Below are 57671 nucleotides of genomic sequence, written 5' to 3'. Positions count from 1 at the left end.
TTACAATACAGAAACAGGCCGGATTTTTATTACAGGGCCGACAATAATTCGCGATTCATCCAACACACTGTATGCTGAAGACGGGTGGTACGATTCAAAAACAGGAGAAGCAGAGCTACTGAAAAATCCGCGGGTTTTTAACGATTCACAGGAATTAAGCGCCAACTACATTAAGTACAACGAAACGGATGGAAACGGACGGGCACTTGGAAATGTAAGGATTCACGACATGGAAAACAACAGCATTGTTACCGGGAATACACTGAACTACAATGAGCAAATGGAAATTGCAACCGTAACCGACTCGGCACTTTTCATGATGTATTCCGACAACGATACACTTTACCTCCATGCCGATACACTCCGGACCATCCCCGATACAATTCCGGATGAAAATATTGTTAAAGCATATTACAATGCCCGCTTTTACCGTTCCGATATACAGGGGGTATGCGATTCGCTGGTCTATTTCACCAAAGATTCTGTTGTTCAGCTACACACCAATCCCGTTATTTGGTCCGGTATCCACCAGTTGAGCGCCGACTATATCAACATGAAACAAAAAACCGATGCACCAGACGAAATGCATCTCCAAAATAACAGCTTCATTATTTCAAAACTCGACTCTGTCCGGTTCGACCAAATTAAAGGAAAAGAAATGGTGGGGTATGCGGTCAATAATGAGCTGTTGAAAATTGATGTAAACGGAAACGGGCAAACCCTTTATTATGCCCGTGAAGACAGCACAATAATCGGGCTTAACCGGGCCGAAAGCAGTAAAATTTCCATTCGTTTTAAAGAAGGCCGGGTTTTTAAAATTATATTTTTAACTGCCCCCGAAGGTCAGCTTAAGCCTCTTTTCGAGTTAACCGAAGAGGAAAAAAAACTTAGCGGTTTCGACTGGAAAGTTCACCTCAGGCCACTGACAAAGAATGATGTTTTTCAGCCAAAAGCAACTCCTCCCTTGCCGAATGAGGCATTATTACCCCGGAACGAAGATTAAAATCGCATTCATTTTATTCTCCTCCGCAATCCTTTCATTCCGGAAACGGTTAAAATTAATTTTGCTGAAATTACAGACAAAACAGTCCGTTTATTAATTTTCATCATAAAAAACACCTATTTTGTTTTCATTTCAAAAAAATATTCTAATATTTGCAGCAAATCGAAAGCAAAACGAATGAATTTACTAAATAGCATATCAATTCTCAGCCTAATTATTGGCATTATCCTCCTATTCAGGATGTGAGAATGGTGTGTTGTTGACTATAAAACAAGAAACGGAATAAGCCATTCTCATAAAAAGAGGATGGCTTTTTTATTAAATGGAAAATAAGAATTGTCCGGCAAGTTGATTTGAAACGAAAAGTTGATTAGTAATAACTGAAAAACAAATAAATATGAGTGACAAACTGTTCATTTTTGACACCACCCTGCGCGACGGCGAGCAGGTCCCGGGGTGCCAGTTAAACACGGTTGAAAAAATTGAAGTTGCCAAAGCTTTGCAGGATTTGGGAGTTGACATTATCGAAGCCGGATTCCCGGTGTCGAGCCCCGGCGATTTTGAGTCGGTAGTAGAAATATCAAAAGCGGTTACGTGGCCCACCATTTGTGCCCTTACCCGCGCAGTGAAAAAAGATATTGATGTAGCTGCCGAATCGCTAAAATATGCCAAAAAGGGACGAATTCACACTGGCATTGGCACTTCGTATTACCACATCCACCACAAACTCAATTCCACACCTGAAGTTATTATGGAACGGGCTGTTGAGGCAGTGAAATATGCAAAACAATATGTGGAAGATGTGGAATTTTATGCCGAAGATGCCGGCCGTACCGACAATGAATTCCTGGCCAAGGTGGTTGAAGCGGTAATTAAAGCGGGTGCTACAACAGTAAATATTCCTGACACAACAGGTTATTGCCTTCCAACCGAATTTGGCGAAAAAATAAAATTCCTGATGGAAAATGTAAACGGCATTCATAAAGCAGTAATTTCCACCCATTGCCATAACGACCTCGGTATGGCAACTGCCAACACGGTAGCCGGAATTATGAACGGTGCCCGCCAGGCCGAAGTTACCATTAACGGGATTGGTGAACGTGCCGGAAACACATCGCTCGAAGAAGTGGTCATGATAATGAAAAGCCGCTACCAGTTACTGGGAATTGAAACAGGCATAAACACAAAAAATATCTATCAGACCAGCCGTTTGGTTTCCACCTTAATGAATATGCCGGTTCAGCCCAACAAAGCAATTATTGGCCGGAATGCATTTGCGCACTCCTCCGGAATTCACCAGGATGGCGTGCTGAAAAACCGCGAAAACTACGAAATTATGGATCCTACCGACGTGGGAATCAACGAATCGGCAATCCTGCTTACAGCTCGCAGCGGCCGCGCGGCATTGAGGCACAGGCTCGAACTGATGGGGTTTGAATTGAGCAAAGAAAAACTGGATGAAGTTTATGAAAAATTCCTGAAGCTGGCCGACAATAAAAAGGATATTCGCGACGACGATATTGCCCTGCTGGTTGGCGATGCCACACAACAGGAACGCCGCATAAAACTCGACTTCCTGCAGGTACTCACAGGTAAAAAACTTGAACCTGTTGCCATCGTTCGTCTCGATATTGCAGGTGAAAAATTTGATGCAACTTCTTCCGGAAACGGCCCGGTGGACGCGGCCATTAAAGCCGTTAAACAAATTATTCACCGCCAGGTTACCATCGAAGAATTCCTGGTGCAGGCCATTACACGCGGCAGCGACGATATTGGTAAAGTTCACATGCAAATTGAATACAACGATTCCATTTTCCATGGCTTTGGCGCGCATACCGATATTGTAACGGCATCAGTTGAAGCCTACATCGATGCAGTAAATAAATTACCGGTTCAGGTTTAATCAAAAAGAAAACTCAATAAAAAAATGGAAGCAAAAACATTATTCGATAAAATTTGGGACAACCACGTGGTGAAAAAGGTGGAAGGCGGCCCGAATGTATTGTACATCGATCGGCATTTAATTCACGAAGTAACCAGTCCGGTTGCATTTTTAGGCCTGAAAAACCGCGGACTGAAAGTATTTCGCCCGGAGCAAACCACTGCCACTCCCGATCACAACGTTCCTACCGAAAACCAGCACCTTTCCATAGTTGACGAATTATCGCGCAACCAGGTGGAAATGTTGAAGAGAAATTGTGCTGAACATGGCATCAAATATCACGATCTTCAAAGTGAAGGACATGGCATTGTGCACATCATTGGTCCCGAAAAAGGACTCACCCAGCCCGGCATGACAATTGTTTGCGGCGACAGCCACACATCAACCCACGGGGCTTTTGGTGCCATTGCTTTTGGAATTGGCACCAGCGAAGTGGAAATGGTTTTGGCCAGCCAGTGCATAATGCAGCCCAAACCCAAAAAAATGCGGATTACCATAAACGGCGAACTCAAGCAAGGGGTTACGGCAAAAGACATTGCGCTGTACATCATTTCACAAATTTCAACCAGCGGCGGAACCGGCCATTTTATTGAATACGCCGGTTCGGCAATTAAAAGCCTTAGCATGGAAGGCCGCATGACCCTTTGCAACCTCAGTATTGAAAGTGGTGCCCGCGGCGGAATGATTGCACCCGACGAAACCACTTTCAATTACATGAAAGGCCGCGAATTTGTTCCAAAAGGAAAGGACTGGGAGCAGGCAGTTGAAAAATGGAAAAATTTAAAATCAGACGAAGATGCCGCGTTCGATACTGAATATTCGTATGATGCCGCTGACATTGAACCCATGATTACGTATGGAACAAACCCGGGAATGGGAATCGGCATCACCAAAAACATTCCAATTTACAACGGAATGGGAGAAAGCGATAAAAAAACGCTGGAGAAAGCATTGAAATACATGGAATTTTCGCCTGGTGACAAAATGCTTGGCAAAACAATAGATTACGTATTTTTAGGCAGTTGCACCAACGGAAGGATTGAAGATTTCAGGGCTTTTTCCGCTTTTGTTAAAGGGAAGAAAAAAGCACCGGATGTGAATGCCTGGCTGGTACCGGGCTCAAAGCATGTTGAACAACAAATTAAAGAAGAGGGGCTGCTCGAAATTTTGGAAGAAGCAGGATTCAGGCTTCGTCAGCCCGGTTGCTCGGCCTGCCTGGCCATGAACGACGATAAAATTCCGGAAGGGAAATACGCCGTTTCAACAACCAACCGGAATTTTGAGGGTCGCCAGGGCCCCGGAGCAAGAACTTTGCTGGCCAGCCCGCTCACAGCAGCAGCTGCGGCGATTACCGGAAAAATAACCGACCCGAGAGAGTTAATGTAAATTTTTATTGGTTAATCATAAATAATAAATTATATGGCATACGATAAATTTTCAAAAATAATATCACCGGCAGTTCCGCTGCCAGTTGAAAATGTAGATACCGACCAGATTATTCCTGCGCGATTTTTAAAAGCAGTAGAACGCAAAGGATTTGGCGAAAACCTTTTTCGCGACTGGCGTTACAACAAAGATGGATCACCCAAAAGCGATTTCCCGCTGAATAACGCGAAGTATTCAGGAAAAATTTTGGTTGCCGGTAAAAATTTTGGCAGCGGATCGAGCCGCGAACACGCTGCCTGGGCAATTTACGATTATGGGTTCAGAGTGGTGGTGTCCAGCTTTTTTGCCGACATTTTTAAAAACAATGCGATTAACAATGGCTTGCTGCCAGTTGTTGTAACACCCGAATTCCTTGAACGAATTTTTGAAACCATTGAAAAAAATCCGGAAGCCGAATTCAATACTGACCTGGAGGAGCAAACATTTACGAACCTCACAACAGGTGAAACCGAAGAGTTCGAAATTAATGCCTACAAAAAGCATTGCCTCAAAAACGGGCTCGACGATATCGATTACCTGGTTCGGATGAAAGATGAAATTACTGCTTTTGAAGCCTCCTAAATCCTCCAAAGGAGGACTTTTATTAAGATTTTAACGAGGACAATTCTACAAGAAGTACTATTAGTATAACAGAAATAAAAAAAGTCCTCACTCTCCTCTCCATTGGGGAGGTTGGGAGGGGCACCAAAAAAATGACAGGCAAAACAGTTGAAATAGAGGGAAAACAGCTCACCATAATGGATACCACCCTTCGCGATGGAGAACAAACCACCGGTGTCTCTTTCAGCGAAGGGGAAAAACTAAGTGTGGCCAAGGTGTTGCTGGAAGATGTAAGGGTTGACCGAATTGAAATCGCCTCGGCAAGAGTTTCAGAGGGTGAATTCAGGGGGTCGCAGCGTGTAATGAAATGGGCAGCCGAAAAAGGACATCTCGAAAAAATTGAAATTCTGGGGTTTGTTGATAATGACATTTCGCTGAAATGGATTGCCGACGCCGGTGGAAAAGTAATTAATCTGCTTTGCAAAGGTTCGCTGAACCATGTAAAAGGGCAGTTACGAAAAACCCCGGAGGAACATTTGTCCGACATTAAAAAGGTAATTCATAATGCCAGGGAAATGGGCATCCGGGTGAATGTCTATCTCGAAGACTGGTCAAACGGAATGCGTAGCTCAAAAGACTATGTGCATTTTATGATTTCGAAACTGAAAGAGGAAAAAGTTGACCGGATAATGCTGCCCGACACGCTCGGAATTTTAGACCCCGATGAAACCTACGATTTTTGCCGCGAAATGATTGAGGCTTATCCCGATGTCAACTTCGATTACCATGCCCACAACGATTACGATCTGGCCATTGCCAATGTTTTCCATGCCATAAAAGCCGGAATACGCTGCGTGCACACCACTGTTAACGGGTTGGGCGAGCGTGCGGGGAATGCGCCACTGTCGAGCGTGATTGCCACCATTAAAGATCACCTGAAAATGAAAACCCGGGTGAATGAAAGCCAGTTGAACAAAGTTTCAAAGCTGGTAGAATCGTTTTCCGGAATTCGTATCCCCACAAACAAGCCGCTAATCGGTGAATTTGTATTCACCCAATGCAGCGGCATACATGCCGATGGCGACAATAAAAATAACCTCTATTTCAACGACTTGCTGCCGGAACGTTTTGGAAGAATACGGCAGTATGCGCTGGGAAAAACATCGGGTAAAGCCAACATCAAAAAGAACCTGGAAAAGCTGGGCATTGAACTCGATGCAGAATCACTGAAAAAAGTAACGCAGCGGATTATTGAACTGGGCGACCAAAAAGAAACGGTTACCTCCGACGAACTGCCCTACATTGTTGCCGATGCCCTGGAGAACGATCTGATGGAACAAAAAATCAGGGTGATAAACTTTTCGGTTACCCACACCATGGGATTGCGTCCGGTTGCCAACGTTAGCCTTGAAATTGAAGGAGAAGTTTTTGAGGAATTCAGCGATGGTGACGGCCAGTACGATGCATTTGTAAAAGCACTCCGGAAAATATACAAGCATCTCGGTAAATCATTCCCGAAACTCATTGATTACACGGTAACCATCCCGCCCGGCGGAAAAACCAATGCACTGGTAGAAACGGTAATTACCTGGAAAAACAGTCGCGAGTTTAAAACCAAAGGTCTCGATCCGGATCAAAATGTAGCCGCAATCAAAGCCACAATCCGCATGCTGAACATCATCGAAAACGAGTTTAAGCCGGGTTTGCTGAATAAAATTATGGACAGTATTTCGTAAATACCATTTTCTAAAATTTAATTATTTGAAATACACAGTTTTTACAGTAAATTTGCTTAAAAACACTTTTATATGAACTATTTGGAAAGAATTACCACAAATCCGGAAATCTGTCATGGAAAACCATGTATTCGTGGAATGAGATGGCCGGTTGAAGTTATTATCGATATGCTTGGTTCGGGAATGAGCACCGGGGAAATCCTCGATGATCACCCGGAACTTGAAAAGGAAGATATTCTTGCAAGTTTACATTTTGCAAAACTCCAATTAAACTGATAAAAATTAGTTTAGGAAATATTCCAAATAATGAATTGATTCAAATAATTACAGACAATTTAACCCAGATACAAAAACTAAATAAATACTCATCCTTTATTGTGGAAGTAAATTTGAATACGGTTTTGTTCAATATTCAAAAAGATTAAAATAGAAATTAATGAAACTAAAAATTGCCATTTTACCGGGCGACGGAATTGGGCCCGAAATTACCGAACAGGCGATGAAAACGGTTAAAGCAATCGCCAAAAAATTTAATCACGGGTTGGAATATGAATACGCCTTGACCGGCGCAACTGCCATCGATAAAGTAGGAAATCCTTACCCGGATGAAACACATGAACTCTGCATGAATTCAGATGCCGTTTTATTCGGTGCGATCGGCGATCCAAAGTTCGACAACAATCCGAAAGCCACGGTACGCCCCGAGCAGGGACTGCTGGCCATGCGCAAAAAACTCGGATTGTATGCCAACATCCGGCCGGTGGAAACATTCGAACAATTGCTGCACAAATCTCCGCTCCGCCGCGAATTGGTGGAAGGTGCCAATTTTGTATGTATCCGCGAACTGACCGGCGGCATTTACTTTGGCGAAAAAGGCCGGAAAGACAACGGCAATACCGCTTTCGATACCAACACTTACACACGCAACGAAATTGAACGCATCCTGAAACTGGCCTACGAATTTGCCGGGCAGCGACGTAAAAAATTAACAGTGGTTGACAAAGCCAACGTTTTAGAAAGTTCGCGGTTGTGGCGCGAAGTGGCCCAGGAAATGGCACCCAAATATCCCGACATTCAAACCGAATATATGTTTGTGGACAATGCCGCCATGCAAATTATCCAGTGGCCCAAAAACTTCGATGTAATGGTGACCGAAAATATGTTTGGCGATATTTTAACCGACGAAGCCAGCGTGATAACCGGCTCGCTCGGACTGCTGCCTTCCGCGTCCATCGGAATTCACACTTCGGTTTTCGAACCCATTCACGGCTCTTATCCGCAGGCTGCCGGAAAAGATATTGCCAACCCGGTTGCCACCATCCTCTCCGCAGCCATGATGTTTGAAACAGCTTTCAACCTCCCGGATGAAGGGAAAGCCATTCGCGATGCGGTGGCCGCTTCAATGGATGAAGGAATTGTAACTGAAGACATTGCCCAGGGGCCTGCATACAAAACTTCGCAGGTGGGCGACTGGATTGCACACCACATTGAAAAAATTTAATAAGCTTACCGGCTTTTAGTTAGCCGGCAAGATTTTCTACCCCAAAAAGAATCGTTAATTTTTTAACGGTTCTTTTTTTGTATGAAAAATATGAATAATTGAAATGAACTTAAAGTCTCTAATTTTGTCATATTAGAAGATTTTTGAATATTAAAATATTTAACACCTTAATGGGTAAAGTTAAACAAAATACAACGCTGGAAAATACGGGAACAAACACAGAACAAGTAACTGATTATGAATCAGTAATGACTAATTACCAAGAACGCTTGCAGCAGGTTTGTTCACATGGCCCGGGAAAATCAAAAGAAAAACATCGTGAACGGGGGAAATTACTGGCCCGCGAGCGAATTGACCTTTTGGTTGATCCCAAAACCTATTTTCTGGAACTTTCCTCCTTTGCGGCTTACGATCAATACAACAATGCTTTTCCCTCAGCCGGAATAGTAACCGGAATTGGTGTTGTACACGGCTGCGAGTGCATGATTGTTGCCAACGATGCCACCGTAAAAGGCGGAACTTATGTAAAAGAAACCATAAAAAAACACATCCGCGCACAGGAAATCGCCCTGAATAACAACCTGCCTTGTATCTACCTGGTTGACTCCGGAGGAATTTATCTTCCGGAACAAGCCAACGTTTTCCCTGACCGGTTCGATTTTGGCCGCATTTTTTATAACCAGGCCCGGCTATCGGCCAAAGGCATCCCGCAAATTGCGGTGGTAATGGGCTCCTGCACTGCCGGCGGTGCCTACGTGCCGGCCATGTGCGACGAAACTGTTATTGTGAAAAACCAGGGAACAATTTTTATTGGCGGGCCGCCACTCGTTAAAGCGGCAACCGGCGAAGAAGTTTCAGCCGAAGAGCTGGGCGGGGGCGTAGTTCACACCTCCATTTCGGGAGTTGCCGATCACCTGGCCGAGGACGATGTGGATGCCCTTAAAATCTGCCGGAAAATCGTTTCCGGCTTTCCTGTTGGCAGAAAAAAAGAAATTGAAATTGAGAAAGTGAAAGAGCCCCATTTTGAACCTGAAAGCATCTACAATTACCTTTCTGTTGATCTGAAAAAACCGATTGACATTCACGCAATAATTGAACGGTTGGTAGATGAAAGCGATTTTCACGAATTCAAGAAAAACTACGGCAACACCCTGGTTACAGGTTTTGCCCGGATAAAAGGAATAACAGTTGGCATTTTAGGCAACCGAAGTTTCTTAACCGCTGAAAGTGCCCGAAAAGGTGCTCATTTTATTCAGCTTTGCAACCAGCGAAAAACACCGTTGTTATTTCTGCAAAATATCACGGGATTTATTGTGGGGAAAAAATATGAACACGAAGGAATTGCACGCGACGGTGCTAAATTAATTCAGGCCGTTGCCAATACAACAGTGCCCAAATTAACAGTAGTAATTGGCGGTTCGTTTGGTGCAGGTAATTATGCCATGGCAGGCCGGGCCTACGAACCCGATTTTCTTTTCATGTGGCCCCACTCGCGTATTTCGGTTATGGGAGGCGAACAAGCTTCGGGCATCCTGAACACAATTGGGCAGAATGGCAGCGGCAACCAGCTTATTGAACAGTTCAAAAAAGAAAGCACTGCTTATTACAGCTCTTCGCGGGTTTGGGATGATGGAATTATCAGCCCCGCAGAAACCCGACACATCTTAGGCCTTGCTTTTCACATCACCCTTAATCAACCCGAACGGACACCCCAATACGGGGTTTTCAGAATGTAACAAGATGAAGAACCTGAAATACATAACAGTTAAAATTGACAGGAACAGGGCCGATTTAATTTTAAACCGCCCCGACAAGCATAATGCATTGAATCCTGAACTAATTGGAGAATTTCGGGATGCACTAAAATCGATTTCCCAAAAAAGCGAAATTCATTTCCTGGTCATATCGGGCAATGGAAAATCGTTTTGCGCAGGAGCCGACATCAGCTGGCTGGCCTCTGCAGGAGAAAAGTCGATACAGGAAAACCGGGAAGAATACCTGCAAATTCCTGCCCTTCTCAATGAATTACGCGATGCACCCCAAATTACCATTGCAGCGGTTCACGGTAATGTGCTGGGTGGTGCCAACGGCATAATTTCAGCATGCGATTTTGTAATTGCGGAACAATCCACCGCATTTGCTTTCGGAGAAATCAGGCTGGGAATAATTCCTGCTACCATAATACCTTTTGTAGCTCAACGCCTTTCAGTTCAACACATGAAAAAAGTAATGTACACCGGCTCAAGATTTTTGGCACCGGAAGCAAAAAATTCAGGACTGGTTGATTTTATTTCAGCCGATGGAGAACGTTTCAGTGAAACCGATCTCCTCATAAAAAAAATGTCAACATCTTCGCCAAATGCATTGCGGGCGTGCAAAAATTTACTGCATAAAATAGAATCGGGAGAAGTTACAACCTCCTCCAGCGAAAAAACCGCTCAACTATTGGCACAACTAACTCATTCAGAGGAAGGGAAAGAGGGATTGCAGGCATTTCTTGAAAAAAGAAAACCCAGCTGGAACAATCAAATAACCAATCAGGATTAATGGAAACAGTCGGAAAAATTTTAATAGCCAATCGTGGAGAAATTGCTGTCCGCATAATCAGAACAGCCAAAAAGCTGGGTATCCAAACCGTAGCCATTTTTGCGGATGACGACCGCGAGTCATTGCATGTTTCCCTGTCCGACGAAGCTGTTAACCTGAAAGGTGATACGTTGCAGGAAACTTATCTGAACCAGCGAAAAATTATTGAAATTGCACAAAACACAGGTGCCAAAGCCATACATCCCGGGTATGGTTTCTTATCAGAAAATGCAGATTTTGCCGAAAAAGTTGAACAGGCCGGGTTGATTTTCATCGGGGCCACACCTCAACAGATCAGGCTAATGGGTGAGAAAATTCAGGCCAACCAATTTGTAAAAAAGCTCCAAATTCCTGTCATTTCATCTGTTACCGGTTCAGAAAATGACATTTTAAATTCTGCCAAAAATTTTGAATACCCGGTTTTGGTTAAAGCTTCTGGGGGTGGTGGCGGAAAAGGGATGGAAATTGTTTACGAAGCCGAAAATCTTCCGGAAGCATTAAAAAGGGCTAAGGATAAAGCCATGAAATATTTTGCCAACAGTGACCTGCTGGTTGAAAAATACTTGCCCCAAACACGCCACATAGAAGTCCAGGTGGTGAGTGACGGGAAAGGAGATGCCATTCACCTTTTTGAACGTGAATGCAGTGTTCAGCGCCAATATCAGAAATTAACAGAAGAAGCTCCTGCCAACTCAATCTCAAAAAAGTTAAAAGAAAAACTGTACAATGCTGCCCTCAAAATTGCCCGTTCAATTAACTACCGTGGAGCGGGAACTGTGGAATTTTTAGTGGATGAAGATGAAAATTTTTATTTCCTGGAAATGAACACCCGCCTGCAGGTTGAACATCCGGTTACCGAGATGGTTACAGGTGTTGATTTGGTTGAAATGCAACTAAAAATTGCAGCAGGTGAAAAAATCCCTGTAAGTCAAAAAGACCTTAAAGCACTTGGTCATTCCATTGAAATGCGCATTTGTGCAGAAAATCCTGCATCTGGTTTTTTGCCGTCAACCGGAAAAATCACTGATATCCAAACACCAGCAGAAGCCCGGTGGGACAGTTTTCTTCAACCCGGAACAGTGTTTTCAGCAAATTACGATTCGCTTGCAGGGAAACTCATTGTTCATGAAAAAACCAGAAATGAAGCCATTGAAAAGGCACGATATGCCCTTTCCAATTTATTTTTACCGGGAGTTGTCACAACACAAGAACTCCTTGCGATTGCCGTCAACCACCCCGATTTTAAATCCAATTCAATTAACACAAGGTGGCTGGAAAATAACATGAAAACTAAAAGTTTTCTTCACAAGGACGAAATTCCTTCCGTTCCGCTCGCAGCTGCCTATTTTCTGCATCATTTTAAGCGTCCTGTTCACCCCATTTCAATTTGGAATGAGTTGGGCTATCACCGCATTTATCAAAGCTTTGAAATTTTCATCGACAACAAACAGCACAAATTCAACATATTACAAATAAACAAAAACATTGAGATTCAGCTCAATGGAACGGTAAAAAAAATATCCAACATTAAATTTTCTGGTTCAAAAATTGATTTTTCCCTAAATAAAAAAGATATTACTATCTTTATTTTTCAGAATAATAAAAAATCTATTTCCCAATATGATGGCATATATTACAGTGTGAGAAGCAACCATGTTTTAGAAGAGGTGCAGCTAAATAAATACCGAAATGAAGGGACGGATATAATAACAGACAAAGTTATTTCAGGGTTATTCGGAAAAGTAATTGACATATTAGTTCAACCCGGTCAAACCTTGAAGAAAGGAGAGGATTTAATAATTATTGAATCGATGAAATCGGAAATAACCATTAAAAGCCCGGCATCGGCACGGGTAAAAAACATTCAGGTTTCGAAAGGAGAAACCGTACAAGACAAAAAGACCTTAGTAGAATTTGAATTCTAAATAATTATTTATGAATGCATTTTTAAATGGGACGCATAATGCAATACGTGAAAAAGTAAGAAATTTTGCGGAAAACAAAATAAAACCAGTTATTGGTGACTTTGAAGCCAGGGAAGAATTCCCGGTAGATTTAATCCAATCGATAAATGAGCTGAATCTTTTCGGAATGCAAACCCCTGAAAAATATGGGGGACAAAACAGCGACTACCTCTCATTTATTATCGCTGTTGAAGAACTGGCACGCATCGACAGTTCCGTTGCGGCAACGCTGGCAGCGCATAACTCGCTTGGTGTGGGTCCTGTTCTGGAATTTGGCACAGAAAAACAGAAAGAAAAATACTTGCCACAACTTTGCAACGGAGAAAAATTGTGGGCTTTTGGCCTAACCGAAGAAAATGCAGGTTCTGACGCACAGGGAGTAGAAACCGTGGCAGAAATGAAGAAAAACGGCTGGTTGATTAACGGTCATAAAAAATATATAACCAACACGGCTTCAGAACTGGCAGGTGGTATGAGCCTGGTGGCAAAAACAGGTATGAAAAGCAACGGCAAAAAAGAGTTTACAGCTTTTTTGGTCCCTCGTGATACTCCCGGTTACACTGCCAGGTACATGAAAAGCAAACTGATCTGGCGGGCAGCCGACAACGGAATGGTTTATCTCAACGATTGTTTGATTCCTGGGGAAAACCAACTGGGTGAAAGAGGACAAGGCATTAAAATCATGCTGAAAACCATTGATTCCGGCCGGTTATCGATTGCTGCAATGGGACTGGGATTGGCACAGGGAGCTTTTGAGATGGCTGTTGATTTTACCAAAAAACGCAAACAGTTTGGGAAACCCATTTCCAATTTCCAGGTCATCTCCTTTAAACTTGCCGACATGGCCATGAAAATTGAAAACGTCAGGAATACCCTTTATAATGCATGCTGGTTAAAAGATAATGGACATCCGTTCGGCAAACAATCAGCAATGGCCAAGCTTTATGCATCGCAGGTTGCCAGCGATGTTGCCAGCGAGGCACTCCAGATTTTTGGCGGCGCAGGTTTTTTCAGGAATGACGAATACCCCATTGAACGCTTTTTCCGCGATCAGCGTTTATTATCAATCGGCGAAGGAACGTCGGAAGTATTACGAATGGTAATTTCGCGCGCGGTTTTAAAAGATGAACAGAAAACAAAATGAACAGAGACAGAAAAAATGACCATATACAACTGGCATTCGACTCGCAAACAAGCAAGTTTGAACAGGACCGCCGGTTTATTTATGAACCCATGCTGGCAGGCCACCCCAACGGAGAAGACAAGTCTTTTGCATTTCTGGGGAAAACCATGAAAGCACCAATGTGGGTATCGAGCATGACCGGCGGCACCGGAAAAGCCAACCACATCAACAAAAACATTGCCCGCGCATGCCGTGACTTTGGACTGGGAATGGGCCTGGGTTCCTGCCGAAAAATTCTGTTTAGCAAAACCTACTGGGACGATTTCAACATGAGAGATATTATTGGTCCTGACCGGCCTTTCTGGGCGAACCTGGGAATTGCACAAATTGAACAGTTACTGAAAGACAAAAACGAAAAAGCCATTACTGATATGGTTGGCGAACTCCGTGCCGATGGTCTGATTATTCACGTTAATCCCATGCAGGAATGGTTTCAGCCTGAAGGCGAACACATTGAAAACCCTCCTATTGTAACCATTGAAGAATTGCTCAGCCGTATAAATGTACCATTAATTGTTAAAGAAGTTGGATTGGGAATGGGCAATGAAAGCCTGAACCGACTCTTCCATTTAAACCTCGAAGCCATTGAGTTTGCAGCGTATGGTGGCACCAATTTTTCGAAACTTGAGCTCATGCGCGACGAACCCGAAAAAATGGAAATGTACAAACCGTTTACTTTTGTGGGCCAAACTGCCAACCAGATGGTGAATACAGTTAATCATCTGCTGCAAACCAACGGAAATTCAACCTGCAAACAATTGATTATTTCGGGCGGAATTAAAAATTACCTCGACGGCTACTATTTGATTTCAAAAAGCGAGTTACCCGCAATCTTTGGTATGGCTTCTCAGGTGTTAAAACATGCCACCGGCGACTATCAAAAGCTGAAAACTTTCATCGAAAATCAGATTACGGCCTACCGTTTTGCACAGAATTTTCTAAAAATCGATCCTGAATATGACGGAGAATAAAATCATTTCCGGATTTTCAAAACTTTCACGTTCAGAAAAAATCAGATGGTTAATTCAGGAATTGAACCTGGATGGATCAACTGCCTCATTTCTGGATTCTTTTGAACTCACAAACAGTGAAAAGCAATCGGTTATTGCTGATTTAAGCGAGAATCAACTCTCCAATTACCATTTGCCTTTTTCTGTGGCACCTAATTTTTTGGTCGATGGAAAAATGCACACCTTTCCGCTCGTAACCGAAGAGAGTTCGGTAGTTGCAGCGTTGGCAAAAGCAGCAGGCTATTGGGCCAAACGCGGGGGGTTTCACACAAAAATTCCGGGTACTGAAAAAAAAGGACAAATCCATTTTGTTTGGAGTGGTTCTCCCGAAAAACTGAAAAAAAATTTTACTCAATTAAAAGAAACCTTGCTGCGTGAAGTTGCCCCGCTTACATTGAAAATGGAAAAGCGCGGAGGCGGAATACTTGATATTCAATTAAAATACCTGCCTGAAATTCAAAAAAATTATTATCAGCTCGACGTTTCGTTTGAAACCCGCGATGCCATGGGTGCCAACTTCATCAACTCGTGTTTGGAACAAATGGGGAAAAGCCTGACAAAATTTATCGAAAACAGCAACCAGTTTTCAGCAAATGAAAAAGAAGTGGAGATAGTGATGGCCATTTTATCGAACTACGTGCCGGATAGCCGCGTAAAAGTTTGGGTGGAATGCCCGGTGGAAGAGTTGACGAAAAACCAACAACAAGCCAAAAGTTATGCTGAAAAATTTGCACTGGCAGTTCACATTGCCCGTAACAATGTTTCGCGCGCGGTGACGCACAACAAAGGCATTTTTAACGGAATGGATGCACTGACAGTAGCAACCGGGAACGATTACCGTGCCATTGAAGCCGGTGCCCATGCTTATGCTTCAAAAGACGGACAGTATCGCGGACTGAGCAACGTAACCATAAATAAAGGAATGTTTCGTTTTGAAATGGAAATCCCGATGGCAGTGGGTGTTGTGGGAGGAGTTACGGCGTTACATCCACTGGCAAAACTGGCAATGAAAATTCTGAAAAATCCATCGGCACCGGAGATGATGGGGTACATTGCCACCGCCGGACTGGCTTCCAACTGGGCGGCAGTAAATGCACTGGTAACCAGCGGTATTCAAAAGGGACACATGAAAATGCACCTGAGCAATATTTTAAGCCAGTTCAACCTTTCGAAAAGTCAGAAAAAAGCAGCCAGAGATTATTTCAGTGACAAAGAAATATCGTACCAGGCAGTAAACAAATATGTTGAAGACTATGTCCGAAAGTAACCAAACTTTTTATGCGCATGGAAAACTTTTACTCACCGGCGAATACCTTGTTTTGCAGGGAGCACAAGCGCTGGCATTGCCGCTAAAATTGGGCCAGTCGATGGCAGTTACTCCCGGAAATCAAAAAAACAGGATTAGCTGGGAAGCAAGCACTCCCGGCGGTCAGTGGTTTTCGTGCGAATTTCAACTTCCCGATTTCAAAATTATCCACAGTACCGATTCGGAAAAAGCAGAATTGCTGAAAAAAATCTTTGAAACCATCGGGCAGTTAAATCCTGATTTTTCATTTGAAAAGGGATTTAATATTCACACAAAACTGGAGTTCGATCCGCGATGGGGACTGGGCAGCAGCAGCACATTAATTGCCAACCTCGCAAGCTGGACGAATGTTGATGCCTACCAATTAAACAAGTTGATATTTAAAGGCTCAGGTTACGACATCGCCTGTGCAAAAGCTGACGGCCCGGTATTTTATCGTTCTGGAGAAAAACGAATACCGGTAAATCTTAGTTTTCCATTCGAAGATCACCTCTATTTTATCTACTCCGGCACCCAAAAAAATACCCGTCATGGCATTGAGCATTTTCTGAAAACGAATGCTGATATTTCCGAAGGAATCCGTCAAATCGATGAAATCTCTAAAAATATATCCAAAGCAAAAACACTCAGTAATTTTCAAGAATTAATCAGCAAACATGAAAAAATAATTGCTGGGATTATTGATGATCAGCCTGTTCAGCAAAAATACTTCAACGATTTTAACGGGGCTGTAAAATCTCTCGGAGCGTGGGGCGGCGATTTTTACCTCGCAGCCTCATCGATGAACGAAACAGCAACTAAAAACTATTTCAAAAGGAAAGGATTGCAAACAATATTTACGTGGAACGAGTTAATTTTAAATGATTGGAAAAAAGTAAGTGAAGCAAAAAAATAAATATCGAAGCGAATGGGAATGCCCGTCTAATATTGCGCTAATAAAATACTGGGGGAAAAAAACGCCGCAGTTGCCATTGAATCCTTCGGTGAGTTTTAGTCTGCAAAATGCAAAAACCAAAACTTCAATTGAAATACCCCAAAGTAATAACCGGAAAGTTGAATTCATTTTCGAAGGAAAATCATCGGCCTTTGGAGAACGAATTCGCAACTACTTCGATGTGTTGGCGAAAGATGAAAAATGGCTGAACGATTTTTCGTTTCACATTGAAAGCAGCAACACTTTTCCCCACTCTGCTGGCATCGCCTCGTCGGCATCGGCTTTTGGAGCACTGGCACTTTGCCTGACCGATTTGAAAAATCAGGTTGAGGAGAATGAGGTTTCAACTTCAAACTTCTTCAGCAAAGCCTCTGAACTCGCCCGGCTGGGAAGCGGAAGTGCCTGCCGGTCGGTTTATCCGCAATTTGCCATTTGGGGTGAATTTGCTGAAATTTCAGGCACTTCAAACCACCACGCTGTTCCGGTTTCTGAAAACATCCACGCTGATTATTTCACGTTGCACGATGCCATTTTGCTGGTCGATTCCACGAAAAAGAAAGTTTCCAGTTCGGCCGGCCACCAGTTAATGAACGATCATCCGTTCCGGGAGGCTCGGATAAAACAGGCAAACAATCATACACATGAAATTCTGCAAGCAATGAAAACCGGCGACCATGAACAATTTTTCAAAATAACTGAAAAAGAAGCGCTCAGTTTGCATTCGATGATGATGACCTCGGAACCGCCTTATTTGCTGCTTCATCCCAACAGTTTGGCAATTATCCGAAAAATCCAGGATTTCCGCAGGCAAACCAATTTACCGGTTGGTTTTACCATCGATGCCGGTCCAAACATTCATTTTCTCTATTTTGAAAAAGACAAAAATGAAGTACATCGATTCATTAAAAATGAGTTGATGAAATTTACCGAAAACGGAAACTGGCTGGATGATCAAATTGGAAACGGCCCGAAAAAACTGAAAGAATGAAGAAGTTTACTTCAAAATTACTGTTGTTCGGCGAATACGGATTGCTTTACGGAGCTGATGCGCTGGCAGTTCCGTTTCCAAAATTCGAAGGTTCGCTTAAGGTTGCAGCAGAAGCAAAAGATGCCAACATTTTGAACAGTCAATCCGAAATTCAACAGTTTGTTACCACATTTAAAGCCGCAAATATCAATGCCAAAATGAGATTTCCGCTTCAAATTGAACTTTTAAGAAATGATTTGAAACAAGGAATTTATTTTGAATCCAATATCCCTGTCCGGTACGGACTGGGAAGCTCCGGCGCTTTGTGTGCTGCAATTTTCAAACGCTACAGTACTTTTCAAAAAAACAAAAATGAAATTAATGACAATGAAATTCTTCAAATTCTAAAGAAGGATTTTTCGTTACTCGAAAGCAGTTTTCACGGCCGCAGTTCGGGCATCGATCCACTGGTTTCTTTTTTAAACCGGCCGGTTTTATTATCACCCAAAAAAATCCAGCTCCCCGAAATAAAAATCCGTGAGAATATTTTTTCAGTTTTTCTTATCGATACCAAAATAAAAAGTTCCACCGCCCCACTGGTCTCACTTTTCAACAAAAAAATGGAGAACCCGGAGTTTAAAAATCTATTCCACAACGATTTTCTTCCAGCCAACAACAAAGCCATTCAGGCTTTTCTGAAAGCAAACAAAAAGGAACTTTTCGACCAATTAGAACAAATCTCGGCTTTTCAGTCGGAACATTTTGCTCAAATGATTCCGGAATCGTTCAAATATTTTTTCAAACATAGCGCAAAAAACAACACACCGGTAAAATTGCTCGGTTCGGGCGGCGGCGGATTTTTGCTGGCCTTTGCAGAAAATGAAGACGATTTACCCAGTGAATTTTCAAAAATCCGAATATTCTGATAATTATGATTCTGCTGCTTCCGGCTTTTGCAATGGCTCAAATAATTTCCGAAACTTCCAGTTGCTTCTAATAGTCAGAATCACAATAAACAATACGGCAAGAACCAGGAGAACCCAGTTTTCTTTTTGGGGATGCACCTCCTTCTGAAACAACAGTTCCGGTGTTTGCAAAACTGATGGTTTGCTTGTCAGAAAGATGGAAGACAAAACATTATTTATTGAATGTGCGCCAATGGCAATTTCAATTCCATCATCCAACACACTTGTAATATTGTTACCTTTGCATAAAACGAAACAGAATGAACGCAGCTAAAAAATATTTTCCGAGACTGGAAGACATCACACAGGCAAAAATCACGCTTAACAAAATTGCCAGTCACACTCCGCTGGAGAAAAACCGCAATCTTTCAGAAGAATTTAAAAGCAACATTTTTTTGAAATCAAAGGCAAAAATGTGGTTTGTATTGTGAGCGGCAGCAATAACGACATCACCCGCATGGAGGAAATAAAAGAACGGTCGCTGCTGTTCGAAGGCCTGAAGCACTATTTTATTGTCCGGTTTCCGCAGCGTGCCGGCGCATTGCGCACTTTTGTGGATGTGGTGCTCGGTCCCAACGATGATGTAACCCATTTCGAATATTCGAAAAAAACCAACCGCGAAAAAGGGCCGGCAGTCATCGGCATCGAAGTGCAGCAAAAAGAGGATTATTACGGGCTGGTAAAACGAATGGAAGAAAACGGTTTTGTGTATGAATACCTGAATGAAAAACCGGATTTGTTCCAATATCTTGTTTAACGTTGCCAAATGTTTTGCACGCTGACAAGTTTGCGGCAATCCAACCCGTCAACATCCCCAGGGACTAACAAGCGTTGATTAAAACCAAACAACAGCAAAATTATAACTAAAGCGCCTGATTTGATAATTTAAAATACCCATGCATCACTTTTTCAAAAGTAAACTCTTTCCGTTTAAACCATTTGTCTTTCAAATATTTCTGTTTAAATTTGAAACCATCTGAATTAATCAAACAACCAAAGAATCTTTATTGAAATTCTTTAAACCATGAATAATTCATTTGAAATTTATCGATGAAACCAACCTGTTCAAAAATTACCGGTTTCAAATTCAACTGGGAAAATTGATAATTGATAAATATGAAAAACAAATCAATGACGTATCATATCCAAGAACTATTGTTGAAGATGTAAAAGCATTTGGAAAATTGTCTGATTTTGAAGATGAACAGGAAATATTGCAAAAAACAGATAAAAATTCTCATTTATTAGAATTTGAACAGTATGCACCTTTTTACAATAAACGAAATAACAAAATCGGATTGCATTCCGGGAACGAATACCCGGTTTTAATTCACAATCCGAAATCAGAATCAAAAATAAAGAAGAACCTGAAACAACCGCTGCCCGAAGCTTTTCTGAGTGTGCACGAACTCGCTAAAATTATTTTGCTGGAATATCTTGAAGAAGGAAAAGCGGAAGAGCTCATTCACGATTTTATTTTGACCAATAACAGCAAAATAATGAATTGGCAGTTTATTGAAGAAGTGAAAGAAAAACTTCCGAAAGACTGGAATGAATTTCAGAAAAAAGCAGATTCGAAAAAGAATGTGGGATATAAACCAAGAACACTGGCTTATCTGGAATTCAGAAAAGAAACCCTTAATAAAGTGTTGGCAGAATATAACCTGAATCACAAACAAATTCCAACACGTATTTTAAACTACTGGCTAAATATTACCGATGTTAAAGAAGAGCGAACAATTTCCGGCCGGATTAAAGCCATGAAACGCGACTGTATGGAAAGGCTCAAAAACCTGGAAAAATACAGACGGGAAAGGAAAGGGAAAATCCCAAAAATCGGGGAAATGGCTACTTTTCTGGCAAAGGATATTGTCGATATGATAGTTAGTGAAGATAAAAAGAAAACCATAACTTCATTTTATTACGACAAAATGCAGGAATGCCTCGCTCTTTATGCTGACCCGGAGAAAAAGTCTCTCTTTATTAACATTATTAATGAGCTCAAAATAAACGAAGCCGGCGGCCATCCTTTTCTGAAAAATATAAACCTCCGGCAAATAAGATACACACCCGATTTATATGAAAAATACCTGCAGGAAAAAGGTAAGAAAATGGTTAAAACAAAAAACCACAGAACAGGAAGGATGAGTGAACAAGACAAATCGTGGATGGCAACTACCTTTTACAAGAAGGAATGGAGTGAAAAAGCCCATAAAAATTTGACAGTGGTTAAGTTGCCCAACGACAAATCAAATATCCCGTTTTCAATGCGCCAGTGGGAAGAAAAAGAAAATTACAACCTAAACGATTGGTTAAATCACACTATAAAAGGAAAAGCCCCAAAAGACGGCAAAAAACCAATTAACCTTCCCACCAATCTTTTTGATGAAACATTAATAAAATTGCTGCAAGCAAAATTAGATGAACAAAATATTGAGTATCCTGAAGGTGTCAACTACAACGAACTTTTCAACATTTGGTGGAACAGCCGCGGCGACGATGTACAGAATTTTTATCATGCAGAAAGAGAATATCGAATTTATGACGAGCCGGTTAAATTCAAATTACAGGAAGGTGCAAGATTTGCCGATTTGTACAAAGATTCTTTGATGAAAGTATTTAAAGAAAGAAGTGAAAAAAGAAAAGAAGAAAAAAGAAAATTACCCGACATTCAATTTAGCCAGGTAGAAAAAGTTTTTAAACGAACCATTTCCAACACCGAAAAAGAAATCAGGATTGTGCAGGAGCAGGATCGTATTATTTTACTGATGATTGAAAAACTGTTCGATTCCCAAAATCTGGATATAAAACTAAACAACATTCAGTCGCTTCTTAATGGCACAGATACAGTGGAACAAGCAGTAACGGCAAAACTATCGTTTAACGATTCCGGGGAAAGGATATCCGGTACTGCCAAACCTGAAATTACCCGTGTAATAACCGACGAACGTAAACGAAAAGATTACAGCCTGCTCAAAAAATATGTCCACGACAGGCGTTTACCGGAATTGTTCGAGTATTTCCCTGAACAAAAAATTACAGTGCAGGAATTAAGAAATGAACTGGATATTTACAATACAGCCAAACAAACAGTTTTTGATGCTGCTTTTGAACTCGAAAAAGGAATAATTGAGAATGATACAGAAGGCATAAAGAAATTCGTTGAGGGAAATAACGGATTTGATAACGTCCAGCATAAACCTTATTTGGAATGGTTGCAAAACAAAAAATTAATTACTGCCGATGAATTTACATTTTTAAACATGGTGAGAAACTGTTTTGCCCATAATCAGTTTCCGCAAAAGAAAACCATGGAAAAAAGGTGGAGTTGGGAAATAAAGATTTTGCAAAACAAATAGCAGAAGTTTACCAACAAAAAACTGAAACGATAGTGGCTAAACTATAGAAAATATGACCGGTTTTTGAATTGTAAAAAAACCGGTTTGCCCTTTAAAAATAAGGCCTTTAAAGCTATTGGGTTGTAGCTGCTCTTATTTTGAAGGGTAAAAACAACGGCATACACTCCATCAAGCTGGCCAATCCCGTTGTAGCTGCTCTTATTTTGAAGGGTAAAAACAACCACCTTTTACGGTGGGGGTTCCTACGGCAAGTTGTAGCTGCTCTTATTTTGAAGGGTAAAAACAACCGACCACACAAATTGAAAGAAGGATATAACGTTGTAGCTGCTCTTATTTTGAAGGGTAAAAACAACATTGATGGAACTCAACCGCCCGGTGGCGGTGTTGTAGCTGCTCTTATTTTGAAGGGTAAAAACAACAACTTAAATTTTGAAATTACCATTTTAATTCTTTACTTTGTAATTCAAAGTACTTTTAAAATGAAGACAACTGAAAATTACCTGGCAGAAATCAAGGAAATCCGGAAGATGATGGAGGAGTCGAGCCGGTTCCTTTCATTAAGTGGCTTATCGGGAGTGCTTGTTGGCATTTATGCGCTCTTGGGCGCTTTAATGGCAGAGAGCATCATTTACACCAACAAATTATTTGGATGGTTGCTCAACGGCAACATCCTGATCGACCTGCTTATTCTCGCCGCAATTATTTTGGTTTTCTCAATACTGACTGTAATTCTGCTTACCTGGCGCAAAGCCCGGAAAGGAGGCAAAAAAATATGGAACCCGGGCTCCAGGTTAATGCTGATAAACTTAGCCATCCCTTTAATTTCTGGCGGAATTCTTATTTTAATTTTCCTGTTCAATGGCATTTATGAAATTGCAGCACCCGGCTGTCTTATTTTTTACGGGTTGGCTTTGGTTAACGCCGCCAAATTTACGCGGCAGGAAATTTTTTACATGGGATTGATTCAAATTTTCCTTGGAATTCTGGCCGCTGTTCTGCCTTCGCTGGGATTGCTGTTTTGGGCACTGGGTTTTGGTGCAATCCATATAATTTACGGGGCGTTGATGTATTTCAGGTACGAACGCACGACAAACAAATAAGGTTGTGAAAAACAGTTTTCAAAATTTAAATAAAGCATTCGACAACAAAACCCGGCTCGGGATCATGTCAATTCTTTCGGTGAATTCGCGGGTGTCGTTTAATTATTTAAAGGAAGCGCTCGAAGTTACCGACGGCAACCTGGCCAGCCACCTGAAAGCACTCGAAAAAGAGGGTTACATTGCTGTGATTAAGACGTTTAAAAACCGAAAGCCAAACACCACTTACGAAATTACGCCACCCGGCAGCACCGCGTTCGACAGCCACATCAAGGCACTGGAAGATATTTTAAAACAACTGTAATATTTTTTTTCATTATTTACTTTGAAATTCAAAGCTCTTTGCAAAATTAAAATTCAATAATATGGAAACAAAAGAATTTTTTCAGGAAAAACAAAAATCAATCAACTGGCAGATTACACTCAAAGTGTTTATCATCGGAATTATAACACTGGCGTTGCTCGTACCAAAATTTATGATCCTGGACCTCATCGGGCAACGGCAGCATACTGCTGAAACCAGCTCGAAAGAGGTGATGCAAACATGGTCGCTCGCCCAAACCGTGCGTGGGCCGGTGCTTGCAATTCCTTACATCGAGCGCAATTTTGAAAACGATGGAAATACCACAACTGAAATTATTCACGAATGCTACATTTTGCCTAAAACGCTGAATATTAACGGGGAAATATTTCCCGAAAAACGTAAACGAAGTATTTACGAAACCGTGGTTTACGAATCGGAATTAAATGTTTCGGGCCATTTTGAAGGGTCGGAAATTCAGAAGTTAAAAATCCCGCCCGGAGATATTTTGTGGAAACAAGCAAAAATACAGGTTGCCATCAGCGACTTGCGCGGCATCAGCGACCGTATTTCAATTTCCTGGAACGACTCCGTTTTCGAATTTACTCCCGGAATGGAAAATCAACTGCTGGGGCAAAGCGGAATTTCCTTGCCGCTCCCCCACCTCACTGCTGAAAATTTTCCGGCCGATTTTCAGTTTTCGCTTCACCTGAAAGGTTCTGAGTCACTGAAATTTGCACCGCTTGGCGAAACCACCGAAGTGGCGTTGCAATCGGATTGGAACGACCCGGGATTTGATGGTAACTTTTTGCCAACCGACCACACCATCGGTAAAGAAGGTTTTTCGGCACGATGGAAAGTCCTGAACTTCAACCGCAACTTTCCACAACAATGGAAAAACGACGAATACCGGGTTACTGAAGCCGATTTTGGGGTTAAACTGGTTACCGTTGCCGACCATTACCAAAAGAGTTCGCGTGCCGCTAAATATGCCATTCTGGTAATTTTATTTGTTTTTCTTTCTTTCTTTTTAAATGAAATAATCAGCAAACAAAAAGTGCACCCGTTCCAGTACATTCTTATCGGATTTGCCGTACTGATTTTTTACCTGCTGCTTTTATCCATATCCGAACAGGTTGGATTTAACCTGGCTTATTTTATTTCGGCCCTGGCGGTAATTACATTGGTATTTGCCTACTCGCGAACGTTTTTAAAAAGATGGATCCATTCGGTTATACAAACCCTCATTTTAACTTTTTCTTTCGGATTTATTTTTGTTTTGATGCAACTGGAAACCTACGCGCTTTTGGTTGGCAGTATCGGATTGTTTGTGGTGCTTGGCCTCACCATGTTTTTTACCCGAAAAATAAACTGGTACGGTGAGTGAAAAATTTAACCCCCAGCTTAAGCTGGGGGCTATAAAACCCGCGTCATATAGAGGCTTTAGCCATTAATCTTTTTATTCGCCGGGAAAAATTGATTGAAATTCAATTCAAAAAGGTTACAAATTCAATAACTAATATTCCGTAGTAAAATTCTCCGGGAATTTTCCCTGGATGCCTTTTTCGCGGTAAAAATCTTTCATTCGCCGGATGTCGGCCTGGGCATCGTCGGTGAGTTCAAATTTTTCCCAGATGGAAATTACTTTGCGGCCCCAGTCGAAACTGCCCAGGTAAACCGGCACATCGGCCATTTTCGCGATGGTATGAAAACCGGCTTTCCAGCGTTTTATCGGTTTACGGGTTCCTTCAGGAGTCATGGCCAGGTGCAGATGCTCCCTCGTTTTAAAATGATGAACCGTTTGCCGAATAACATTTGCTCCTTTGGACCGATCGATAGGCACACCTCCCATTTTCCGGACAAAAAAACCGACAGGCCAGAAAAAGAATTCTTTTTTAACCAGCACGCTGGCTTTACCTCCCAGCGAAGTATAAAAAAGGTAAGATATTACGAAATCCCACGCACTGGTGTGAGGCACCCCAATGATGATGCATTTTGGTTCGGGCACTACAAAACCATTCACTTTCCATCCCAGCAACCGCAGTAAAAAAGCACTTATTTTTTGCATTTATCGTACTGTTTTTAGTTTAAAATTCCGGCCAAAGGAAAACCGTTCCAAATATTCAGTAGCAATCTTTTTTGCTGCCTTCAAATCACCATCCCCAAAATCGATGATCACCATTAAAAAGCGTTTCGTATTTTGAGTTACAGCAGTTCGCTCCGAATCACTGGTCGGTGTTCCAAAGGCACCTTTTTTATCTCTGAATGTGGGCAGGAACTCAATATTGAGCCGGCCGCGCCCTATTCCTTCGTAGGGTTCGGAAGCAGCTCCGATGCCCATAACAACTTTCCCTTCAATTTTATCGCAATCGTACCCGCCAATGGAAAAACCGGTGGTAATTGACACCAGGTTCAACACATCAACCACATTATTCACCTGGTAAAGTCCCTTGTTTTTAACCACCCTTCGCAGAAGCGATTCAGCCGAAAGACGATAGCGTGCCGGATCCTTTCCGCAGGCTTTGTAGGCTGTACGCGATGCTGCAATAGCAGGTAATTTACTGATTTGACTGATTTTTAAAGCAGCAGATAATTCTTCAGTTTTATTTTTAATTTCATCCCAAAGCATATCATTGGTTTCCATCACATAAACATCACATTCTATGCAGGAAAGTTTAATACCCGGAACTTTTTCCTTTAATTCTTCAGAAATCGAAATAGTAGTCATTCAACTTGAAATTTTAATCCTTTTTTAAATAAATTCAAATCTACATAAAATGAACCGAAAAGGCATAAAAAAAGGGTCCTGCAAAACAAGACCCTTTCATTCTATACTATTTATCGTTAGATTACTTCCACATCAAAAGCTACGGGACCCCGGTCGCTTTCTTTAACTTCAAACTTCACGGCCTGATCTGTTTCAAGCCCAAACTGTGCATCTTTAATACCTGAACGATGCACAAATACATCTTTATCGTCGTCAGTATGGATAAAACCATAACCTTTGACGGCATCGTACCATTTTACTTTACCTTCCATAAGACCTCCGTTAATAACGACCTCCGCGGTTAAATCCACCGCCGCCTCTGCGGTTGCCTCCACCTCTGGAGTCATTTGACCTTGGGCGTGATTCGTTAACTTTAATGTTACGTCCGCTTAAGTCGGCGTTGTTAAGTTCTTCGATGGCTTTTTTGGCTTCATCGTCTTCATCCATTTCAACAAAACCAAAACCTTTACTGCGACCGGTCAGTTTATCATTAATGATTTTAACCGAGGCCACTTCGCCATACTCTTCAAAAATTTCTCTTAAATCTTCCTCAACTACACTATACGGAAGATTTCCAACATAAATGTTCATTTGTTACTATATTAAAATTAATAAAACAGGCCCTGCCTACAAAGACGATGTGCCCAAATGTTGTTCAGACGCGACTTTACAAGAATACCGAATTACAAGAATCTCAGAAACTGAAGTGAATCGTGGTGAAAAACGTGAAAGGATAACAATGCCCGGTAGCAGAATACCTTAAAAAATTTCCATTAAAAAAAGACCAATTTGCTCATTCCCAGACAATCGAAATATAAAAAAGTTCAAAATTATCTTTAGAATCACATCGCAAAGTTAAACTAAAATTGGAATTTACAAACAAATATCGATCGATTTTCAAAAAACCTGTTTTATTTCACTAACTCGGTGATAACCACGCTGGCTGCGAAGCATCCGAAAACCGGTGGCATGTATGAAATAGTCCCCACTGTTGATTTTTTATTTTGCCCTTCTTCAATCCGTACAGCGTGAGTTTCTACTTCTTCCGGAGAAAACACAACCTGGATTCCTTTTTTTATGCCAAGTTTTGAGAGCTTTTTGCGCAGCATTTTCGCCAGTTTACAATTGTACGATTGAGAAACGTCAGCAACCTGAACAAGCGATGGATTGATTTTTCCGCCCGCGCCCATGGAACTCACAATTTTTAATCCCAGGGTTAAACTGTGATGAATTAAAAAAACTTTGGGCGCAAGCGTATCTATGGCATCAACCACATAATCGAACGGCTCCCTTTTGAGCAGTTGAAGGGCTTTTTCGTCGCGGATAAATTCATTAACAAGGTTCAGTTTCAGTTCAGGATTTATATCGAGAAGCCGGTTGCCAAGTATTTTAGTTTTTGATTGCCCTGTTGTGCTTACAAGTGCCGCGAGCTGCCTGTTCCTGTTCGAAACTTCAATCACGTCGCTGTCGGCAATTGTTATTTTGCCCACACCGGCACGGCAAATCATTTCGGCGGCGTAAGCTCCTACCCCACCCAAGCCAACAATAAGTACATTGGCTTTTTTAAGCTTTTCGAGTTTTTCAGGACCAAGAAGCAATTCGGTACGTTCGAGCCACGACATTAATTACTTTGTTTTAAAAATTAAAATTTTACACCTTGAAGCTGACATTTTCAATCCGGTTAAAATTTTCCCAGGCAGCTTCTTTTAAATCGGCTGACGGTATATTCCTTAATTGCGCCCCCTTTCTGAAAATCTCGTCAATATCTCCTTCAAATTCATCGGTTTCGAGGAAAATTTTTTCAACGGGTAAAAACCGAAATGAATCGAGCGCTTTGGCCTTGTCGTTAAAAAGAATTTTCCCGAAAGAAAAAAACATATTCCGTTTAACAAGTTGCTCGGTCATTTCCTGGTTGGCACTGTATCCGTGAAAAATCCACGAAACCGAAGGATGTTCACTTTTGTAGATTTCGATAATTTCGTTATAAGCTTTTACACAGTGAATTATCAACGGTTTTTGGTATTCTTCGGCCATAAAAACCTGTGCCATAAAAACCCTCAGCTGCTCATTAAAATTGGTGTCAGTCCTTTTATCGAGGCCGCATTCCCCCACAAAAATCACGTGGTCGAGATCCAGTGCATCTTCCATCATCACGAGCCGTTCGTTGTTTTCGGTTTCTGATTTTATTTCCCAGGGATGCAGCCCGACTGAAAAGAAGTTCCGGCCATTGAAGGATGGAATATTCCCGCCCGGGAAAAGGTTTTGCACCGTAACCGTTTCATCATCCTGCCGGGAATGATGGGTATGGATATCGATATATGGAATGGGATTCACGGGTATTTTTTTTTAAACCATTTCAAGTATTTTCCCCACCACATTCTCAGCGCCGTCAGCAATCTGGTCGATGCTGGCATCGAGCATGTAGCATGGCGTGGTAACTACCTTGTATTTTTCGTCGGTAACAATTTGTCCGTGTGAAGTTTTTTCGTGCACACCGCCCATTTTTTCAATGGCCTGAAGCGTTCCTTCATCCTGCCCGATGGTTACTTTTACATCGCCCAGCACTTTTGTAATTATCACTGGCGAAATGCACAATGCACCAATAGGTTTTTCAGCAGTAACAGTTTCCCTCACTGCCTTTTCAACGTCGGGATTAACAGTGCAATCTGCCCCGTCGAAAGCAAATGTGCATAGGTTTTTGGCTGCTCCAAACCCACCCGGAAAAACGATAGCATCAAAATCTTCGGCTTTGTATTCTGAAAGCGGTTTGATATCGCCACGGGCAATACGGGCAGCCTCCACGAGTACGTTACGTTTCCCTGGCATTTCTTCACCGGTAAGGTGGTTCACCACATGCGCCTGATCCACATTAGGCGCAAAACACTGATATTTGGCTCCCTTGCGAGCGATTGCAAGTAATGTTAATGTAGCTTCGTGAATTTCTGATCCGTCATAAACGCCGTTTCCTGCTAAAACAACTGCTATTTTTTTCATGGTTCATTTCTTTTAAATATTCACTCAAAATTACAGTTTATAGCGGAAAATTTAAAATAAGCGAACGGGAATCGCACCACTACTTAATCTATTTCTTCCAAATTATAAGGAGTCTCCTGATAAACGTAGTAATTAAGCCAGTTTGAAAACAATAAATTAGCAGTTGACCCCCAACGCATTAAAGGCGTTTGTGCAGGGTTATCACCCGGATAATAATTAACAGGAGGATGAATCGGGAGTTTCTTTTTCAAGTCGCGCTTATACTCCTTATCGAGTGTAAAGCGCGAATATTCAGAGTGGCCGGTAATAAAAAGCTGCCGCCCCTTTTTGGCCTTAACAATGGCCACCCCGGCTTGTTCCGACTGTGCAATAATCTGCAGTTCATCAACTTTCTCAATGTCTTCGGCCCTGATTTCGGTATGGCGCGAATGGGGCATAAAAAACACATCGTCGAAACCACGTAAAATGGGCAATTGCGAATTGAAATGCGTGTGTTTAAAAACCCCGAACATTTTTTCAGGCAGTTGATATTTCGGAACGCCATAATAATGATACAAACCGGCCTGTGCCGCCCAGCAAATAAACAAAGTGGATGTAACATGGTGCTGCGCCCAGTCGAGAATCTGCTGCATTTCGCCCCAGTATTTCACTTCTTCAAACGGCAACAGTTCAACCGGTGCACCCGTAATAATCATTCCATCGTATTTCTCGTTGTTCAGCTCATCAAAATTCTGGTAAAATTGCTCCATGTGATCCGACGGGGTGTTTTTAGGTGTATGCCCTTTCATTTTCATGAAATCAATTTCAATTTGCAGCGGAGAATTGGAAAGCAGTCGCAGCAAATCGGTTTCTGTGGTAATTTTCAGGGGCATTAAATTCAGAATAATAATTTTCAGCGGACGAATATCCTGATGATGGGCGCGTGTTTCGTCCATTACAAAAATATTTTCCTCTTTCAGGATGTCAATAGCAGGCAGTTTGTCGGGAACGTTTACAGGCATTTTTATAAAAATAAGAGCCCCTCCTGACCTCCCCAAAGGAGAGGAAACAGGAAGGTCCATTAAACTTCAATTTTTCTATTAAAACAATTCATCAAATCAACTAACTCGTAACAAGATGCGGGGAATTCTATCCCAGGGATCCCGATTGCTTCGCATCGGGATCAGTTCGATTTAATGATTTCAGTTCTCCGCCCGTTGGCAGATTCTGAAATCATAATCTTACTGACTTAACCAATTTTATCCAGCGCTTGTTCAAAGTCGGCAATAATATCATCAATGTGCTCCAACCCTACACTTACCCTCAGTTGCGAGGGATAAACGCCTGCAGCAATTTGTGCTTCCTCGGGCAATTGCTGGTGGGTAGTTACTGCTGGCTGAATAATCAGGGTTTTGGCATCGCCCACATTGGCCAGGTGGCTTACCATTTCAAGGTTATTCACTACCTGGTTAGCCGCTTCTTTATCGCCTTTCACAACAAATGACAGTACACCGCCAGCACCTTTTGGAAGGTATTTTTTGGCGTTTTCATACGACGGGCTGCTTTCCAGGCCCGGGTAATTTACGCTTTCCACTTTTGGATGTTGTTCGAGCCCTTTGGCCAGCGCCAGCGTGTTTTCAACATGCCGGTCCATGCGCAGCGAGAGCGTTTCGAGCCCCTGCAGCAACAGGAAGGAGTTAAACGGGCTAATGGCCGGACCAAAATCGCGCAAACCTTCTACACGCGCTTTAATGATGAAACCGATGTTTCCAAACTGGCTGTCGAAGTTAAATACATCCCAGAATTTTAATCCATGGTAACTTTCGGAAGGTTCTGTAAGTCCGGGGAATTTTCCATTGCCCCAGTTATAGTTTCCGGCATCGACAATAACTCCTCCGATGCTGGTTCCATGGCCACCAATCCATTTGGTGGCCGATTCCACAACAATATTTGCCCCGTAATCGATTGGCCTGAAAAGATAGCCTCCGGCGGCAAATGTGTTGTCAACTACCAGGGGGATATCATATTTTTTGGCCAGTGCTCCAAAAGCCTCAAAATCGGGCACAACATAACCCGGGTTTCCAATTGTTTCAAAATAAATGGCTTTTGTATTTTCGTCAATCAGCTTTTCAAAATTCTCCACGTTCAGGTCATCGGCAAACCGGGCTTCAATACCCAGCCGTTTAAACGAAACTTTAAACTGATTGTACGAACCACCATACAAATAGGGCGATGTAACAAAATTATCGCCTGCATCCAAAAGGGTGTTGAATACGAGAAATTGTGCTGCATGCCCTGATGCAACTGCCAAACCTGCCACACCTCCTTCGAGAGCGGCCATCCGCTGTTCAAACACATCAGAAGTAGGGTTCATCATCCGGGTGTAAATATTCCCAAACTCCTTCAGCGCAAAAAGATTGGCCGCATGGTCGGCATCGTTGAATTCATAGGAAGTTGTCTGGTAAATCGGTACTGCTCTCGAATGGGTTGTCTGGTCAGGTTCATGACCTGCATGTAATTGCAGCGATTCAAATTTCAAATTTTTTGTTTTCATAATTACTTTATTTTTTGGGTTAGAAATAACTTATTCATTAAAAAATGCGTTATAAATTTCACTCACACTTTTCTGTTTATCCTCATCTTTTACCACCAGGTAGCTCACTAAATCAGATGCCCCGGAACCACTCAGCAAAACATTAATTTTTCCTTGCGAAACCGCATTGAAAATTCGGGCCGAAACGCCATAATTTTGTTGCATTCCGTGGCCCACAACACCAATCAGCGAAACATTTTTCACAACCGAAATTTCTTTTACGGAAGAAAAACCGGGTTGCTGCATTATTTTCAGCGCTTTATCGGCTGCATTTTTTTCCAGAATCAGGTTAATGGAAACCTGCGAAGTAATCACCGATTTTATATTAATTCCTGCATCGTTTAAGCCCGCGGTTACTTTTGCCAGGATACCAGGTTTTAAACCAACACCCGGTCCGTTTAACCTGAGGAGTGAAATATCGTCGGTACAGGCCACACTTTTCACTATCTGATCTTCAATATACGTTTCAGTATTTATTACTGTGTCAATTTTTCCGCTGGAAGTGCTGCTGTTCAGTACTTCAATCGGAATATGATCATGCTCAAGGGGATCGACAGTGCGCGGGTGAAACGAATAATGATCGAAATAGGCCAGTTCACTGGCTTCAGCATAGGTCAACCGCTCGATGCGTGGCGAGGCGGGAAAAATGGAAGGATCGGCCCGCTGAAAATCGAAGTCGAGCCCCCATAACTGTAGTTTTGGAATTTTTAATGCGTAGGTAAGAAAAGCGGCAGTATAATCTGCTGCTGTTTTTCCGGCACGCGCAATTTTACCTTGCCGTGTAATCCCATAGGAACCGGGAATGAGATAAACACCGCCGGATAATGATTGCAGTTTCGAAGAATTTACCGAAAGATAGGTGGCATTCCCAAAATCGGGTGTAACAAAAAACTCGCATTCTTCGGGCCAGATTATTGTTACTGTAACCCCAATTTTTTTGAATTGCGTTTTTATGATCTCAACGGTTAATTTTTCACTGAAACTTTTAACCTGATCGCTTAATGCCTCGGAGTAATCACCAATTAAACCAATCCCTTTCAGAATATTACTGTATTGCTCCACAAGTTTTTGGTAGCCTTGCGTTGGTGATTCACCGGTAATCTTAATAAAAATCTGTCCGAATTGCCGGGTAACCTTACCGGCATCTGATTTATATACCTGACGCATATTATTTTCAACTCTTTGGAGTAACTCAGGAACTGCAGACGAAACAATGAAATTCCGGTTTTGAAACTGGCCTAAATATTCAATTAAGTTTTTTATTGATGAGGTGCTGGCTGCATTGCTTCCTCCAAACCGAATAACTTTGTCCGACATAATATTGAAATGTAAAAGTAAAACTTTGAGTTTATTAACGCTGAATCGAATACGCCTCCAATCAATGAATTATCACTGAATGAAGGCTAGCGCATAGACATGAAAACCGACGGCAAAATGAACCTGCTGGCATTGATTTGTGCCATTGCTTTAGAAGCTATATTTTGAAAAACTAAATTCATTTTTACCGATTTTGTCTGCCACAAATATAAATTGAATTTTTAAACATCCAAACTTATTTGGAATGAGTTTAGATAAAAATAACATTGTTGCACATTCCTTTTAAAAATCGACTGAAAATGATGAACAAAATTCGATTTGAAAGGTTAAAAAATCAGATTTTGCAAATGAAATAAAAACAATCACTTTAGTTTTATTTAAACTCAATTAACTTTGCATTTCATAATTACACATAATTTATTACCATGAGTTATAATTTACTTCAAGGGAAAAGAGGGATAATTTTTGGAGCACTGAATCCCGACTCCATTGCATGGAAAGTAGCCGAAAGAGCCCACGAAGAAGGAGCAACGCTCACGCTGTCGAACACCGAAGTTGCAATGCGCATGGGCGAAACGCAAAAACTGGCCAAAAAGTTAAATACTGAGGCTATCCCTGCTGATGCCACAAATGTAGATGATCTGAATCAGCTTTTTACCCAATCAATGGATATTTTAGGAGGGAAAATTGATTTTATCCTCCACTCCATCGGAATGTCGCCAAACGTGCGGAAAGAAAGGCACTACAGCAACCTGGACTACAACTACCTTGACAAAACGCTTGATGTTTCAGCCATCTCGTTTCACAAAGTATTACAAACTGCCCGCAAGCTGGATGCAATAAATGAATGGGGGTCGGTTGTTGCCCTGTCGTATGTTGCGGCACAACGTACTTTTTTCGGGTATAACGATATGGCTGATGCCAAAGCACTGCTCGAATCAATTGCACGCAGTTTCGGATACATTTATGGCCGCGAGCGGAATGTACGCATTAATACTATTTCTCAGTCGCCAACAAAAACAACAGCCGGAAGCGGTGTAAAAGGTTTCGACCGGTTGCTCGATTTTGCCGAGCGCATGTCGCCGCTTGGCAATGCAACAGCCGACGATTGTGCCGACTATTGCATCACGCTGTTTTCTGATTTAACCAAACGAGTGACTATGCAAAACCTGTTTAACGATGGTGGATTCTCCAGCATGGGAATGAGCCTGAGAGCACTTCAACAATATGAAAAAGGATTGCATGAAGAGTGCGAATGTGGCCCTGCTGCCGATGAGCATTTATACGACTAATTTGAAAATCAAAATCTTTTACCTATTTTTGCCGCCGGTAATTTTAAGCCGTTGTTATTGAAAGCGATGCTGCGGTTTAAACATGGTATAACTTAAAGATTTAAAAAATGTATTTAACACAGGACAAGAAAAAAGAAATTTTTGCCAACTATGGCAAAGACGAAACTGACACAGGAAGCGCCGAAGGACAGATTGCATTGTTCACACACCGCATCAATCATCTTACCGGCCACCTGAAAACCAACAAGAAAGACATCAGCACACGCCGTGCACTTATTAAACTCGTTGGAAAAAGACGCCGTTTGCTCGATTATTTAAAAAGCAAAGACATTGAACGGTACCGCGCAATCATTGAAAAACTGAAACTGCGTAAATAAAAAATTAAAAAGAAAGGCAATACTCCGCATTGCCTTTCTTTTTTGTATATTGCAAAACCTCACCACCCATTGTAATTTATTTAATTATTTGATTTTATTTTTTAGACGTTATGGTAAATGCAACATTAAAAACAATCGAACTGGCAGACGGCAGGTCGATTACCATAGAAACCGGCAAACTGGCCAAACAGGCCGATGGATCGGTAGTAGTGAGAATGGGTGAAACCATGGTTCTGGCAACAGTTGTTTCAGCAAAAGAAGCAAAAGAAGATGTAGATTTCATGCCCTTAACAGTTGATTATCGTGAAAAATTTTCAGCTGCCGGGCGATTCCCGGGAGGGTTCCTGAAACGCGAAGGGCGCCCCTCCGACGAAGAAATCCTGGCAGCACGGTTGGTTGACAGGGCATTACGCCCGCTTTTCCCCGACGATTACCATGCCGAAACCGCTGTAATGATTTCGTTGATTTCGGCCAACAAGGAAGATTTGCCCGATGCGTTGGTAGGCCTTGCAGCGTCGGCAGCAATTGCTGTTTCCGATGTGCCTTTTGAAACCACTATTTCGGAAGTGAGAGTCGGTCATGTAAACGGCGAATTCGTTATTAATCCTACTCACTCTCAGCTGGAAAAATCCGATATCGACATCATGGTAGGAGCTTCCTACGACAACATCATGATGGTAGAAGGTGAAATGGACGAAATTTCGGAAGAAGAAATGCTCGAAGCCATTAAATTCGCGCACGAAGAAATTAAAAAGCACTGTAAAGTCCAGGAAGAACTGGCAGCAGAACTGGGTGTAGTGAAACGTGAATATAATCACGAAAACAATGACGAAGAGCTTCGTGAAAAGGTTAAAGCTGACCTTTACGATAAATGTTATGACCTGGCCAAACAAATTATCACAAACAAACAAGAACGGATGACCGGTTTCGAAGCCATTCGCGATGAATACATTGAAGCCTACCTGGAAGCCAACGCCGAAAATGAAGAGATTGACCTTGAACTTCATGAAAAACTGATAAAACGGTATTATCATGATGTGGAAAAAGAAGCGATGCGCCGTATGGTTCTTGACGAAAGCATTCGCCTCGATGGCAGGGCCACAAACGAGATCAGGCCTATTTGGGGCGAAGTGGACTACCTGCCCGGCGCACATGGCTCGGCACTGTTTACCCGTGGAGAAACGCAGTCGCTCACATCAGTTACCCTGGGCACAAAAATGGATGAAAAAATCATTGATAACGTAACCGTTCAGGGAAAAGAACAATTCCTGCTTCACTATAACTTCCCACCGTTTTGTGTAGGTGAACCACGTACACCACGTGGCGTTAGCCGCCGCGAAGTAGGACACGGGAACCTGGCACACCGGGCACTCAAAAAAATGATCCCCGAAGATTTTCCATATATCGTACGCATTGTTTCCGACATCCTCGAATCAAACGGTTCCTCATCGATGGCAACAGTTTGCGCCGGCACAATGGGAATGATGGATTCCGGGATGAAAATGAAAAAACCGGTTTCGGGTATTGCCATGGGGCTCATTACCGATAAAAATTCTGACAAATATGCTATTTTGTCTGATATCCTTGGCGATGAAGACCACCTGGGCGATATGGACTTTAAAGTGGCCGGCAGCGCTAACGGAATCACAGCCACACAGATGGACATAAAAGTGGACGGCTTATCATACGAAGTTCTTAAACAAGCACTTCAGCAGGCCAAAGAAGGCCGTTTGCACATTCTGAACAAAATGTTGGAGGTAATTCCGGAACCACGTGCCGAATTTAAACCAAATGTTCCGCGAATTGAAGTAATCGAAGTACCGAAAGATATGATTGGCGCAATAATTGGCCCCGGCGGAAAAATTATCCAGGCCATCCAGGAAGAAACAGGTTCGGTGATTGTTATTGAGGAAGTTGATGACAAAGGACTGGTAGAAATCTCGGGTGCCGGTGCAGATGTAATTGAAGCGGCAAAAACCCGCATAAAATCAATTATTGCTTTACCCGAAGTGGGTGAAATTTACAAAGGTACCGTGAAATCAGTTGTTTCATTCGGAGCTTTTGTTGAAATACTCCCCGGCAAAGACGGATTGCTGCACGTTTCAGAAATGGAATGGAAACGGGTTGAAAAACCGGAAGATGTAGTGAAAGAAGGCGACGAACTGGAGGTGAAACTCATTGGAATCGACGACAGGACCGGGAAACTTAAACTTTCGCGTAAAGTTTTATTACCCAAACCAGAAGGATATGTTGAACGGCCCCCGAGAGGTGATCGCCCGCAGCGGAGAGACGATAACAGAAGGGATGATCGGCGAGACAACCGAAGAAATGACAGGAGGGACGATCGGCGAGACAACCGAAAACCTCGAAGAGATAATTAATTTCGTAATTCAAAAGCCGTTCAAAAAATAATGAACGGCTTTTTTTGTCTTATTAAACTTCAACCAAAGCATAAAATAACAGCCGGTCTGAAGAATTAAACTTTATTATTAATTTTGATTCCGAATAATACAGATTGAAATGGAAGAATGGTCAAAACATACTATTTCGGAGCTTAACGAGAAAACCAAAAACATAAAAAAGCGTGACCTCCGTTTTTTCAGGGTAGATGAATTCAAGCGCAACATAGAACGTTTGGGTGAATTTTCGGGCACCTGTCCATACTGCAAAAAAGAAAAGATTAACATTGCAGCAATAGTGGACAAAATGGATGAAGCCATAGAAACTCCCGGAAAATCGCGGCGTGAATACGACCGTGCCATTAGCCGCCTGTCGGAACATATGCAAAAGAATCACGGATTTTACACCCCCTATTATTATACTTATCTTTTCTCATTTTTCGGGATGGTAGCCGGATTGCTTTTGGGTTACCTGCTTATGAAGCTTTTCCCGGCTTATAACTGGGCCATGCTCTCGGCAGGTTTTGTTGCTGGTCTCATAACCGGTTATTTTTGGGGAGGAAGCAAAGACAGTAAAATTCGATCTTCTAAAAAATTAATGTGAAATATATCACCGGGTAATCATTTTAAAACCAAAACAATTTAGTTTTCAACCGTTTTTGCAGGAATTTATGCAGTTTTTAGTTATTGAAGGAAATATAGGGGCAGGAAAAACAACCCTGGCCAACAAACTGGCCAACGAGTACAATGCCAAACTCATTGTTGAACAATTTGCTGATAATCCCTTCCTTCCAAAATTTTACAAAAATCAGGACCGGTACTCGTTTCCTCTCGAGCTCTCATTTCTTGCCGACAGGTACAACCAAATTAAAAATGAAGTTCTTAACCTCGATCTTTTCCATTCCTTCCTGATTGCCGATTACTATTTTGCCAAGTCGGCCATTTTTGCCCAAAACACATTAAAGGAAGACGAATACCGTCTTTTCAGGCAAATTTTCGATATTATTTTTGAGTCGATGCCCAAACCCGATTTGTATGTTTACCTTCATGCCGACACCGAAAAACTGCTCAGAAACATAAAAAAAAGAGGCCGCGATTACGAACAGGATATAACGCCTGAATACCTCGAAAAAATTAAAAACGGGTACTTTCATTTTTTTAAGCAAATTACTTCTTTCCCAGTGCTGATAATCGATGTAGTTAATATCGACTTTGTTAACAATAACAAACATTATCAGCTTTTAAAAGAGGCACTTTTTAAAACTGAGTATAAATTAGGAATAAATCGCATGCTGCTGCAATAAAAAATTGTCCAGCAACTTTTAAATAAAAAAAAGCTTTCTATTTTTGTGTTCGGATGTAAGAATCTATAAATTATTTTAAATACTGTTAATTATGAAAAATTTCAATCTAAAACCTTTTGCAGTTTTTGCACTGGCCGCTGCAATTTTATCCGGTTGTGCAGGGCTAAATAAAATGAAAAAGAATGCCGACCAGATTCAATTCAATGTTACCCCTGAAGTTCTTGAGACACACGCTGGCGAGGTAGATGTTGCTATAAATGGCAAATTCCCTGCAAAATATTTCAACAAAAAAGCCACGTTAGTCGCCACCCCGGTACTGAGGCACCAGGAAGGTGAAACTGCCCTGGAATCGGTTACCATGCAAGGCGAAAAAGTTCAGGCAAATAACAAGGTTATCAGCTACAACGCAGGTGGTTCATTCAGCTATAACGATGCTGCCGACTTTGTTGAAGCCATGAGAAAATCTGAACTATATGTGAACATTACGGCTTCAAAAGGTGCAAAAAGTGTAGATTTTGATCCCATAAAAATTGCTGACGGTGTGATTGCAACCAGCACAATGGTGGCCAATTTTCCAAAACCCATTTTGGGTGTACGCCGCGAAGCTAACAACTCCGGGAAATATGACCCGAATATAGACCCGTTCCAAAGGGTAGTTCCTGATGAGATGCTGGCCGACATTCATTATATGATTAACCGTGCCAACCTCCGTGGTGAAGAAATTACTGCCGAAGATGTGGAAGAATTTTTAAGGTACACCGAAAAAGCTAACCAGGAAGAACGTATCGACCTGAAAGACGTAGAAGTTTCGGCTTATGCATCACCCGACGGGGAAATCGATTTCAACACCGACCTGGCAGCCGACCGTAAAAACACCTCTTCTGATTTTGTAGCCGAAAAACTGAAAGAAGCCGGTGTGGACATCAACCTGAAAACAAGATACACCCCGGAAGACTGGGAAGGTTTTAAAGAAAAACTCGAAGAATCAAATATACAGGACAAGGAACTTATTTTAAGGGTGCTTTCAATGTACACCGACCCTGAAGTTCGCGAACGCGAAATCAGAAACCTGTCAGAGACATTTACAATTTTGGCAGAAGAAGTTCTTCCTGAACTGCGCCGTGCTAAATTACTGACAAGTGTTGAACTGATTGGAAAAACCGATGAAGAACTGCGCTCACTGGCAAAATCGGATCCTGCATCACTTAACCCGGCTGAGCTGCTTTACGCTGCTACTTTATACGAAGGCCTGGATGACCAACTGGAAATTTACAATTCATTCCAGCGGGTTTATCCCGACGACTGGCGCGGACCAAACAATGCCGGTTATGTTCTTGTAAAACAAATGAATTACGAAGATGCCAAACCATTGTTTGAAAAAGCTGAAAGACTGAAAAACGACGAACCGGTTATTAAAAACAACCTGGGTGCAGTTGCCCTTTACGAAGGAAATGTCGATCAGGCTGAAACGCTGTTTGGCGCTGCTGCCGGTGCAGGCGACGAAGTAAACTACAACCTTGGAATTGTTAGCATTAAAAAAGCCAACTACGACCAGGCCGTAAGGTATTTCGGAAGCTACCAGGATGTTAACTCTGCTCTGGCCAAAATACTATCCGGAAATAACAACGGTGCATTGAGAGATTTGGAAGCATTCGAGCGTGAAAACTGTTTCATGAAAGAATACCTGAAAGCTGTAATCGGTGCACGCACAGCAAGAGAAAACCTTTTGTTCAACAGCCTCGAAGAAGCAGTGAGCATCAATCCTGAAATGAAAGCAAAAGCAAAAACCGACCTGGAATTTGCCAATTATTTTAATGATGCCCGTTTCACCGAAATTGTAAACTAAGCGTAACTTTTCATAAATTTTTAAAGGGCAATTCGTCAACCAACGGGTTGTCCTTTTAAATTTTCCTCCATTTTATGACATTTACTATTTAAAAGTCTTTCAGAAAAATGTATTTTCCCAATTCAAACAAAATGAATTGCAAAATGGAATACATTAATAACTACATCGAAGAAAACAAAGATCGCTTCCTGGAAGAATTATTTGGCTTACTGCGCATCCCGTCAATCAGTTCGGTAAAAAGCCACAAGCCCGACATGTACAAGGCTGCTGAATATCTGAAAAATCTACTGCTCGAATCAGGAGCCGACAAAGCAACCATTTTTGAAACCGAAGGCAATCCCGTTACTTACGCCGAAAAAATAATTGATCCGAAACTGCCAACAGTGCTTGTTTACTCGCACATGGACGTGATGCCGGTTGATCCCATTGAAAAATGGAATACCGAACCTTTTGAACCCGTTGTAAAAAATGGCAAAATTTGGGGACGTGGTGCCGACGACGACAAAGGACAGGGAATGATGCACTTTAAAGCGTTTGAATTAATGGTGAAAACCAACACACTCCCCTGCAATGTGAAATTTATGGTTGAAGGTGAAGAAGAAGTGGGGTCGCCAAACCTGGGCAAATGGGCCAAAGAAAACAAAGAAATGCTCAATGCCGATGTTATCCTGGTTTCCGACACGGCCATGTTTGGAGCCGACAATCCTTCGATTACAGCCGGGTTGCGCGGGCTTGCCTACTGGCAGGTGGAAGTAACCGGCCCCAACCGCGACCTGCATTCCGGTTTGTTTGGCGGTGCGGTGGCCAACCCTATCAACGTGCTTTGCTCGATGATTGGCCAGATGACCGATGAAAAAGGGAAAGTGACCATCCCCGGATTTTACGATGATGTACTGGAAGTGTCGGCTGAAGAACGAGAACTACTCGCCCGGGTGCCATTTAACGAAGAAGAATACAAAAAGGCCATCGACGTGGAAGAGCTTGCCGGCGAAAAAGGATTTACCACTACCGAACGCACCGGAATCAGGCCGTCGTTCGATGTTTGCGGAATTTGGGGCGGCTACACCGGCGAAGGAGCCAAAACGGTACTGCCTTCAAAAGCCTATGCAAAAATCTCTACCCGGCTGGTTCCCCACCAGGATCATAAAAAAATTGAAAAGCTGTTTAAAGACCACTTCGAAAGTATTGCGCCCAAATCAGTTAAAGTTGAAGTAAGCGTGCTTCACGGCGGACAGGGCTACGTGTGCCCCATCGATCTTCCGGCCTACCAGGCGGCAGAAAAAGCCTATCAGGATGTTTACGGCAAACGGCCCGTACCGGTGCGCTCAGGCGGAAGTATCCCCATTATTTCAACGTTCGAACAGGTGCTGGGACTGAAATCAGTATTGATGGGATTTGGACTGGAAGCTGATGCCATTCACTCTCCTAACGAAAATTTCCCGCTCGAACAGTTTTTTAAAGGATTGAAAACTATTCCGCTGTTCTATAAATACTATGCTGAAATAGCAAAAAAATAATCCAATATTAACTCATTCCTAACTTTTTAAAAGCCTGACAATTATCACGAATTTTGTGCATTTCGGTTGTTTCTTTTGCGGCCGTTTTTTACTCAAAATTTAAAAGCCATGTTTACCTGGATTTCAAATGCCAATAAAAAGCTGTACACAGCAATTCAAGATTATGTGATTATCACATTCGGATTGCTGTTTTTTACCATGGGATGGGTACTATTTCTCATACCGGCCGAAATTACTGGTGGTGGAATCAGTGGTGTGGCTGCTGTAGTTTTTTACGCAACCCAAATTCCGGTAGGCGTAACTTATCTCGCCATCAATATTGTGCTGGTACTGGTAGCCATAAAAATTATGGGGGCCAATTTTGGAGTAAAAACGATTTACAGCATTGCCGTTTTGACTTTCTTTTTATCCGCGTTTCAGAACATACTTACTGAACCGCTGGTTGACGACACTTTTCTTTCAGCTGTTTTGGGAGGTATGGCCTGCGGAATCGGACTCGGCGTTGTTTTCTCGCGTGGGGGAAGCACCGGGGGGACCGACATTTTTGCAATGATTGTAAACAAGTACCGCAACATTAGTCCGGGGCGTATTATTCTCGCCTGCGACGTGGTAATTGTGGCCTCTTCGTATTTTGTTTTCCAGTCGCCCGAAAAACTGGTTTACGGCTACGTTTCCATGTGGGTGGTCTCCTACTCGCTCGATTCATTTTTAAGTGGTGCTAACCGCTCAGCGCAAATGTTTATTTTCTCCAAAAAATACAAGGATATTTCAGATTACATTACACATGAAGTTACCCGTGGTGTCACTGTTTTAAATGGCACAGGCTGGTACACCCAGGAAGAGACGAAAATTATAATGTCTGTAGTCAGGAAAAAAGAAACCAGTTCAATTTTCAGAAAAATTAAAGAAATCGATCCTGATGCATTTATTTCGATGGGAAGTGTTATGGGCGTTTACGGTCAGGGATTCGACCGGCTGAAGTTATAGGGTGAACGCAATTTTTCTATTTTTGTCCTCAGTATTTTTTTCAGTTCAAAAAAAAATTTAAGCCAGATAACAAATACGGAGAAAATGAGTTTAAAAAAAACAGAAGAATAATTGAAATGATATGAGGCGAACTTCGGGGTTGATTTTTCAGATGGTAGTGGTATTACTTTTTACCGGTTTATTATTTTCCTGTCAGCAAAATAAAAAACAGCAGAAACAAAAAGAACAAACAGAAATACAAAATGATACGGTAATTGTTGCCGAACCTGTTTTAAAATATGGACTGCCGGCAGATTCTTTCATAATTAAAACCGGAAATGTAAAAAGAAATCAGCATTTGAGTACGATTTTAAACAATTTCGGTGTTAGCATGGCTACCATCGACCGGATAGCACGGCAGTCGAAACCGGTTTTCGATGTGCGCAAAATTCGCAGCGGAAACCATTACAGCATTTTTCAAACACCTGACTCACTGGGTAAAGCCCGGTTTTTTGTTTATGAAAATTCCCCTACTGACTATTACGTTTTCGAGCTGTTCGACTCGCTGCGCATTTATCACGGTCAGAAAGAAATTCAAACTCAACTGCGCACGGCACAGGGGGTAATTGAGTCATCGCTCTGGAATACCATGAAAGACAACAACCTCGACCCGATGCTGGCGTTAAGGCTGAATAATATCTACGCATGGACAATTGATTTTTTCGCCATTCAAAAAGGCGATCGTTTCCGGGTTATTTACCAAGAGCAATACGTTGATACCACCTATATCGGGATTGGTGAAATATTTGCTGCCCAGTTTGATCACTTCGGAGATGAACTTTACGCATTTCGGTTTTTTCAGGATGAGCGGTTCGACTATTTCGATGAAGAAGGACAAAGTTTGCGAAAAGCATTTTTGAAAGCACCACTCGATTTTTTCAGGATAAGTTCCCGGTTTTCAAACAGCCGTATGCACCCGGTTTTGCGCATCCGAAGGCCACACCACGGAGTGGATTATGCCGCCCCCAAAGGCACTCCTGTAAAAACTATCGGCGACGGTACCGTCATTGCCCGGGCCTTCCAGCGCAACGGAGGGGGCAATTATGTAAAAATTAAACACAACTCCATGTACACCACTACCTACATGCACCTTTCAGGGTTCGCCAAAGGAATTACAACCGGAGCAAGGGTGGAACAGGGGCAGGTTATCGGCTATGTTGGCGCAACCGGTTTAGCTACCGGTCCGCACCTTGATTTCAGAATCAGTAAAAACGGAAGGCTGGTCGATCCGCTGAAAGTGGAAGCCCCGCCGGTTGAACCGGTATCAGAAGAAAACTTACCGCGCTACAATCAATTGAAAGATTCCCTGATGAATGAACTGCAAAAAATTAACTGGGAGGCGAACCTGATTGCCTCCGAATAAATTGTCAACAAAACATGGCGCTTTTCCGTTAATTTTAAAACACTTTTTAAAGTTGCCGGAATTTTATCCGGTTTAAGCAAAAAAAATAAGTTTGAAAAAATTGAAAGTGATAAAATTTAAAAATTAGAGAATGAGAACTTTTTTGATATTAATTATAGCAGTGGTTTTTGCATCGTGCGTGAGAAATAAAAACGGACAAACAGTGCAAACTGCAACTCCCGAAGATGCGAATGTTTTTGAAGTGAGTGAAGTAATACAGGGAGGCACCTACACCTACATGAAAGTGAAAGAAAACATGGACGAAAAATGGGTTGCTACCGCCAAAAAAGAAGTTAATAGCGGCGACGTGCTTTATTACGATAATCAACTTCAAATGACAAACTTTCACAGCAAAGAACTCGATCGGACTTTCGATGAAATTTATTTTATCAACCAGGTAAGCGAAAATCCCATCCAAAGTAGCCCGATGGCCCAAATGCCCTCCGGTCACGAGCACGGACACAGCGGGAAGGTTGAAACAGAAAAGGAAAGTACGATTTCGATGGAAAAATCGGCAGAGGAAACTACCATTGCAGAGATTTATGACAATCCCGAAAATTTTTCAGGTAAAGAAATTGAAATCAGGGGAGTTGTGGTAAAAGTCAATAAAAACATAATGGGTAAAAACTGGGTGCATATCCAGGATGGAACCAGCAGCAATGGTAAGTTTGATTTGACAATTACCACACAGGATGCCCCCGAGGTAAATGATCAGGTTACATTCAAAGGCAAAATCACCCTGGAAAAAGATTTTGGTGCAGGGTATTACTACGATGTGATAATGGAAGAAGCCGGGAAAATAAATACAAGTGAAGCTGAGGATATCACGGTTTCGGGAACTCCCGCATAGGTCCGACATAGCGTTTGTACGAGTCAAATATTTCTTTATCTGGTCCAACAACACGCGGGTCTTTCGATTTTTTCAGTTCGGCAAGCAACGCCTGCTTCAGTTCTTGTTCAACCGCTGCAAATTCAGGTTTGCCTGCCAGGTTATTTAGGTTACACGGATCGTTTTTAATGTCGAACAACTCATATTCAGGACGTTTGGCATGTGCCCAGTCGAAATAAGGCTTGACAGTTTCATCCTGCCGGTTTTCAATGATATACGATTTGGTTGGTGCAGCATCGATGTCGGTAAAAGCCCAGGCGGAATGGTGTTCGCCGTTTTCATCAATTCCGTACATCGGCAGAAGTTCATTTTCAGTGCCCGGTTTTATGCGTCGCGGTGCCCCGGCAGGCCAACGGCCGGGTTTCATATTCCAGATAAATAAATAGTTTTGGCTGCGAATGGCACGCTGCGGGTAACCCCAATTCATGTAACGCGAAGAAGAGTGGCGCTCGCGGCCTGAAAAAGCATATTTCTTCGATTCATCCACCACACCTTCGTTTTTAGATTTCAGAATATCCAGCACACTTTTCCCGGAAACGGGCAACATTCCCCCGGGGCTTGTTCCGGTTATTTCCAAAATAGTTGGAGCCAAATCGGCAAAACCCACTAAATCATCCACTTTTCTTCCTCCCGGAAATTCTTTTGGAAAGCGCACCGCAAACGGAACATGTATGCCATATTCGTATGCATTGGCCTTTGCCCTCGGAAAAGCCATGCCGTTATCTGAGGTCACAATCACAATGGTATTTTCCAGTTCGCCTGTTTTTTCTAAGTATTCCAGCATTCGCTGCAAATGCAAGTCAAACCATTCAATTTCAACGGCATAATCCAGGATATCACCCCTGACAATTTCATGGTCGGGGAAAAACCAGGGGACTTCAACATCATCAAGGTTTTTATTGTTTCGTTTCCAGGAATCCTGCTCAAAAGCCCGGTGGGGTTCGCTTGCGCCATACCAAAAGAAAAACGGTTGGTCACCCCTGACATTCTCCATAAAATACTTGAAGTTGGCAAAATAATTCAGGTTACGAATACCTCCCGCTGTCCGTTCGTCCGTGGCAGAACCTTCATCGTACTGAATGTAACTGTGTTCGATTCCTGCGGCATCTGTTTTTCGCCAGAGCGAATCATTTTCATTTTCAGCATATTGAAACGGGGAAACGCCTTTTCCGGTTCTGCCGGTTACATAACCATTGGCATCGAGAAGGTCGATAAACGGAATATACTTTTTCAGCCATGAAGAGGCGTGCTGGCCCGACTGTTCATTTTGCCAGTGATAGCGGCCGGTAACAATGCTGCTGCGCGAGGGCGCACATCCGGGCGAACCGGCAATACAATTGGTGAAATAAACACCTTCGCTCGCCACACGGTCGAAAGCCGGAGTTTCAATAAAACCGCAGCCTGCAAAACTGGTGTGGCCGAAAGACTGGTCGTCGCTGATGGCAAACAGAATGTTAGGACGCTGAGGTTGTTCAGTTTTTTCACCGGAGCAACCCATAAACTGAAGTGAAATAAATGCAAGTGATGCAAAAAACAGTGGTTTCATAATAACTTAACCGTTTAAATCTAAAACTCCGGTAATCCCTCTTTCCAATCCATAAACAATCGCGCCAGCTCTTCCACTTTTCCCGGATTCTTTTTTGTCAGGTTCGTGGTTTCGGTTGGATCTTCTTCCAGGTTATACAATTCCCAGGGATTATCCAGACCTTCTTTTACAATTTTCCATGAGTTGTGATAAGCCGCTTGTCCGTCACTCCATTCCCAGAAAATGGGTTCATTTCTTTGCACATTTTCTTCACGGAATACCGGCAGCAGGCTTTGTCCCTGCATGGGTGTAATTTGCTGTCCGTTGAACTCCTGCGGGTATTCGGCACCGGTAAGGTCAACAAAAGTAGCCATGAAATCGATGAAATGCCCCGGAAATTCTGAAAACGAATTTGGCTCTATTTTCCCGGGCCAGTAAGCGATAAACGGTGTATTGGTTCCCCCTTCGTAGCTGTAATTTTTGTAATACCTGAAAGGCGTATTACTTACGTTGGCCCAATCCGGTCCGAGGGATGCCCATCGTGTCATTGTTCCAATTTCGCCGTAATCGTCGGGCAGCCTCACTACCTCGGCCGAGGCTCCGTTATCGGAGACAAAGAGTATAAGCGTGTTCTCATCTTTTCCGGTTTCATGCAGTTTTTTCAGTACCCTTCCTATGTTCTGGTCCATCCGGTCGATCATGGCAGCATAAACCTCCATTTTACGGATTTCATCTGCCCGGGCTGTATCGCTTAAATTATCCCATTCATCATAACTTGATTTTGAGAGGCGATAGTTTTCGTCAATCAAACCCATTTCGAGTTGTTTTTGATACCGTTTTTGCCGGATCGCTTCGTAACCTTCGTCATATTTACCTTCATATTTGGCGATATCTTCGGGCCAGGCCATCAAAGGATCGTGTGGTGCGGTGTAGGCGAGGTACAGGAAAAAAGGTTTTTCTTCGTTTTTGTATTCATCGAGCCAGTCGAGCGCATAATTGGTAAAATAGTCGGTGGTATAAAAATCTTCTGCTTCGGGGGTGTAGGGATGAAACATCACACTGTCGATGCACCACCAGCGTTTTGTCTTATTGCCGGGCATCCCTTTCCGCGCCGGGGCACCTTCGCCGGCGCGCTGATTGCCAGGATTGAAATAGTTGCAGGCACCATCTTTCAATCCGTAATACCGATCGAATCCGCGGGAAACAGGGTTTTCCAGCCCATGGTGCTTTCCTGACCAGAGGGTGCGATAGCCGGCAGTTTGCAACACCTCCCCCAAAGTTACCGCATTGGTTATGGGATTGCAGTGGTGTTGATGGTAATTGCTCTGCTGTGCATAAACGCCGGTTAATAAACATGCCCGCGACGGGAAGCACTTCGACGTGTTATGAAAACGGGTAAAACGCAAACCACCCTCACCCAGTTTATCGAGATTTGGCGTTTGCACCTCGCTGCCGTAACAGCCAATGTCCGACCAGCCCAAATCATCGGCACTAATAAGAATTATGTTTGGTTTTTCGGCAGTTTCAGGCTCTTTTTCACAAGAGGAGAACAGGAAAATTAAAAATAAAAGCAGGGCAAAGGTTGAAATTGGTTTCATTTAATTATGTTTTAGTTTCAAGTAAAAAAAGCTTTCCCAGGCAATTGTTTATGCTTTATAGTTTTATGGAATAACCTGGTTAATCAGGCATCAATTCCCTCATCTGCTCTTCCTGTTCTGTCGTCCAGTAGCCGCAGTTCAGGTTGATGAAAACCGAAGAGTATGGGAGCAAAAAACTGGTTTTCAGCACCAGCACCTGATAAAGTTCGGCAGCCTCATCAATTTGGGCAATCATCTCCTCGTGCAATATTTTCTCTACCTTCTTCCCCCGAAGGATTTCCTGTAGTTTACTTCTGAATTCATCCATTCCCGGAGCTTCTTCCTCGTTAACAAAATCAATTTCCTTATCGAGGTAAATTTCCGGGGTAACATGTTGGGCTTTTTTGGTGGCAGCAAGTACTTCGGTAATTACTTCAACGTGATCAGCTCCGGTAACAACAGTTTTTACTGCCGGATTACTTTGCAGCGGATAAGCTGCATCCACTACCAGTATCCAGTTTCGGTGTCCGAATAACTGAAGTTGTTCTTTTAACTCATTTTTCCAGCCGGAATCAACGGCCTGAGCAAGGACAGGATGACTTGAAACAGTAAAAATAATGAAGACTAAAAGCAGTTGCACATTTTTTGAATAGTTCATAGCTAAAACTTGAATTGGTAAACTGGTTTTGATAAATTATAAAAATAATATAATGCAGCTTTCAAAAAAAATAAATTAATCAAACAAAATGAAAAAAATTCTGGTTTTGGTTGCGCTGGCGGCATTGTTCAGCAACCTGAAACTTTCAGCCCAAACCGAAAATTTCAATACATGGATTGAACTCGAGTTTAAAAAAGAATTTCTTCAGGATCTCTCTTTCAGTTTATCACCTGAAATCCGTCTGGAGGATCAGTTTAAAGTTGAGGAATACCTTTTTCAGGCCACGGGTCAAGGTGGAATACGATATTAAAAACAATAAAATTGAACCGTTCATCAGTTACGAACTCTTCAGAAATACAACTGAAGCCGAGTGGAATAAATCAAGGTTCGACGTGGGTTTTACCCGCGACATTGGCGACCTGCACCGCATCGGGCTGTTTTACCGGCTACATAATTATTTCAGCGACAAAACTTCAGTTCATATTCTTGGACTTGAATACCGGTTGAAATTCTGACTTCAGCCTATCAGGTTTTCTTGATTTTTATTCAGTCTTTTATCTTCTTTCAATTCACACTGTTTTTCATGAGTGAATTCAGGATATCAGCCTGGAAAATATCGGAATAATCGATTGAAAGTTCACTGTTTCTTACAAAATCATAAAGTGTCATTTCCCTGATTTCATAGTAATATTCCCAGTATTCTTCAAGCCGCTCGAAATAATCTTCCCGCGCTGAGTTTTTTCTGTTTTGCGCCGAGTTCAGTTTAATAATGTCAACCTCGCCATCCATGTAGCGCCGCTGGGTTACGTCGTACATCATTTGGGCAAGCGTGTCGGCCTTGGCTGCCCTTATTACAAGATTTTTCTGCATATTAAATTCTTCTACCGTTATTCTCACATTTTCATTAAAATCAATTTCTTCCTGTTCCATTCTTGCAAGCACCACCTCCTGGTTACTTTGGGCAAGTTTGTAACGTTTCTTCGACAGTCCCCAGTCAATAATCGGAATATTCATGCTTACTTCCACCCGTTGCTGGTTCTCGAGATTTTGATAAACCGTTCGGATGCGGTTGTCATCCGTAGTTTTGTTGAGCCCCATACTTACGCTCAAATCAGCGCTGTAGCGCGATTTTTTTGCCTGTTCAACACTTCTCTCAGCATACAGCCTGTCAAGTTCCATGTCTAAAATATCCGGATTATTTTTACGGGCTATTTCAATAGCCAGTTGCTCGTCAATATCAATCGGATAAATCCGGTCTGGCGGAATAAGTTCCACATCGATATTTTTATCCATCCGCAGGAAGGAAAGCAAGCGGGTTTGTGACCTTCTTAGATTTGTTTCAGCACGTTCGAGGTCGCTGCTGGCATCCATTAAACTTAGCTCGAGCGAATAGATATCTTCAAGCGAAATATTTCCATTTTTCTGACGCTGCAAACCGTCACGGTATAACGTATCGGCGTTTGAAAAATCGTTTTGCGCAATTTTCAACTCGATTTGGGCAAAAAGCAAATCAAAAAAGTAGTTCACTGTATTGTTGGCTATTTCCTGCGACGACTGGAAAAATTCTTTTTTTGAACGTTCGAATTCTACAGGTTCTGTTTTTTTCTCCCATTTAAAGTCATTGAAATCAAAAAGAGCCTGTCTTAACCCGATTCGTATTGGAGTTGAAGAATATTCTGTTTTCCCACCGATATTTTGAATACGTCCCAGATCAGAGTCAATGTAAACTCGCCCGCCTGTAAATGGGATATTTTGGGTTAATGATAAATTTGCGTAGGAATTCAACGACTCATTCTGAATAAACTGGTACTCTTCCTCCTGCGAATTGTATTCCTCCCGAACAGCCCTTTCGTAATTAAAAGGAGATGCCTCCAAACGAAGTGTAGGCAGATAGTCAGCCTGGTAGGTGCGAAAATCCCAGTAGTCCGACAAATATTCATTCTTCTCGATAAATGCCCTCAACGAGCTGTCCTGAGCTATGGCAATGGCTTCTTCCAACGTAAGCTCAACTTTCCGTATATCCTGCTGGGCTGGTGCAATCTTTATAAAAATCAGAAACAAAGCGCTGATGATAAACAATTTAATATTTTTCATTTATTAAGTAGTTTTATGTTGAATATTGATGTGATTATGGCTTTTTTGAAGAACCTGCTAACTCTCCTTTACGGTTAAAAGTAAGGGTAATCCTTTCTCTCGATTTCCGCAGTTGAATTTCGTAAGAAGTAGAGGAATTGTCTTCTTTCAGCAAGGCATTTCGAATTTCGTAGCCATTGTATTTTGTTTTAATTGCATTTAAAATTCCGGCCGGAATTTCATTTTCCCTCAATTCCTGCGTCCGGCTAATCAGCTTGCCTTTTTCGGTGAAATAATAATCATGCTCCATGTCGTTTATATCGCCATCTATCCAATAAATTCCCCTGCCGTTGTCTTCGGTGTATTCAGTATGTTCAACATCGAGGTTACCGCTGGTAGTTTTTATGTGTGACCAAATTAAATCGGGAATTTCGCTTTTCTTTAATTCCTTCCTGTATTTCAGTAGTTTGCCCTTTTCGTTTATCCAAAAATCGTGGTCTTTGTTGTCAATTTCAAAATTAATTTCGAAGGTTGTTTTTCCGTTTTCGTAAATTTTATCGGCATCTTCCACATCGAAAAAGGATACTTTTTTTCTGATTGTTTGCAGCGCTGCATCGGGGATTTCACTTACATATAAATCCTGTACATGTTTTACAATTTCCCCCCTGTCATCCAGTCTGACTTCATGATCTTTGTCGTTCACCTCAAAATTCACCCTGTAGTTTCCTTTATCCAGCTTCCATTCCACGTCGTCGGCGGTGGGAAATTTTACCTGAAAAGAATTTAAAATAACGGCAGGTACATTTTTTTGATCAATTTTCTGAGCAAGAATATTAACTGAAAATAGCAGAAATATGAATAATCCTGTTAATCGTTTCATCTTAGTTTTTTTTTCAAAACAAAGAAATGAAACAAATCTGGAAACAATTGGGAACAAACCTGGAAAGAACCTGGAATCGAACGGTTTTTAAGCAATTACGAAGATATTAGCTTGAAATTATAAATTCATGCCGGTTTTGTTTATTGTATCGATACGAAATACTGCATCCCGAAACATTGGCTATAGCTTTTACAATGGCCAGGCCCAGCCCGGTCGATTCGGTTTTATTGTTGTTTTTGTTGAACCGTTTGAATAATTCTTCCGGATCAAGTGCAGGTTCGGCGCTCGTGTTTTCGATGGTAAAACCACCGGAATACAAATCAATAAAAACTTCGCCACCTTTGTAGTTGTGAAAAACCGTATTTTTCACCAGGTTTCTCACCAGAATTTCGGCCAGTTGGCGGTTCATTGTATAAATCCAGTTGCTATTCAGTGAGTAATTTATTTTAATTTTTCTGAATTCAATATAATCCGCAAAATCGGAAAGAACCTGTTTAAAGATTTCATCAAAATCAGCTTTTTCGTTATTTACAAACTGTTTGTTTTCAATTTTCGAAATCAGCAAAAGCGATTTATTGATTTCGGCCAGCCGTTGAAGCATTTGAATGATGTTACCGATTTTTGCAATGTGCCCTTCAGTGAGTTCGGCAGAACCTGCCAGTAGTTCAAGTTTGTTAATGGCGATGGCGAGCGGTGTTTGCAGCTCGTGCGAGGCGTTCTCTATAAATTGTTTTTGGCTCGAATAAGTTTCGATATTGGCATTTAACAGTTTGTAAATGGTATCGTTCAAATCTGAGAATTCGCTGATTTTTGTTTTTTCGGGTTGTTGTGGCGCACTTTCGCCAAGCCTGAAATTGCGCAGATAAGCCAGTAAATTGTAAAACGGTTTCCAGGTTTTTTTTAGCACAAAATTGTTTACTGCCAAAATGGCGATCAGCATAAACAGAAACAGCCATAAAACCAATCCGGCAATTTTTGCAATCAGCTCTCTGCGATCGACCTCCTGCGATACAATTTTTAATTCGTAAAATGAATCTTCTGCTGCAAAGGCAGTAGTAAGTACGCGCCGGGGTTCGGCTTCTTGTCTGATTTCGGAATAAACCAGTGTATCTTTATAGGTGTCTCTTATTTGAAGCGCCTCTTCGTCCGGTATCGAACGCAAAAAATAGTTTTGGTTGCCGGGCGTTTCCCTTGTTAAAAGCTGCGGATTATTTTCGAGGCTGGTAATGAGTGAAATTTTATAACTGGCAAGGCCCTCGTCAATGGTTGTTTTTACCTGGTTCAGTAACTGGTAGTAGAAAAATATTGACCAGGCGCTTATTGTTACAAACAAAATCACAGTCAGCCAAAAAAGTGTGTAATTCAATAATTTCATTTCGAGGTGAGTTTATATCCCATTCCGTAAACGGTATTAATTTCAACCCTTGCAGCATGGGTTCGCAGTTTTTTCCGAAGGTTTTTAATTTGCGAATAAATAAAATCGAAATCGTTGGCCTGGTCGATGTAATCGCCCCAGATGTTTTCGGCAATGGCTGCTTTGCGGGTAATCCGGTTTTTGTTCATCAGTAAAAAAATCAGAATATCGAGTTCTTTCCGGTTTAGCTCCAGCGGTTGGTTATTAACCAGGGCGAGGCGTTCGTCCAAATCAACTTTCAGATTTTCCATTTCAAGAAACTGACGGCCATCCATTTTTTTCCGGCGGATAACCGATTTAATGCGGGCGTTCAGTTCGGCCAGATGAAAAGGTTTGGTCAGGTAATCGTCGGCGCCCAGGCCAAGTCCTTTTACTTTATCGTCAATCGAGTCTTTTGCCGAGATAATAATTACGCTGTCGGCTTTGTTCAGTTTTTTTAGCTCATCGAGTAACTCCAGACCGTTGCCGCCGGGCAGCATAATATCCAGCAAAATGCAGTCGTAATCGTAGGAAACAATTTTGTCAAGACCGCTTACAAAGTCGCAGGCAGTTTCTATGGTATAGTTTTCTTCTTCCAAAAACTGTTTTATCAATGCCTGCATTTCGGGTTCATCTTCAATAATCAAAATTTTCATCTCAAATGAATATAATTAGCAAGTTACAAGTTTTTTCTAATCGCCTGGGACATAATCCGGATTTGGTTGCGGAAACTTTGCACCGGTTTCATCCAGTTTTTTATTTAGAACAGTTTTCAGTTCTTCCACTTTTTCAGGAAATTGTTCTGAAACATCCGTTTCTTCACCCAAATCATCAACCAGGATAAACACAAAGTTGGGCGGTTGTTTTTCCGTTTTGCAGGAAAACAGCAGGCTCAGAATGAGGAGGGCCGGAAGCAGGAAGTATCGACTCATAGTTTTCAGATTTAATCGGTATGTACAAATTTAAAACTAAAAGCTAATAAAATCGAACCCGTACCGGGTTCATTTCTATCCTACTCAGTTTGGGTTACTATAATCAAAGCCGTACCGGCTTTTTTATAATATTGAACCAAATCATTTAGAAGTGGGATATCTATAAAAAAAACGCTGTAAGCGTTTGATTTCAGTAATAATTCAATTGAATTATTCACAAAACAACCCGGTACGGGTTGGATATTAGTCAATGCTTTTATAATCTGAGGTAGAGGAAATAAAAAATGATTTTCAACTATCTTGAATTTAAATATTTATGATTTCCATTTTAGCTCGATAATGAATTTTGTAAATCTTCGTATTTCCTTGGCATATTCTTTTTTGCCACAAAGACTCAAAGGCACAAAATTTTCACGAAGGGAACATTAATTAAACAATTATGCCGATTTAACAGCAAAAAGCAAACAACCCGAACTCCGGTCTGTTTAATTTACAAAAGCAGTAACATGAGAGCCGATTCCGTTAAAGATTACTTTCTGGAAAAACTCGAAAAGCGCGATTTAAAAGAGATGGAAGGCGCAAGTTTGTCCTTTCACATTCCTGTGCAGGAAGATTTCCTGAATTTTGTTCTCCAAACACTGATTGCCGATCCCAACGCAATGAACGATTTTGAGGAAATTCATTTCAGCGAAATGAACGACGATGAGTTCAGGGTGAAAATCGACCATACCATGATTGACCGGGAAATCCGGTGCAAAATTCATGACATTGAATACAACAGCCATTCCGACAGAATTTTGAGAATCGAGTTTCTGGAAGGAATAAAATTTTACGAAAAAGCGCTGCTCAGTATTTTCGGAAAGGCAAAAAGAAGCTGGACTTCTTTTAAACATGCGCTGAAAAGCGGCGACGACGATGAAGATGGCTCAGGCGCTGTCTGGAAAATTTCGGGTTCGAAGGTAAAAATCAACCTTGATGCCCTGCTCCGGAAACAGAACCTTGCTTTTTTGATTCCCATGGCAGACTGGAAAGGAATTATCACCAAGAACAACACAATTATTTTCGATTTTGAATTAAAAACAATACAACATGAATCCAATTATCCGGCGAATAACTGAAAACAGGCTCAACGATTTTAAAGGACTTTCCATCGAAGGCGAAATCCCGGTTTCGGAAGAGATGCTGAACGAAGTGCTTCAACTGTTTTTGCGCCAAAAGAAAAAACCGAAGAAACCAGGCGAATCCTCATCCCCGTCCGGAGAAGATTCCTTCGACTTCAGCCAAATCTTCGACAGCCTCGACGAAAACGATGTAAAAATCGAACTGAAAGAAAAGCAGGCGGTGCTGAAAGTGACAGCGAGGAAGTACTGAGTTTTTTCCGACTGAAATAAAAGCACAGCCTTATTTTCTTTTAATACAAAAAACCAAACAGCCAGAGTGGTATCTGGTTGAAAACTCCATTTTCTATATCATCCAGAATCAGATAAGCATGAGCTATATCCTTGACTTGTTTTAACGATTTGTTTTTTCCCCCAATTTCAAACAAATACTTTTCATCCACTAAAAAATCTCCTTTGGATGGTAATTTCAAACTGTGACCAACGCTCAACTGCGATTCAAAAAAAATCTCCCGGATAGTACCGATTTTCCCCCCTGAAAAAGCCAAACTGTACATATAATTTGTATTGGCGAGGTATATTTTATCCGGCTTTCGCATTATTTTATTGCCTATCGCTTTTTGTGACAAACTGCTTATTACTTCCGCCTTTTCAAGATAGTCAAGATATTTGAGCAACGTGCGCTGGTCGGAAATAAACAGTTCTTTCCTCAGCTTCAAAAGATTAGGCACATAAGGAACGCTGGATGCGATAGCTCCAAGCAGCTTTTTTAATTTTAACGCTGTTTCGAAAGATATATCTGATACGGCTGGTATATCTGTTTCAATAATCACATTCAAAACAGTATTTAAACGGCTGTAATAAGAATCAGTATCTTCGCGGTAAAAGGGAAAATAACCTGTTTTTAAATAATTCTTAAAATGAGGAATTATTTTGAGTTCTTTTGTTATCGGAGTTGTTATTTCCTGATGATTGGCAAGCATTTCTTTCAGTCCGATAACGGGATATTTTCCTATACCATAAAATTCCAGGTATTCGCGGAAAGAAAGGCCATATAGCAAATAAGTACTTTTTCGGCGGCTAAGATCGCCTTGTCCCTTGTAAATTTTCAAAATTGATGAACCGGAATATATAATATTCATTCGGGGATACCTGTCGTAAATATTTTTAATTTCTGCCGACCAGTCGTACCCTTTTTGTTTAGAAGGATACTTATGTACCTCGTCCAAAAACAGGTATTTTACACCGTATTGTTCCAGTTGCCCGGCAATATCGACTATGGAATAATTATACATCATTTTGTCATCCAGTGAAATATAAACCGCCTGATTTGATTTCTCTGAATTAATTAAATATGCCTTTTGGAGCATCAATGTAGTTTTTCCGACCCCTCTCGATCCAAGAATTTCAATAAGCCGGGATTCCCAGTTAATCTGTCGATATAAATACCTAAAAAAACGCAAATTAACGTTCCCGATAATTTGATTGCTGTACCTGAATATCTCTTCCATTTTATTCATTATAGTATTACGATACAAATATATTGATTTATTTTTGTATTCCATTACAAATAAATAATGAAATATACGTATCGCAATACAAAAAATGACAAAACGAACAACCGGTCCCTGCAATGCCCTGTTCCGGCAACCATTTAAGCACTGAACACTTGCTTTAATTGAAGAGGGAGTACCAGTTGTGGCTCTTGGAAGTAGAGCTGATCTCTTTTCTAAACTATTTAGTAATTTAAAAGAAGTTAAGGCTAGAGGTGCTGAAACACTATTGATTACTGAGGAAAATCAAAAATTTGAAATTGAAAGTGTTGATCATTTAATTGAACTGCCAATTTTAAATAAGGATTTTGCTGGTTTATTGGCAATTATCCCTTTACAGCTTTTAGCATATTATACTGCCTTAAATTGTGGTGAAGATATTGATCAGCCAAGAAACTTAGCAAAGAGTGTAACAGTAGA

Annotated in this window: 56 protein-coding genes, 1 pseudogene and 1 CRISPR repeat array (1 of these 58 running past the window's edge); of the genes and pseudogenes, 37 read left to right on the top strand and 20 right to left on the bottom strand. The window is 41.8% G+C overall.

Annotation, left to right across the window (positions count from 1 at the left end; translation table 11 throughout):
* From ACTCNA_RS00835 to ACTCNA_RS00760, 16 genes are all read left to right on the top strand, one after another.
* Window positions 1–1003: the 3' portion of an OstA-like protein gene (locus ACTCNA_RS00835; RefSeq protein ID WP_462945996.1), read on the top strand. It extends 473 nt beyond the left edge of the window; the window shows 1003 of its 1476 coding nt (coding positions 474–1476); its start codon lies off the left edge, out of view; it ends in the stop codon at window positions 1001–1003.
* A gap of 397 nt (window positions 1004–1400) precedes the next feature.
* On the top strand, window positions 1401–2906 hold the full coding sequence (locus ACTCNA_RS00830; RefSeq protein ID WP_462945995.1) for a 2-isopropylmalate synthase: 1506 nt from the start codon (window positions 1401–1403) through the stop codon (window positions 2904–2906).
* A 24-nt stretch (window positions 2907–2930) separates the two neighbouring features.
* On the top strand, window positions 2931–4331 hold the full coding sequence (leuC, locus tag ACTCNA_RS00825) for a 3-isopropylmalate dehydratase large subunit (RefSeq protein ID WP_462945994.1): 1401 nt from the start codon (window positions 2931–2933) through the stop codon (window positions 4329–4331).
* A gap of 33 nt (window positions 4332–4364) precedes the next feature.
* On the top strand, window positions 4365–4952 hold the full coding sequence (gene leuD, locus ACTCNA_RS00820) for a 3-isopropylmalate dehydratase small subunit (RefSeq protein WP_462945993.1): 588 nt from the start codon (window positions 4365–4367) through the stop codon (window positions 4950–4952).
* A 131-nt stretch (window positions 4953–5083) separates the two neighbouring features.
* Entirely contained in the window at window positions 5084–6667 is a 1584-nt protein-coding gene (locus tag ACTCNA_RS00815; RefSeq protein WP_462945992.1) for an alpha-isopropylmalate synthase regulatory domain-containing protein, read from the top strand.
* Between the two features lie 72 nt (window positions 6668–6739).
* Entirely contained in the window at window positions 6740–6943 is a 204-nt protein-coding gene (locus ACTCNA_RS00810) for a DUF433 domain-containing protein (protein ID WP_462945991.1), read from the top strand.
* Between the two features lie 160 nt (window positions 6944–7103).
* Window positions 7104–8168 carry a 3-isopropylmalate dehydrogenase gene (leuB, locus tag ACTCNA_RS00805; protein WP_462945990.1) on the top strand — a complete coding sequence of 355 codons (1065 nt, stop codon included), beginning with the start codon at window positions 7104–7106 and terminating at the stop codon, window positions 8166–8168.
* A 170-nt stretch (window positions 8169–8338) separates the two neighbouring features.
* Window positions 8339–9904: a carboxyl transferase domain-containing protein gene (locus ACTCNA_RS00800; protein WP_462945989.1), complete on the top strand. Its 1566-nt coding sequence runs from the start codon at window positions 8339–8341 to the stop codon at window positions 9902–9904.
* A 4-nt stretch (window positions 9905–9908) separates the two neighbouring features.
* Window positions 9909–10715 carry an enoyl-CoA hydratase-related protein gene (locus tag ACTCNA_RS00795; protein WP_462945988.1) on the top strand — a complete coding sequence of 269 codons (807 nt, stop codon included), beginning with the start codon at window positions 9909–9911 and terminating at the stop codon, window positions 10713–10715.
* Window positions 10715–12679, top strand: coding sequence for an acetyl/propionyl/methylcrotonyl-CoA carboxylase subunit alpha (locus ACTCNA_RS00790; protein ID WP_462945987.1), 1965 nt, complete (start codon window positions 10715–10717; stop codon window positions 12677–12679). The genes ACTCNA_RS00795 and ACTCNA_RS00790 overlap by 1 nt, the downstream gene beginning before the upstream one ends.
* A 10-nt stretch (window positions 12680–12689) precedes the next feature.
* Window positions 12690–13862, top strand: coding sequence for an acyl-CoA dehydrogenase family protein (locus ACTCNA_RS00785; protein WP_462945986.1), 1173 nt, complete (start codon window positions 12690–12692; stop codon window positions 13860–13862).
* Entirely contained in the window at window positions 13859–14872 is a 1014-nt protein-coding gene (locus ACTCNA_RS00780) for a beta/alpha barrel domain-containing protein (protein WP_462945985.1), read from the top strand. Before ACTCNA_RS00785 ends, ACTCNA_RS00780 begins: the two co-directional genes overlap by 4 nt.
* The gene (locus ACTCNA_RS00775; protein ID WP_462945984.1) at window positions 14859–16178 is read left to right on the top strand and encodes a hydroxymethylglutaryl-CoA reductase, degradative; all 1320 of its coding nucleotides are present in this window, start codon (window positions 14859–14861) and stop codon (window positions 16176–16178) included. Before ACTCNA_RS00780 ends, ACTCNA_RS00775 begins: the two co-directional genes overlap by 14 nt.
* Window positions 16153–17112 (top strand): GYDIA family GHMP kinase, encoded by a 960-nt coding sequence (locus ACTCNA_RS00770; RefSeq protein WP_462945983.1) that lies wholly within the window; start codon window positions 16153–16155, stop codon window positions 17110–17112. Before ACTCNA_RS00775 ends, ACTCNA_RS00770 begins: the two co-directional genes overlap by 26 nt.
* Window positions 17096–18139 carry a diphosphomevalonate decarboxylase gene (gene mvaD, locus ACTCNA_RS00765; RefSeq protein ID WP_462945982.1) on the top strand — a complete coding sequence of 348 codons (1044 nt, stop codon included), beginning with the start codon at window positions 17096–17098 and terminating at the stop codon, window positions 18137–18139. Before ACTCNA_RS00770 ends, mvaD begins: the two co-directional genes overlap by 17 nt.
* Entirely contained in the window at window positions 18136–19044 is a 909-nt protein-coding gene (locus ACTCNA_RS00760; RefSeq protein ID WP_462945981.1) for a mevalonate kinase family protein, read from the top strand. The genes mvaD and ACTCNA_RS00760 overlap by 4 nt, the downstream gene beginning before the upstream one ends.
* Window positions 19045–19047: 3 nt before the next feature.
* Here the strand turns inward: ACTCNA_RS00760 and ACTCNA_RS00755 are convergent, their stop codons facing one another.
* Window positions 19048–19305 (bottom strand): hypothetical protein, encoded by a 258-nt coding sequence (locus ACTCNA_RS00755; protein WP_462945980.1) that lies wholly within the window; start codon window positions 19303–19305, stop codon window positions 19048–19050.
* 38 nt (window positions 19306–19343) lie between these two features.
* On the opposite strand from ACTCNA_RS00755, the gene ACTCNA_RS00750 reads away from it, so the two are divergent.
* From ACTCNA_RS00750 to creD, 6 genes are all read left to right on the top strand, one after another.
* Window positions 19344–19514, top strand: coding sequence for a hypothetical protein (locus tag ACTCNA_RS00750; RefSeq protein WP_462945979.1), 171 nt, complete (start codon window positions 19344–19346; stop codon window positions 19512–19514).
* Complete coding sequence (locus ACTCNA_RS00745) at window positions 19511–19840, top strand: hypothetical protein (RefSeq protein ID WP_462945978.1); 330 nt, start codon at window positions 19511–19513, stop codon at window positions 19838–19840. Before ACTCNA_RS00750 ends, ACTCNA_RS00745 begins: the two co-directional genes overlap by 4 nt.
* A gap of 280 nt (window positions 19841–20120) precedes the next feature.
* Entirely contained in the window at window positions 20121–22442 is a 2322-nt protein-coding gene (cas13b, locus tag ACTCNA_RS00740; protein WP_462945977.1) for a type VI-B CRISPR-associated RNA-guided ribonuclease Cas13b, read from the top strand.
* Between the two features lie 119 nt (window positions 22443–22561).
* Window positions 22562–22861: direct repeats of the CRISPR family, unit length 36 nt; unit sequence GTTGTAGCTGCTCTTATTTTGAAGGGTAAAAACAAC.
* 60 nt (window positions 22862–22921) lie between these two features.
* Window positions 22922–23542: a hypothetical protein gene (locus ACTCNA_RS00735; protein ID WP_462945976.1), complete on the top strand. Its 621-nt coding sequence runs from the start codon at window positions 22922–22924 to the stop codon at window positions 23540–23542.
* Between the two features lie 4 nt (window positions 23543–23546).
* A complete protein-coding gene (locus ACTCNA_RS00730; RefSeq protein WP_462945975.1) occupies window positions 23547–23843 on the top strand; it encodes a winged helix-turn-helix domain-containing protein in 297 nt (98 codons plus the stop codon).
* A gap of 61 nt (window positions 23844–23904) precedes the next feature.
* Window positions 23905–25227, top strand: a complete 1323-nt coding sequence (gene creD, locus ACTCNA_RS00725; protein ID WP_462945974.1) for a cell envelope integrity protein CreD — start codon at window positions 23905–23907, stop codon at window positions 25225–25227.
* Window positions 25228–25356: 129 nt separating this feature from the next.
* On the opposite strand, the gene ACTCNA_RS00720 is transcribed toward creD, so the two are convergent.
* From ACTCNA_RS00720 to ACTCNA_RS00675, 10 genes are all read right to left on the bottom strand, one after another.
* Complete coding sequence (locus ACTCNA_RS00720) at window positions 25357–25908, bottom strand: 1-acyl-sn-glycerol-3-phosphate acyltransferase (RefSeq protein ID WP_462945973.1); 552 nt, start codon at window positions 25906–25908, stop codon at window positions 25357–25359.
* Entirely contained in the window at window positions 25909–26568 is a 660-nt protein-coding gene (locus tag ACTCNA_RS00715; protein ID WP_462945972.1) for a B3/B4 domain-containing protein, read from the bottom strand.
* 116 nt (window positions 26569–26684) lie between these two features.
* Window positions 26685–26879, bottom strand: coding sequence for a cold-shock protein (locus ACTCNA_RS00710; protein WP_462945971.1), 195 nt, complete (start codon window positions 26877–26879; stop codon window positions 26685–26687).
* A 10-nt stretch (window positions 26880–26889) separates the two neighbouring features.
* Entirely contained in the window at window positions 26890–27198 is a 309-nt protein-coding gene (locus ACTCNA_RS00705) for an RNA recognition motif domain-containing protein (RefSeq protein WP_073173380.1), read from the bottom strand.
* A 320-nt stretch (window positions 27199–27518) separates the two neighbouring features.
* Window positions 27519–28229, bottom strand: coding sequence for a tRNA threonylcarbamoyladenosine dehydratase (locus ACTCNA_RS00700; protein ID WP_462945970.1), 711 nt, complete (start codon window positions 28227–28229; stop codon window positions 27519–27521).
* Between the two features lie 28 nt (window positions 28230–28257).
* Window positions 28258–28941 (bottom strand): TatD family hydrolase, encoded by a 684-nt coding sequence (locus ACTCNA_RS00695; protein ID WP_462945969.1) that lies wholly within the window; start codon window positions 28939–28941, stop codon window positions 28258–28260.
* Window positions 28942–28953: 12 nt separating this feature from the next.
* Window positions 28954–29601 (bottom strand): isoprenoid biosynthesis glyoxalase ElbB, encoded by a 648-nt coding sequence (elbB, locus tag ACTCNA_RS00690; protein WP_462945968.1) that lies wholly within the window; start codon window positions 29599–29601, stop codon window positions 28954–28956.
* A gap of 83 nt (window positions 29602–29684) precedes the next feature.
* Window positions 29685–30602, bottom strand: a complete 918-nt coding sequence (metA, locus tag ACTCNA_RS00685) for a homoserine O-acetyltransferase MetA (RefSeq protein WP_462945967.1) — start codon at window positions 30600–30602, stop codon at window positions 29685–29687.
* Between the two features lie 227 nt (window positions 30603–30829).
* Window positions 30830–32134 carry an O-acetylhomoserine aminocarboxypropyltransferase/cysteine synthase family protein gene (locus tag ACTCNA_RS00680; RefSeq protein WP_462945966.1) on the bottom strand — a complete coding sequence of 435 codons (1305 nt, stop codon included), beginning with the start codon at window positions 32132–32134 and terminating at the stop codon, window positions 30830–30832.
* Between the two features lie 30 nt (window positions 32135–32164).
* On the bottom strand, window positions 32165–33490 hold the full coding sequence (locus ACTCNA_RS00675) for an ACT domain-containing protein (RefSeq protein ID WP_462945965.1): 1326 nt from the start codon (window positions 33488–33490) through the stop codon (window positions 32165–32167).
* Between the two features lie 425 nt (window positions 33491–33915).
* Between ACTCNA_RS00675 and ACTCNA_RS00670 the strand changes: the two genes are divergently transcribed.
* The 10 genes from ACTCNA_RS00670 to ACTCNA_RS00625 all read left to right on the top strand — a co-directional run bounded on the left by ACTCNA_RS00670 (window position 33916) and on the right by ACTCNA_RS00625 (window position 45503).
* Window positions 33916–34782 (top strand): enoyl-ACP reductase FabI, encoded by an 867-nt coding sequence (locus tag ACTCNA_RS00670; RefSeq protein WP_462945964.1) that lies wholly within the window; start codon window positions 33916–33918, stop codon window positions 34780–34782.
* Between the two features lie 107 nt (window positions 34783–34889).
* Window positions 34890–35159, top strand: a complete 270-nt coding sequence (gene rpsO / locus ACTCNA_RS00665; RefSeq protein WP_462945963.1) for a 30S ribosomal protein S15 — start codon at window positions 34890–34892, stop codon at window positions 35157–35159.
* A gap of 110 nt (window positions 35160–35269) precedes the next feature.
* On the top strand, window positions 35270–37540 hold the full coding sequence (pnp, locus tag ACTCNA_RS00660; RefSeq protein WP_462945962.1) for a polyribonucleotide nucleotidyltransferase: 2271 nt from the start codon (window positions 35270–35272) through the stop codon (window positions 37538–37540).
* A 139-nt stretch (window positions 37541–37679) separates the two neighbouring features.
* Window positions 37680–38162: a hypothetical protein gene (locus ACTCNA_RS00655; RefSeq protein WP_462945961.1), complete on the top strand. Its 483-nt coding sequence runs from the start codon at window positions 37680–37682 to the stop codon at window positions 38160–38162.
* A 67-nt stretch (window positions 38163–38229) separates the two neighbouring features.
* Window positions 38230–38862 carry a deoxynucleoside kinase gene (locus tag ACTCNA_RS00650; protein ID WP_462945960.1) on the top strand — a complete coding sequence of 211 codons (633 nt, stop codon included), beginning with the start codon at window positions 38230–38232 and terminating at the stop codon, window positions 38860–38862.
* Between the two features lie 91 nt (window positions 38863–38953).
* Window positions 38954–40708: a tetratricopeptide repeat protein gene (locus tag ACTCNA_RS00645; protein ID WP_462945959.1), complete on the top strand. Its 1755-nt coding sequence runs from the start codon at window positions 38954–38956 to the stop codon at window positions 40706–40708.
* 143 nt (window positions 40709–40851) lie between these two features.
* The gene (locus tag ACTCNA_RS00640; RefSeq protein WP_462945958.1) at window positions 40852–42225 is read left to right on the top strand and encodes a dipeptidase; all 1374 of its coding nucleotides are present in this window, start codon (window positions 40852–40854) and stop codon (window positions 42223–42225) included.
* A gap of 108 nt (window positions 42226–42333) precedes the next feature.
* Entirely contained in the window at window positions 42334–43212 is an 879-nt protein-coding gene (locus ACTCNA_RS00635; RefSeq protein ID WP_462945957.1) for a YitT family protein, read from the top strand.
* A 121-nt stretch (window positions 43213–43333) separates the two neighbouring features.
* A complete protein-coding gene (locus ACTCNA_RS00630) occupies window positions 43334–44614 on the top strand; it encodes a M23 family metallopeptidase (RefSeq protein WP_462945956.1) in 1281 nt (426 codons plus the stop codon).
* A 130-nt stretch (window positions 44615–44744) separates the two neighbouring features.
* The gene (locus ACTCNA_RS00625; RefSeq protein WP_462945955.1) at window positions 44745–45503 is read left to right on the top strand and encodes a hypothetical protein; all 759 of its coding nucleotides are present in this window, start codon (window positions 44745–44747) and stop codon (window positions 45501–45503) included.
* Here ACTCNA_RS00625 and ACTCNA_RS00620 read toward each other — a convergent pair.
* The 3 genes from ACTCNA_RS00620 to ACTCNA_RS00610 form a co-directional block, all read right to left on the bottom strand.
* Window positions 45478–47088 (bottom strand): sulfatase family protein, encoded by a 1611-nt coding sequence (locus ACTCNA_RS00620; protein WP_462945954.1) that lies wholly within the window; start codon window positions 47086–47088, stop codon window positions 45478–45480. The genes ACTCNA_RS00625 and ACTCNA_RS00620 overlap by 26 nt on opposite strands.
* Before the next feature lie 20 nt (window positions 47089–47108).
* Window positions 47109–48665 (bottom strand): arylsulfatase, encoded by a 1557-nt coding sequence (locus ACTCNA_RS00615; protein ID WP_462945953.1) that lies wholly within the window; start codon window positions 48663–48665, stop codon window positions 47109–47111.
* Window positions 48666–48744: 79 nt separating this feature from the next.
* Window positions 48745–49302 carry an RbsD/FucU domain-containing protein gene (locus tag ACTCNA_RS00610; RefSeq protein WP_462945952.1) on the bottom strand — a complete coding sequence of 186 codons (558 nt, stop codon included), beginning with the start codon at window positions 49300–49302 and terminating at the stop codon, window positions 48745–48747.
* 88 nt (window positions 49303–49390) lie between these two features.
* Between ACTCNA_RS00610 and ACTCNA_RS00605 the strand changes: the two genes are divergently transcribed.
* Window positions 49391–49612, top strand: a complete 222-nt coding sequence (locus ACTCNA_RS00605) for a hypothetical protein (RefSeq protein ID WP_462945951.1) — start codon at window positions 49391–49393, stop codon at window positions 49610–49612.
* On the top strand, window positions 49596–49817 hold the full coding sequence (locus ACTCNA_RS00600) for a hypothetical protein (RefSeq protein ID WP_462945950.1): 222 nt from the start codon (window positions 49596–49598) through the stop codon (window positions 49815–49817). The genes ACTCNA_RS00605 and ACTCNA_RS00600 overlap by 17 nt, the downstream gene beginning before the upstream one ends.
* 49 nt (window positions 49818–49866) lie before the next feature.
* On the opposite strand, the gene ACTCNA_RS00595 is transcribed toward ACTCNA_RS00600, so the two are convergent.
* The 5 genes from ACTCNA_RS00595 to ACTCNA_RS00575 form a co-directional block, all read right to left on the bottom strand.
* Entirely contained in the window at window positions 49867–51396 is a 1530-nt protein-coding gene (locus ACTCNA_RS00595) for a TolC family protein (RefSeq protein ID WP_462945949.1), read from the bottom strand.
* A gap of 34 nt (window positions 51397–51430) precedes the next feature.
* Window positions 51431–52255 (bottom strand): PepSY-like domain-containing protein, encoded by an 825-nt coding sequence (locus ACTCNA_RS00590; RefSeq protein WP_462945948.1) that lies wholly within the window; start codon window positions 52253–52255, stop codon window positions 51431–51433.
* Between the two features lie 106 nt (window positions 52256–52361).
* Complete coding sequence (locus tag ACTCNA_RS00585; RefSeq protein WP_462945947.1) at window positions 52362–53630, bottom strand: sensor histidine kinase; 1269 nt, start codon at window positions 53628–53630, stop codon at window positions 52362–52364.
* Window positions 53627–54304 (bottom strand): response regulator transcription factor, encoded by a 678-nt coding sequence (locus tag ACTCNA_RS00580; protein WP_462945946.1) that lies wholly within the window; start codon window positions 54302–54304, stop codon window positions 53627–53629. Before ACTCNA_RS00580 ends, ACTCNA_RS00585 begins: the two co-directional genes overlap by 4 nt.
* A 36-nt stretch (window positions 54305–54340) precedes the next feature.
* On the bottom strand, window positions 54341–54580 hold the full coding sequence (locus tag ACTCNA_RS00575; RefSeq protein ID WP_462945945.1) for a hypothetical protein: 240 nt from the start codon (window positions 54578–54580) through the stop codon (window positions 54341–54343).
* Window positions 54581–55086: 506 nt separating this feature from the next.
* Here ACTCNA_RS00575 and ACTCNA_RS00570 point away from each other — a divergent pair.
* Together ACTCNA_RS00570 and ACTCNA_RS00565 are read left to right on the top strand one after the other, a co-directional pair.
* Entirely contained in the window at window positions 55087–55698 is a 612-nt protein-coding gene (locus ACTCNA_RS00570; protein ID WP_462945944.1) for a hypothetical protein, read from the top strand.
* A complete protein-coding gene (locus tag ACTCNA_RS00565; RefSeq protein WP_462945943.1) occupies window positions 55670–55951 on the top strand; it encodes a hypothetical protein in 282 nt (93 codons plus the stop codon). The genes ACTCNA_RS00570 and ACTCNA_RS00565 overlap by 29 nt, the downstream gene beginning before the upstream one ends.
* A gap of 40 nt (window positions 55952–55991) precedes the next feature.
* Here the strand turns inward: ACTCNA_RS00565 and ACTCNA_RS00560 are convergent, their stop codons facing one another.
* Window positions 55992–57209 carry an ATP-binding protein gene (locus ACTCNA_RS00560; RefSeq protein ID WP_462945942.1) on the bottom strand — a complete coding sequence of 406 codons (1218 nt, stop codon included), beginning with the start codon at window positions 57207–57209 and terminating at the stop codon, window positions 55992–55994.
* A gap of 187 nt (window positions 57210–57396) precedes the next feature.
* Between ACTCNA_RS00560 and ACTCNA_RS00555 the strand changes: the two are divergent.
* Window positions 57397–57671, top strand: a pseudogene (locus tag ACTCNA_RS00555) (glutamine--fructose-6-phosphate transaminase (isomerizing)); the annotation flags it as partial.

The organism is Tangfeifania sp., from assembly GCF_055108615.1.
This window is presented reverse-complemented; position numbering and strand designations above follow the sequence as displayed.

Excerpts from the sequence above, each read along its gene's own strand:
- ACTCNA_RS00830 (WP_462945995.1), top strand. The coding sequence starts at position 1,401 with ATGAGTGACAAACTGTTCATTTTTGACACCACCCTGCGCGACGGCGAG.
- leuC (WP_462945994.1), top strand. The coding sequence starts at position 2,931 with ATGGAAGCAAAAACATTATTCGATAAAATTTGGGACAACCACGTGGTG.
- leuD (WP_462945993.1), top strand. The coding sequence starts at position 4,365 with ATGGCATACGATAAATTTTCAAAAATAATATCACCGGCAGTTCCGCTG.
- ACTCNA_RS00815 (WP_462945992.1), top strand. The coding sequence starts at position 5,084 with ATGACAGGCAAAACAGTTGAAATAGAGGGAAAACAGCTCACCATAATG.
- ACTCNA_RS00810 (WP_462945991.1), top strand. The coding sequence starts at position 6,740 with ATGAACTATTTGGAAAGAATTACCACAAATCCGGAAATCTGTCATGGA.
- leuB (WP_462945990.1), top strand. The coding sequence starts at position 7,104 with ATGAAACTAAAAATTGCCATTTTACCGGGCGACGGAATTGGGCCCGAA.
- ACTCNA_RS00800 (WP_462945989.1), top strand. The coding sequence starts at position 8,339 with ATGGGTAAAGTTAAACAAAATACAACGCTGGAAAATACGGGAACAAAC.
- ACTCNA_RS00795 (WP_462945988.1), top strand. The coding sequence starts at position 9,909 with ATGAAGAACCTGAAATACATAACAGTTAAAATTGACAGGAACAGGGCC.
- ACTCNA_RS00790 (WP_462945987.1), top strand. The coding sequence starts at position 10,715 with ATGGAAACAGTCGGAAAAATTTTAATAGCCAATCGTGGAGAAATTGCT.
- ACTCNA_RS00785 (WP_462945986.1), top strand. The coding sequence starts at position 12,690 with ATGAATGCATTTTTAAATGGGACGCATAATGCAATACGTGAAAAAGTA.
- ACTCNA_RS00780 (WP_462945985.1), top strand. The coding sequence starts at position 13,859 with ATGAACAGAGACAGAAAAAATGACCATATACAACTGGCATTCGACTCG.
- ACTCNA_RS00775 (WP_462945984.1), top strand. The coding sequence starts at position 14,859 with ATGACGGAGAATAAAATCATTTCCGGATTTTCAAAACTTTCACGTTCA.
- ACTCNA_RS00770 (WP_462945983.1), top strand. The coding sequence starts at position 16,153 with ATGTTGAAGACTATGTCCGAAAGTAACCAAACTTTTTATGCGCATGGA.
- ACTCNA_RS00760 (WP_462945981.1), top strand. The coding sequence starts at position 18,136 with ATGAAGAAGTTTACTTCAAAATTACTGTTGTTCGGCGAATACGGATTG.
- ACTCNA_RS00750 (WP_462945979.1), top strand. The coding sequence starts at position 19,344 with ATGAACGCAGCTAAAAAATATTTTCCGAGACTGGAAGACATCACACAG.
- ACTCNA_RS00735 (WP_462945976.1), top strand. The coding sequence starts at position 22,922 with ATGAAGACAACTGAAAATTACCTGGCAGAAATCAAGGAAATCCGGAAG.
- creD (WP_462945974.1), top strand. The coding sequence starts at position 23,905 with ATGGAAACAAAAGAATTTTTTCAGGAAAAACAAAAATCAATCAACTGG.
- ACTCNA_RS00720 (WP_462945973.1), bottom strand. The coding sequence starts at position 25,908 with ATGCAAAAAATAAGTGCTTTTTTACTGCGGTTGCTGGGATGGAAAGTG.
- ACTCNA_RS00715 (WP_462945972.1), bottom strand. The coding sequence starts at position 26,568 with ATGACTACTATTTCGATTTCTGAAGAATTAAAGGAAAAAGTTCCGGGT.
- ACTCNA_RS00710 (WP_462945971.1), bottom strand. The coding sequence starts at position 26,879 with ATGGAAGGTAAAGTAAAATGGTACGATGCCGTCAAAGGTTATGGTTTT.
- ACTCNA_RS00705 (WP_073173380.1), bottom strand. The coding sequence starts at position 27,198 with ATGAACATTTATGTTGGAAATCTTCCGTATAGTGTAGTTGAGGAAGAT.
- ACTCNA_RS00700 (WP_462945970.1), bottom strand. The coding sequence starts at position 28,229 with ATGTCGTGGCTCGAACGTACCGAATTGCTTCTTGGTCCTGAAAAACTC.
- elbB (WP_462945968.1), bottom strand. The coding sequence starts at position 29,601 with ATGAAAAAAATAGCAGTTGTTTTAGCAGGAAACGGCGTTTATGACGGA.
- metA (WP_462945967.1), bottom strand. The coding sequence starts at position 30,602 with ATGCCTGTAAACGTTCCCGACAAACTGCCTGCTATTGACATCCTGAAA.
- ACTCNA_RS00680 (WP_462945966.1), bottom strand. The coding sequence starts at position 32,134 with ATGAAAACAAAAAATTTGAAATTTGAATCGCTGCAATTACATGCAGGT.
- ACTCNA_RS00675 (WP_462945965.1), bottom strand. The coding sequence starts at position 33,490 with ATGTCGGACAAAGTTATTCGGTTTGGAGGAAGCAATGCAGCCAGCACC.
- ACTCNA_RS00670 (WP_462945964.1), top strand. The coding sequence starts at position 33,916 with ATGAGTTATAATTTACTTCAAGGGAAAAGAGGGATAATTTTTGGAGCA.
- rpsO (WP_462945963.1), top strand. The coding sequence starts at position 34,890 with ATGTATTTAACACAGGACAAGAAAAAAGAAATTTTTGCCAACTATGGC.
- pnp (WP_462945962.1), top strand. The coding sequence starts at position 35,270 with ATGGTAAATGCAACATTAAAAACAATCGAACTGGCAGACGGCAGGTCG.
- ACTCNA_RS00655 (WP_462945961.1), top strand. The coding sequence starts at position 37,680 with ATGGAAGAATGGTCAAAACATACTATTTCGGAGCTTAACGAGAAAACC.
- ACTCNA_RS00650 (WP_462945960.1), top strand. The coding sequence starts at position 38,230 with ATGCAGTTTTTAGTTATTGAAGGAAATATAGGGGCAGGAAAAACAACC.
- ACTCNA_RS00645 (WP_462945959.1), top strand. The coding sequence starts at position 38,954 with ATGAAAAATTTCAATCTAAAACCTTTTGCAGTTTTTGCACTGGCCGCT.
- ACTCNA_RS00640 (WP_462945958.1), top strand. The coding sequence starts at position 40,852 with ATGGAATACATTAATAACTACATCGAAGAAAACAAAGATCGCTTCCTG.
- ACTCNA_RS00635 (WP_462945957.1), top strand. The coding sequence starts at position 42,334 with ATGTTTACCTGGATTTCAAATGCCAATAAAAAGCTGTACACAGCAATT.
- ACTCNA_RS00630 (WP_462945956.1), top strand. The coding sequence starts at position 43,334 with ATGAGGCGAACTTCGGGGTTGATTTTTCAGATGGTAGTGGTATTACTT.
- ACTCNA_RS00625 (WP_462945955.1), top strand. The coding sequence starts at position 44,745 with ATGAGAACTTTTTTGATATTAATTATAGCAGTGGTTTTTGCATCGTGC.
- ACTCNA_RS00620 (WP_462945954.1), bottom strand. The coding sequence starts at position 47,088 with ATGAAACCACTGTTTTTTGCATCACTTGCATTTATTTCACTTCAGTTT.
- ACTCNA_RS00615 (WP_462945953.1), bottom strand. The coding sequence starts at position 48,665 with ATGAAACCAATTTCAACCTTTGCCCTGCTTTTATTTTTAATTTTCCTG.
- ACTCNA_RS00610 (WP_462945952.1), bottom strand. The coding sequence starts at position 49,302 with ATGAACTATTCAAAAAATGTGCAACTGCTTTTAGTCTTCATTATTTTT.
- ACTCNA_RS00605 (WP_462945951.1), top strand. The coding sequence starts at position 49,391 with ATGAAAAAAATTCTGGTTTTGGTTGCGCTGGCGGCATTGTTCAGCAAC.
- ACTCNA_RS00595 (WP_462945949.1), bottom strand. The coding sequence starts at position 51,396 with ATGAAAAATATTAAATTGTTTATCATCAGCGCTTTGTTTCTGATTTTT.
- ACTCNA_RS00590 (WP_462945948.1), bottom strand. The coding sequence starts at position 52,255 with ATGAAACGATTAACAGGATTATTCATATTTCTGCTATTTTCAGTTAAT.
- ACTCNA_RS00585 (WP_462945947.1), bottom strand. The coding sequence starts at position 53,630 with ATGAAATTATTGAATTACACACTTTTTTGGCTGACTGTGATTTTGTTT.
- ACTCNA_RS00580 (WP_462945946.1), bottom strand. The coding sequence starts at position 54,304 with ATGAAAATTTTGATTATTGAAGATGAACCCGAAATGCAGGCATTGATA.
- ACTCNA_RS00575 (WP_462945945.1), bottom strand. The coding sequence starts at position 54,580 with ATGAGTCGATACTTCCTGCTTCCGGCCCTCCTCATTCTGAGCCTGCTG.
- ACTCNA_RS00570 (WP_462945944.1), top strand. The coding sequence starts at position 55,087 with ATGAGAGCCGATTCCGTTAAAGATTACTTTCTGGAAAAACTCGAAAAG.
- ACTCNA_RS00565 (WP_462945943.1), top strand. The coding sequence starts at position 55,670 with ATGAATCCAATTATCCGGCGAATAACTGAAAACAGGCTCAACGATTTT.
- ACTCNA_RS00560 (WP_462945942.1), bottom strand. The coding sequence starts at position 57,209 with ATGGAAGAGATATTCAGGTACAGCAATCAAATTATCGGGAACGTTAAT.